Origin of the sequence: Streptomyces sp. NPDC020490, from assembly GCF_044335305.1 — a bacterium.
Classification (GTDB): domain Bacteria; phylum Actinomycetota; class Actinomycetes; order Streptomycetales; family Streptomycetaceae; genus Streptomyces.
In genome coordinates this window covers 1-57160 of record NZ_JBIRUY010000042.1, presented here as the reverse complement: position 1 = coordinate 57160, position 57160 = coordinate 1, and the positions used below count along the sequence as shown (strand labels likewise).

Genomic DNA, 57160 nt, shown 5'->3' with positions numbered 1-57160 from the left:
GCGCCGCGGCGAGTTCTGCGGCCAGGGCGCGCAGCGCGGCGGGCGGCAGCGGCCCGTGCCCGGCGACCCAGTCGGAGAGGGCGGGCGCGGCGACGTACTCGGTGGCCAGCCACAGCGGGCGGTGGCCGGGCGGGCTGAAGTCGTCGCCGATCGCCGTGAGACCGGTCGGCGCCGCTGGTCCGGTGCGGTCCACGGTCACGGCGGTGACGTCGGCGCTGCCGGCGGACTCGTGGCCCGCCTTGTCGACGGCGCGGACCTCGTACAGGAAGGTCTGGCCGGTGGCGGGCGGCGCGTCGACGAAGGACGGGCAGGTGAGCAGCGAGGAGCCGCTGACCTTGGCCCACTGGGTGGTGCTCAGCCGGCGGTACACGCGGTAACCGGCGCCATCCATTTCCTTGTTCGCGGTCCAGCGCAGCGTGGTCTTGGTGGTGTCCCGGCTGTACGCGGCCGTGAGCCCGGTCGGGGCGAGCGGCTTGGCCTTGTCCACGGTGGCGTCGGTGCGCGGGGTGTACGTGAACCGGCCCTCGGCGCGCCCGGTCCAGGCGACGTAGTCCACGCGGATGGCGTGCTTGCCCGCCGGCACGGTCAGGTCGACGGTCTTGCCGACGGTGGAGGAGACGTTCTTCCACAGGTCGGTCTTCCGCACGCCGTCCGCGTAGACGCGTATGCCGTCCTGCGTGCTGCCGGAGAGGCGGAAAGGACCGCCGGAGCCGAAGTCCCGGGTATCCACCGTCTCGGGAGAGGAAGACACGCTCGTTCGGCCAAGTCGGAGTGACTACCTCCAGCTTCCAACCGTCTCCGCTGGTGGCGTGGAGATCATCTCCGAAAAGTCCGGCGATGCGCACCCTTGTTCCGGCGACCGGTCCCAGCCCAGGACACCACAGAGCGGGATCCGCGTCGCGGCTGTCGTCCTCGGAGTCGGGGTCGGGCTCCCGCGCGATCTTCTCTCCCGTGACGGCGTCGAAGAGACCGTGTCCGTCGTGCGAGACGACCATCACCAGGTCGTGGCCGGTGCCGGGGCGCGAGGCGAAGCCGATCCCGAGAAGTCCGCCGACGGGCGCACAGGCGATGCGCTGCCAGGGCCCGGGGCCGGTACCACCGGGGCCGCGAGGAGCCTTTGCCGCATCGCCTGCTGGTACGGGGACAACTCCGGCTCGGGGTCCGGCTGCTCAACCGGAGGTTCGTCCGCTTCATCACGCAGCCGTGATCCATACTTCGGCGGTTCCGCCCGAACCGGGAGTCAGAGCCACTCCCCCTCCACGGCCGTGGCCGTCAGCCCGGGCGCGGCCGCGTACAGAACCGTGCGCCTGCCGCTCTTCTGGCCGGCATCGTACGCACGCCGCAGGATGTCGAACACGGCTGCGCCGCCGCGGTTGCCGGTCGCGTAGCCGGCCCGGCTGTAGGTCAGCAGCCGCGTCGGCCAGCCCTCCGGCATCGTCTGCTCCATGTACTCCAGCACCCGGGTACCGCCGGGATGGGCGATCAGCAGGTCGGGATGCCAAGGGGGCTCGTCGTCCTGGTGGCGCGCGCGCAGCCACTGCCACATCACGGTGACGGTCTCCTGCACGGCGCGCGGCCCGCGGCGGTCCATCACGAAGTGGACGCCGTCGGCCCGGGTGTCGAGCCGGTGCAGGTCCGCGGTGCCGGGCAGGGTGTGGTGCCAGGTCGCGTCCAGCCGCAGGATCGACTCACTCCGCGGGCGGCCGGTGACCACCGCGGCGACCGCGGTGTCCGCGAACAGCAGCCGGACGATGAGGGATTCCAGCGTGCCGTCGGCGGGCTGGTAGGTGGTGCTCAGCGCTTCCGATATCACCACCAGCACCACCCGGTCGGGGTCCGCGGCGACCAGATCGGCCGCCAGTGCGAGCGACCGTGTCCCCGCGATGCACGCCCACTGGGCGGCCGGCAGCAGCAGCACGTCCCTGCGCAGCGGGAGTCGATTGAACAAGGACAGGTCCAGCCCCGGCAGCGCCGGGGTGGTCGAGTGACTGGTGATCAGGCAGTCGACGTCGGCGGCCTCCAGCCCGGCCGTCTCCAGAGCTCCGCGGGCCGCACGCTCCCCGTACCGCTGCACCGCAGCCCAAGCCGCAGCGGTGCGCTCCTCGATGGTCTGCGGTGCCGGTATCGCCTCCAGCGCGGCGATCACCCGGTCCACCTCCCGGTCGCTGAACCCCTGACGGGCCAGCGCTTCACGGGCCGGGCCGGCGGCGGGAGTTCGCAAGCCGCTCCCACTGCTGGGCGCGACGGCTGCCGCCAGCGGCTGCATCCACCCGCGGGACGCGATCCCGGTGCTCGCGGCGATGCCGTCGATCCGCGGCAACCATGGCGCACTCGGGTGCCGACTCCGTACCTCCGTCAGTATCTGGGTGGTCTCTACGACGTGTTCACCGTGCACCACAGCAGGAGGACATAGATAGGCGCTCACAACACGCCCCCTTCACCACAACACTTGACGGCTTTTTGCGGCCGAGATCCCACAAAACGGAAGATCATGGCCAAGATGCCGTGATGCCACTCTACTTCGCAGAGCGCCCATTGACTCCGGTCGGGTCAGCGGCGGTTCGGCGACGCAGCAGCGTCATGGTCGTGGCGCCGAGGACCAGGGCGCCGAGGCTTGCGCTGATCCATGGCAGGGCGGGAAAGGCGCCGGTGGCGGCCAGTTCCCGGTGCGCGGTCGTGGGGGCTGGTTGACAGTCGTCCGGGGCCTGTCGTCCGGCCAGCCGTGTCCGCATCCACTCCCTGACATCGGAGTAGGCCTGGGCGAGGCGGGCGTCGTGATCGGCGCCCGGGTACGTGCGGTAGTGCACCCTGTCGCCGAGTTCGCACAACTCGTAGTCGAGCCGGTTGGTCGCCGCCGGCATGACGGAGAGGTCCTTGGTGCCCTGGAGCAGCAGGATCGGCCCGGATGAGCGGTGTCGCGCCGGCTCGTTGGTGGCGTAGAAGCGCTGCAGTGCTTGGCTGCGGCTCCAGTCCGGGTTCGTCAGTGCGTGGATGCCGGGGGCCTTGGCCAGGTGGGCGCTGAGCTGATCCAGACACATCTGTCCCGCTTCCGGGATGTGTCGGGCGAGTTCGGCCGAGAGCAGGTTCGCCGGCCTGATGTGCTGGGGGTCGAAGTGGGTGGCGCTCACGGCCTGGTAGAGGAGGTGGGCGGCGGCGTCGGACCAGCCCGGAAACGGCACCCGGATCTGCGGAAGGCTCAGGAGGTCCGCCCCCTCGGCCGCGTCGCTGCCGGGTGCCAGGGCGACCGTCCCGAGGTAGTGCAGCCCGGGGGCCCGTTCGGCGGCCGGCCCAAGGCGGCAGCAGGAACCCTGTCGCCGCGACGGGCGGGCCTGCCATCGGCGTCAGCGGTGCGGTACATGATGCGTTCCGCCCGGGAGGTGGCGGACCCCAGCAGCGATGTCGCCAGGGCCGGAATCTTCTGCGCCTTCAGAATCCCGCCCGGCGCCGCCTTGTCGACGACGGCCTGGTCGGGGTAGTCGTAGAAGGCCTCCTCGCTGTCGTCGGACCGCGGAGCGGCCTGCGGTCCGCGCTCGGCCCCGGTGGCGGACGAGGTGTGGCCGCTGACGCCGCAGCCGGCGGCGCTCGTGGCCAGAGTCAGCAATCCGAGCATGGCTATCGCTTTCCTGCGCATCGGCAGGTACCTCACTCTCCGTCGGTTTCGGCCTGTGCGGGCAGGGGCCGTCGAGTCCGCTGCGGACGCGAAGGGATGTGTCGAGGGGACGGATCGAACGTAGGTCCGCGACAACCGCCCTGCCTGCCAGGACGGGTCATTCGGGTGACCCGCACCGAACTCTCAGCCGTCCCTGGGTATCGGCGCCGCCGGACGGCCCGTCTCACGAGCTCAGAGGCGGGCGGCAGGCGACGGTGGGGCGGGAAGCCGCCGTCCCGGGCGGGCGAGCGGGAAGCAGACCGTCAGCACCGGGGAGAGCAGCAACCCCGGGACCGTCACCAGGAGGCTCGAGCGCAGCCCCCACTCCTGCGCGAGGAATCCGCCGAGCAGCGAGTCGAGCGGGGCCAGCCCCGTGCCGACGAACGTGATCGTCGCGGCCACGCGGCCCCGCATCCCGTCCGGAGTGACGGCCTGCCGGACGGCCATCACCGTGACATTCACCAACTGCCCGCCGGTCCCGAAGAGGAAGTTGACCGCAAGCAGCACGGGAACCGTTGCCGCGGCGGAGCCAGTGCAGTGCGGGCGGCATGTCCTCGATGCTCTGGAGGCCAAGTTCCCCAAGGCCGCCGAGCACTTGGACGCCGCCCGGCACGACCTGCTTGCCTTCGCGGCCTTCCCGCAGGAGCTGGGCGGCAGATCTGGTCGAACAACCCGCAGAAGAGGCTGAACAAGGAGATCCTCCCCCACGGCTGCGCCGCGGGAGGTGCCCCCGGCCGCACCGCCGTCATCCGGCTCGTCGGGCCGTCCTGGCCGAGCAGAACGACGAGTGGACCGAAGCCCGCCGCTACATGGGCCGCGAACTCCTCGCCAAAGCCCGACTCCACCCGATCCCTTGCGGGATCGAAGGACTAAAGCAGAAGATTGCATGAACATGTATCTTGTTGTCAACGCTGCTCGGGAGGAGCCAGTACTCAAGATGACAGTCATCCCTCAGGCGCCCACCGCGTCCTCCGATCAAGCCATGTGGAACAAGGTGCTCACCTTGCATGCACATGTTGAACGCCAGCTCGCCCAGGTGCTGCAGCGCAAGCACGGCATCGGCCTGTCGGAATTTCGCGCCCTGGAATGCCTGGTCCAGGCCGCCGAGGGCGAGTTGCGCATGCAGGATCTGGCGGACAAGGTGGGTCTCGGCCAGAGTTCGGTGACACGCCTGGTCGGCCGGCTGGACACGGCCGGATTCGCCTTCCGGGACCTGTGCCCCGACGACAAACGAGGCGTGTACGCAGTGATCACCGACGAGGGCCGGCAGCGCTACGCCGTCGCCCGCGGCACCTACGGCGAGGTACTGAGCGCGGCACTGAACGCCGCAGGAGCCGTCCCCGAGCTCGCCCGTACCGTCCAGGCGCTGCGCAGCGGCCTCTGACCTGCGCTTTCTTCGACACGCGAGCCCGGCCCTGGCAAGGGGCCGAACGGGAGCCGCCCGGTTCCCCGGGCGGCTCTCGGCGTTTCCCGGCTCCGGCGCGGCAAATGACGGCAGACCCCGGCTCCTGAGGCAAAGCACCCCGCGCGCCTACGACGCCTCGGCCGCACGCCTCTCATGCCTTCGACTGAGCAGTTGATGAAGCGAGACCGTCACACCGCGGGAGTGAACTCTCTCATATTCACCGCAGACGATATATGCTTGACTCTGCATGCATTGCCGATACGGTGCATGACCGAGCGACCGCGGGGCGTAAACGGAGCCGGTTCGATCCGGTGCGCCCCGGGGCTCCGGACGCGACTTTCCGGCACACCTCATGCACCGTCACCCCCTTGGGGCCGCAGATCACTGCTCCCGTCGCATCCGGGATGAACGAGGGGGAAACATGCCACCCTCACGTCTGTGCGCGCTGGCCGCACATGCCCCGGAAGACCAGCGGTAGACACCCCCCTGCCGCCACCACCAGCAGCACGGACCCGCGACCCGGCCCGACCCAACCCGACCCGACCCGACCCGACCCGACCCGACCCGCCGCAGGGCGTGTCCCCCAGCCTGTGCCGGTCACTCCCGACGCTCTCCCCAGCGACATTGACAGCAAGATACATGCTCATGCAAGCTTTATCTGCCTTCGCGAGGGCTCGCGACGCAGCCTGATTGGCGTTATTAACATGCACGTACAAGCAACTTCTGTGGGGGAAGTGCGGCCTGGCCGCTGTTCTTGCCGCCGCCCGGGCCACCGCCGCCCCACGGCGACCCGGCCCCGGACCACGCCGACCCCCACCGGACGAAAGGACCGCCATGCAGTGGCTCTACCTCACCATCGCGGACATCTTCGAAATCGTCGTCGCCATCGCAGCCGGCAAGGCCGAAGGCTTCAAGAACCGCCGGTGGACCGCCGTCACCCTGATCAGCGGTGCGCTCGGGAGCTACTTCCTCAGCAGGGCACTGCTGACCTTCGACGTCGGCGTCGGCTACGCCATCTGGACGTCCATCGCCGGCATCGGCATCACCGTTCTCGGAGTGGTGCTCTTCGGCCAGCGCCTGAACTGGCGCAAGGCCCTCGGCGTCGTCGTCATCATCGCGGGAGTCGTCGGCCTCCAGCTCAGCGGTGCCGCCTAGAAATCCCGCCCACGCCTGATCCGCATCCCCGAAAGGACCCCGGTACATGTCCCGCACCGAGCGCTCCTCCGCCAACTCCTGGCTCATGCTCCTGCTCGCCGGAGGATTCGAAGTCGGCTACGCGCTCTCCATCGGCGGCAGCCACGGCTTCACCCGCCTGTCGTGGTCACTGGTCGCCGTCGTCTTCTTCCTCCTGACCCTCTGGGCACTGAGCGTCGCACTGCGCACCATCGACGTCGGTATCGGCTACGCCGTCTGGGCGGGAATCGGAGCAGCCGGCGCGGCACTGCTCGGCCCGGCCTTCTTCGACGAGACCCTCACCCCGGTCCGGGCCCTGTGGCTCGGCGTCATCATCGCCGGAGTGGTCTGGCTCAAGCTCGCCGACAGGCCGCAGGAACCCCAGGAGGCCGCTGTCAGGCCGCGGGAAGTCCAAGGCGCAGAGCACTGAAGGGTGTCCAGCCCGACAGTCCCCCACCCCGATCTCTTGTGACGGTCCGCCAACGGAGTCCTTGTCCGGAGAACCCGCCCACGGTGCCGTGGCCGGTGGCCGAGCACCGTGGCCGGGCAGCCGGGTACCGAGGACCCGTCGGTGGTGAAGCGGCACACCGAGCGGCGCGCGCTGCCGGCACTCCAGATCTTCCGGCGGCTACGGCTGCATGACCGAGTACGGTGCTCGAACCGACCGGTCTGACCGGCCACTTCGATGCCGTCGTGTGCCACGGTATGGCCCCGGGGCAAGCCCCATCCTGGCCTCGCCCTGCTCGCCGCACGACAGCTGGGCCGAGCCCCCGAAGAGTGCCTCGTGGTGGGCGACGCCGTCGACGACATGCGGATGGCTCACGCGGCGGGCATGGGGGCGATCGGGGTGTCCAACGGGGTCGCGACGGCCGGGCAACTGCTCGACGCGGGAGCGCGGGTGGTGTGCGAAACCGTACCGGCGCTCGGCGAGACGCTGGGGGTTCTCCGGTCTTCTGCGGTGACTGCGCCTCGCGGCTGACCCACTGCGTCGGGCTCGGACCACACCGCGCCACAACATGCACTTCCTCGCCAACACGAAGACACACAAAGGCGGTTGGAAAAAGACATGGCATCACCGACGACACCCGGCATGGCGGCGCCGAAAAGTCCCGTCGCAGGTCTGGTCACGCTGTCCGCGGCCCAGTTCCTCATCGCGCTCGATTTCTCGGTCATCTTCGTGGCCCTGCCCAGCATGGGCTCGGACCTCCGACTGTCCGGCAGCACCATCCAGTGGGTGGTCAGCGCCTACGCCGTCTTCTTCGCCGGATTCCTCATCGTCGGCGGGCGGGCCGCCGACCGTATGGGCGCGCGCAACATGTTCATCGCCGCTCTGCTGCTGTTCGGCGGCGCCTCACTGGCCGGAGGCGTCGCCGGAAATGCTTCCCTGCTGCTGATCGCCCGAGGGGCGCAGGGCGTCGCCGCCGCCACGCTCCAGCCCTCGATCCTGGCCCTGGTGAACACGACCTTCCGGCCGGGACGCGAGCGCACCCGCGCACTCGCCGTCTGGGGAACGGTGGGCGCCAGCGGCCTCGCCGCCGGCGTCGTCATCGGCGGCCTGCTCACCACGGTGTCCTGGCGCTGGACGTTCCTCGTGAACCTGCCGTTCGCTGCCGCGTGCGCGCTGGCCGCGTCGCGGCTGCTGCCCGGCAAGACCGACCGGGGGAAGGCCGTACCCCTCAACGTCCTCAGCGCCGTGCTCTGCACAGCGACCGTGCTCGTCTCGGTGCTGGGACTCACCCTGGCCGCGGATGTCGGCTGGACCGATCCGCTCGCGCTGGGCAGCTTCGTCGCAGCCGTGGTCCTGCTCGCCCTCTTCGTCGCCCGGGAGCGCGGCAGTGCTCAGCCGCTCGTCGAATCCTCGCTGCGGGGCACTCGCACTCTCCTGGTCGGGTGCGGCGCCTCGGCGCTGTACATGGCGAGCGTGGCGGGATCCGAGTTCTACCTGGTCACGCTCCTGCTCCAGGAAGGGCGCGGGTTCGAGCCGCTGGCCGCGGGCATCGCCTTCCTGCCGCTGGCGGTGTGCATCACGCTCGGCAACATGATCGCCGGCCGTCTGATCAACTCACTCGGCGTACAGCGCACGCTGCCGCCGGCCTTCGCCCTCGGAGCGGCCGGCCTCGTGCTGCTCGCCGTTTCAGTGCACAACCACTCGTATCTCGTGGGCCTGCTTCCCGGCCTCCTTGTGAGCGGCATCGGCCACGGCATGATCTACACCTCCATATTCGTCGGCGGGACGCGCGACGTCGCCGACCACAACCAGGGCGTCGCCGGTGCCCTGATGACCACGTCCCAGTACGCAGGCGGCGCATTCGGAGTGGCGGTCCTGGTCATCGTCCTGGGCACCGACCCCGGTGACGGCCGCTTCCTGCCCGCGTTCCTGCTGGCCGCCGCCATCGCGCTCGTCGGGATCGTGTGGTCCTGGGCGGGATTCCGCGCACCCGCGGCCCAGGCCGGAGCGCCGAAGCCGTCCGCGATCGGCGAACCCGCCGCGGCGCCCGAGGAAGAGAGGGCCGGATGACCACCGCGGCCCGGCTGGGCATTCTCGTCATCCACAACGACCCCGTGCCCGAGACGGAAATCTGGGGCATGGCTGCGGCAGGCGTCTCCGTCCACACAGCTCGCTTCGAGCGCCCTCGTGCGGCCGACACGGAGTACGTCGGCAGCCCTGCTCGCGCCTTGGCGTCGTCCGCCGAGGTCGCCCGGGGCCTGGACCACCTGGGCCGGCTGGGCACCGACAGCATTGCCCTGTGTTTCGGATCGAGCAGTTTCTTCTAAGGACCGTCCTTCGATACGGAGTTCGTCGCGGAGGCCGAGTCGCACTCGCACGACACGCCGGCCTACACCGCAGCGGTGGCCTGACGGCCGCGCTGAAAGCCGCCGGTGTCCGTCGGCCACTGGTGATAATGCCTCCCTGGTTCACTCCCCCGGCCTTCGAGGCGACCGAGAGGTACCTCACCGCGGTGGGCATCGAGGGCATCCGCATCGCCCAGGTCGACCTCGGTCCGCAATGGGCGGCCGTTCCCCGGTACAACGCCATCGACAAGGGCGCCCGATGGGTCGTGGATCCGGACGACGTCCGCCGGCAGACACTCGCGGCGTTCAAAGACGCCGAGGACACCGCTCTCGACGGCATCCTTGTCCCGGGCAGCGGGTTCCGCGCTCAGGGTGCGGTGCTGCCGCTTGAGCAGGAGCTGCAGATCCCCGTCATCACGGCGAACCAGTCGGTCCTGTGGTACGGCCTCAACCAGGGAACTCCCGAGCCGCGGCCGGACACGGGACAGTCCCTCCACGGCAGCCTCTTCAACCTCCGCCTTCCGACGGGCGGTTTCCGGTGACGGGAGCGGAGGCCGCCCTGAGGGCCTGTCCGTCGACGCGTCAGGAAACAGGAGGTGAGCCGTGGACCGGTGTCGCGGCGCCGAGGGCTGAAGCGATCACATCGTGGGCCAGGGCCTCGCCTCCGGCGCGGTTCTCCATGAGACGAGCCAGGCCGGCCAGGCCGAGCCAGGGTCTCTGAGAGGGCGTGAAGAACCGCTGGTGCCCCGCTGGCTGCCGCCCACTCCACCCCGTCGAGTGGAAGGAGGCGATGCCCCCACCACCCAGCGACGAAGCCTGACGCGTCGAGCGAATGCCGCGCGACGACCACACGAGCCAACCCGTCCCGGAATCACGCCGCAACCGACTCCACCGTCGTTGAGCGCACACCCGCGCACCACTGCCCCGACAACCCACGACCGAGCACCACGTCACCGACGCCCTTGAACACGAACAGTCACCACCGCCCCCGGCCGCCAGCCGGGGGCTTCGTGCTTCCTGAAGGAGTTCGCCGTGCCCACGTACGAGACCATGCCCCGCTTGACCGGCCGGCCTGGACCGCCTCACGCCCGAACAGCGCCGCGCCTTCCACCGCGCCTTCGTGTCCTGCATGACATCCCGTCAGCCCACGTGCTTGGGCAGCGGCGGCCCAGTTCCTCGGACCGGGTTCGGAGTGAGGCGGCGAGGCTGAGGTCGTCCCCGCGGCTCACGGTCTGGAGCAGTTGGGCATACACAGTCGCTTCGATGCCGAGGCCGACCGGGCTGCCCAAGACGGGGAAGAGGGCGCGGACACCGGCGGGGGCATCAGGCTGCAGCAGCGGGCCACCGTGCAGAAGCTGCGGGACCCGGGCGAGCCAGCGCTCGCCTGGGCCGACTTCAGGAAGCCGGCGGACTTGGCTGGGCTGAGAACCGAGTGGACGTACGACGGCATCCGACCGTATGTTCCGGTGGCCGCGCGCGTCTTGGCACGCGCGCCGGCTCGGATCTCGTCTTCTCAGGGGGACTTCCTCATGACCACGCCCATGCCGACTCCGCCGGGCGCTCCCCCGCCCGGCGCCTGGCCGCGCTCACCGACCGCGCTCGGCCGCGCCACCGCCGTGCTGCTCGGCCTCGTCATCGCCACCGACCTGTTCGCCTGCTACGCGGACCTGCTGGAGATGGACGTCACCGGCGACCTGGCCGACGGCGCCACCGGCGCCGACGTGATCGACCGGGCGGACCACGCGGACGCCCTCTATGGCATCGCCGGCATCGCGCAGGGTGTCGCGCTGGTGGCCACGGCCGTCGTCTACCTGTGCTGGCTGTGGCGGATCCGGGTGAACGCCGAGGTGTTCGACGCCTCCCGGCATCGCATGAAGCGCGGCTGGACCATCGGCGCCTGGTTCTGCCCGGTGGTGAACCTGTGGTTCCCACGCCGGATCGTCGCGGACAGCTGGGACGCCAGCGCTCCCTGGGGCTCACGGACCGGGCACACGCCGGTCAACGCCTGGTGGACGCTGTGGCTCGTCAGCCTCTTCGTGGGCCAGTTCGCCGACCGCAGCTCCCGGCAGGCCGAGACGGCGGACGAACTGCGCGAGGCCGCCGGGACGATGCTGTTCTCCGACTGCCTCGACATCGCGGCCGCGGTCCTCGCCATCGTGGTGGTCGTCCACCTGACCCGGATGCAGGAGCGCAAGGGAATCTGCCGCACGATCGGGTGACTTCTTGACCTGCAGCAGTCCCTGTTGCCGACTACTGGTGACTGAGTCTCAGCGACACTCCGTGTACGCGGCGTGTCGCTGAGACTCAACGCACACTTGGCTCGCGCCCCCGCCCGCGCTGGCGGAGGACCGTCAGAACAGCCCCTTGGCACTGTTGAGGCCGATCTTGACGCGGGTGCCGTACGACCCCTTGCCGTCGCCGGACTGGCGGTAGAGGTTGCCGGCGGTGTCGCGGGCGATCAGGTCGCTCTTGCCGTCGGCGGTGATGTCGCCGACGCCGACCACCACGTTGTAGGAGCCGCCCCAGCTACTGGCGATCTTGACGCGGCCGGCGAAGGTGCCGTCGCCCTTGCCGAAGTAGCGGTACAGGTTGTTGGAGGTGTCCTGGGCGATCAGGTCGCCGATGCCGTCGCCATTGAGGTCACCGGCGCCGACGACCTTCTTGTACGTCTTCCAGTTGGCGTACAGCTTCACGCGGGCGGAGAGGGTGCCGGTGCTGGTGCCCTTGTAGAGGTAGACCGCGCCGGTGGAGGAGTTGCGGGCGATCAGGTCCGGGCGGCCGTCCTTGGTGACGTCACCGGGGTGGGTCAGGACGTCGTACTGCTTCCAGCCGGTCGTGGAGACCGTCTTGTACGGCGTGCCGGCGGCCGACAGCGCGTTGCCGCAGCCCGGCCGGTAGGCGCGCAGGGCGTCGCCGACGCGGACGAGGACGTCGTTGCAGCGGTCGCCGTTGAGGTCGCCGAACGGCACCGCCTTGATGCTCGTCGACCAGCCGCCGCCGGTCTCGCCCCCCGTCAGGTCGCCCCGGCCCGTGCCCAGGAGCCACGTGAGCCTGCCCGAGGTGTCGAGTTGGAGCAGGTCGCCGAAGCCGTCGGAGACGATGTCGGCGCCGCCGCTGAAGTCACGGAAGGCCGGGCGGCCGCCGGCCACCGCGATGGTGCCGGTCCCCAGCGTCGACGCGGTGCCGGAGCCGTACTGGACGGCCTTCAGCGTCCAGGTGAGCCTGCCGTTGACGGCGATCGCGCCGGTGCTGGTCCGGCCGTTCCAGACCGGGGCGATCGTCGTGGCGGAGCCGGGGCTGCCGGTGAGAGTGCGGACGGTCCGCCCCGCGGTGTCCTTGAGCGTGAGCGTCCAGGAGGCGACGGCGGAGTTGGTGGTCCAGGAAGGCGTCCAGGCGGCGCTGGAGGAGGTGGTGCCGTTCAGGAACACCCTCTCCGGGACCGTGCTGTCCGTCACCTTGAGGGTGGGCCAGGCCATGGTGGAGGCCATCACCTCCGTGTCGGAGGAGATGGTGGACGACGGCCCCCAGACCGCGGTGGCGGAGCCGACGGCGTCCGCCGCGATCTCGGTGTGCACCGACCCTACGCCGCCCACCCGGCGCGCGGACGTCCACTCCCCGCCGGCCAGGGTGGACTCCCACACGGACTCGCGCTTCTGGTCGGCGTCGAGCTCGGGCCACAGCACGTGGACCGAGCCGTCGGGGGCGATGACCGCGTCGGACGTGTACTGGGCGTCACCGGAGGACAACGTCCTCGACGCCGACCAGGTGCCGCCGGCGCTGTCGAAGGTGGTGGTCCGTACGGTGCCCGCGCCGGCGGTGGCCCGGTCGGTCCAGACGAGGGTGACATCGCCGTCGGGCCCGACCAGCGGCTCCGGAATCTCGGCGGGCTCGCCGACGGCGGTCGCGGCGGTCTGCGGCCGGCTCCACGCGGAGGCCGCGCCGGCACGACGCATGATCTGGAAGGTGCCGTTCGCGTCCTGCCACACCAGGTGGACCGAGCCGTCCGGGGCGGAGGCCAGCGTGGGAGCGTGGGTGGCCGGGGTGATCTCCTGCGGGGTCGGCCAGGTGTAGGCGTCGAACGGCCTGGTGTTGGTCATCACCCGGTAGTACTGGGAGTTCACGCTCATCCAGTAGGAGACGACGAGCCCGCCCTGTCCGTCGTAGGCGATCTGCGGGTTCCCGACGGTCCCATAGCCGGAGACACCCGCGTAGGTGGCGGCGTTGCTGACCTGCGCCGGGGTGGACCAGGTGCCTTCCCCGACCAGGGTGGCGGCGTACGCCTCGCTCCTGCCGGTCCGCCACACGCGCTGGCTCCACACGGCGGCGATCGTCCCGCCCGGCCCCACGGCGAGGTCGGGGGATTCGAAGTCCGTGCTCTGGTCCGAGGCGATCACCGTGGGTTGCGACCAGGCGGACTGTCCGGCGCCCAGGGTGGCGGAGGCGATGTGGCCGGTCGTGGTCCACACCGCAGCGACCGAACCGTCCGGCCGGGCCGCGAGGCGCGCCTCGCTGACCGTCTCGGAGGCCAGGATCCCGGTGGTCCACGTCTCGCTGTTCGCGGGGCGCGTCGCCCAGTGGAGGACGCCGGTCGTGTACTGGGTCCACACGGCCACGGCGGTGCCGTTCTTGGCGATGACGACGTCGTGAACCTCGGACTTGTAGCCGTACAGCGACACCGGACTGCTCCACGGCGGCTGCACGGTCGCCGCGGCGGCCGGTACGGCCGGGAGCGTGCTGCCCGAGAGGGCGAGCGAGACGGTGACGAGTGCGGCGGCCGCGGAACGACGGCCCGACGGCAGCGCTGATCTGCCCATGTGTGTGAATTCCCTCCCCCGTAGGGGGCGTTCGCCCCCCGATGGGCACCTTAGGGGATTCGTAAGCGAATCGTGAAAGAGTTTGATTGAATGGCGTGCAGGGATGAAGAGGATTCGGCGGCAACCCTTCACGGTCCGGGCACCACTGACAGGGCGTAAACCCGCTCCTGCCCGTAAGAAACCCTCGTGGCAGATGTTTCCACAGCCATGCCGTCCAGGTCAGGGCACAGGCGCGCCGCGGCAGTGATGTGCCGCTTGGACACGGACGGCTGCGCGGTGATGACCGGCACCTGCTCGGGATCGTCGCGCCCGGCCATGAAGACGTACCCGAGGGGCGTGCGCGGACGGCACGCACACCTGGCAGAAAGGCCCCGGTGTGAGCCAGCTGCCGCGATCCCGGCCCGCCCGGTCCGCCCGGTTCCCCTACGAGCCGGGCGGGCCGGGATGGACCGATGGAACGGGACCATGGACACCGGTCCTGGCCTTCTCACCTCGTCGGCTGACGATTGACCCCTGCCAGGACACGCCGGGCAGGGCGGCGCATCCCGTCGACGGGGCCGGCATGAGCGTCGGAGACGACGGGCTGGACGCCGGACAAGGCCCGGGCGACGGGCGGGCGCGCGGGAAGGCGAGCCGGCCCGCACCGTCCTCGGTGATCGCGACGTCCAGGCCAGGGGATCTCCCGGCACCCGTCGGCGTTGACGCCCACTACGGCCAGGGCCTGGACACTGATGATCCGGTCGCCTTCGCGCACCTTCTGGGTCAGGGCGTCGATACGGACGAAGGTGGACGCCGACGTGGACTTGGGTGTCTTCCTGCACGATGACGGGTTCGGCGGTGGCGCTCAGGTCCACGCCGCTCTCCCCGGAGGTGAGGTGGGCGTTCACCTGCTGAGCAGGGCGGCCTGACCGTCCGTCGGGAGAGGGCGTCCATGAACCGATGGGTTGTCGAGGCTGGTTCACCGAAAACCGCGGGCCGTCACCGCAACGGCGTCGATACCCTCACGGACGTGATCCACGAAGGAATGATGGGCATGGACGAGGGCGCTCGCACAACGGCGCGCCTTGGCGATGTACTGAACCGTGCCGGGCGCGTCGTGATCGCCGAGGCATCCCCTGCCAAGGCGGACTCCGCCGGCGTGGCGCGGATCGTGGTGACCGGTGCTGAGATCGCGGACCTTGCGCGGGTCCTGGCTCTTGTGGACGGCGGTACCGGCGACCGGTGCCGGTGCAACGGCTGGCCGACGATCATGGTTCACGACGTCAAGGGAGAGCTGATCGCCTGCTGGACGCTGCACCACCAGTCCAGTCTTCAAGGAATCGGTGACTGCGATGCCGACCTGCGGGACGGTCCGGCAGTCAGCGCATGGCTGGCAGAGCGAGGCCTGACCAGATCGCAGGAGGTTCAGGCTGAGCTGGCGGTGCGAGAGGCCGAGGCGGACCGGCGCCGGCTGCGTTGGCTCCAGGCCGCGCCCGCCGGGTTGCGCGACGCGGCCATGGAGATCTCCAACCCGCCGGGGCGTGACCCTGAAGCCTGGTCAGGTCGCCTGCGCGACGCCAAGGCCCGGCTCGCCGCACGCGTTGAAGACGACTATCCCGACGGGATCGAACGGATCCGCGCCCTGCTGGCATGGGCCGGGGTTCCCGCCAGGGAGTCCACCGGCGGCCTGAAGTGGTACGACATGGCGGTCCAGCATCTGCTGCTCGCCGAGGATGCCGACCTCATCCTCACCGCGCTCGCCACCGGCTCGCCGAGCCCGGCCCAGCTCGACGGCGCGGCCCAGCTCTTCGCATCCCTCGAATGGACCGGAGCACAAGGCAAGCATCTGCCCGAGCCGCTGCGGTCGATGCTGATCGAACACATCCGAGCGGACGGCACTGATCCCATGAGGTTCCGGATGCACCACGGCTACTACGGTGCCGAGCAATCCGCCTGACAGGACACTGTCGGCTCCCAGACAGGTCTCCACCGACTCCCTTCGCCGGCATCGCGCGCTCCGGAGCCGAAGCGCACTGCGCTGCTGTCGCGACCAGCCATCAAGCCATTGTGGTTTCGTGGACGAAGCCCTACAGTCTCGGTCGTAGGGGTTCGTCCACGAAACCACACAGGGGGCATGTGATGGACCACGCTACGCTGCGCGCCGCTGTCGTTGCCGCGCTCGCCGACACCGAAGCTCTCAGCGTCAAGCTCAACGGCCTGCTCGCGCAGATCGATGGAACCGACACCGCTGTCGACCTCGGACGCCAGGGGCTGTGGACGAAGGCTCAGGTAGAGCTGCTGTGGCACAGGGTGAACCACCTCCCCGGGGTTCGGGCGCTCTTCGAGGCCACCGCTGAACGCCCGGGCGAGAAGGTGACCTTCACGGAGATCCTCGAGCGCTCGAAACTTCCTGAGCGTCAGCAGAGCAACGAGCACGCAGCTCTCAGCCGCATCTCCGCGCAACTGTTCAAGGAGAAGCGCTGGCCCATCGAGAACAGCCAAGGCGGCTCCGACAGCACCACGGGCAAGGCCGAGATGCTCTACTGGATGGACAGCCGCGTGGCCGCCTGGTGGCGCGATATCACGCAGTGACGGCTGCGGGCCGCACCCGGTCAGCGCGGTCGAATTCCCTGGCCGGGCAGATGCGCGCAGCGTTGCCGCACGCGAGGTTCCCCGGCATGACCGGCACCCCTGTCGAAGCGGCGGTTCCTCACCCCGGACGACCCACTGTGCTTCCTGATGGCGACCGCGAAGCTGATGACTGGGTTCGACGCCCCCGACGATGACACACCCCGCAGGGGTCGGTCCGAGGAATCAGATCGCGGACGGAAGGACGCTGAGCCGGATCGCGGAGGGGTGCCGTGGGTCGTGGTGGATCTCCTGGTCCGCCGCCAGCAGACGGACGGCGCTCGCCGTCGGCTCGCCGGTGCCGGGGTTGCGGGCGAAGCGGGGGTGGGCCCCGCTGGAGACCTGGAGCCGGATGCGGTGGCCGGCCCGGAACCGGCAGGCGGTCGGTGCGAGGTCGAGGGCGAGCGCGAGCACCCCGTCCGCACCGGTCCGGCCGGCGGCCGCAGACCCGGGCCGCACACGGATCAGCCGGTCGGTGATGTCCACCGACCGGCCGTCCGGGTGCACGTCGCAGAGCCGGGCGAAGAAGTCGGTGTGCGCGAGGCTGGAGCGTACGTACAGCTCGACCGAGACCTCGCCGACAACGTCCAGGTCTGCCTCCAGCGGGTCGGTGGTGAAGGTCAGTACGTCCGCACGGGCCTCCAGCGCGCGGTTGTCCCGCGGTCCGGCACCCGCGCCCGTCCACGCGCCGCCGACGGCCGGGGTGGGGTCGGACGGGTCGTAGCGGTAGCGGTCGGGGCCGCTCGACGGCGGCGGGGCGGAATCGAGCCGGCCGCCCGGATGCAGGTACCAGCTTCGGGAGAGCGCCTGCGGCGGCGGCCAGGCGCCGAAGCCGCGCCATTCGTCGGCGCCGAGGAGGAACAAGCGCACCGGGTCCGGCTCGGCGGGGCGGTCGGCGGCGTTGCGGCCGGATCCGGATTCGGGGCCTGAGCCGGGCACGGGCCGGCGGCCGGGGCGGACCTGGTGGCCGCCGACGGCCTGGTGGTCGGGGAAGACTTCGGCGAGCCAGTCGAGGTAGTCCGCCATGAAGGCCGGCCACCAGCGGCCGACCGCCGTGTGCGTCCACGGTCCGATGGTCAGCCGGGGTGCCGCGCCGCTGGCACGCAGCAGTGCGTACTGCTGGAGCGTCTGCGGCAGGAAGGCGTCGTACCAGTTGCCCTGCAGCAGCACAGGAACACCGGGGCCCCGTACGAGCCCGGCGCTGTGGTCGGAGGCGGACCAGTACGGATCATCTCCGGCCTCGTGCGCCAGCCAGGCGTCGAGGTGCGGGTCGTCGCGGCCCAGCGCCCGCGCGAGCGCCGGGCCGAGCGGCAGCTCCCGGTAGGCGATCCGCTGCAGTCTCCGCTTCTCCCGCAACTGGCGCACAGTGTCCCTGACCGGTCCGCGCTTGGGGTGGCTGAGCATCGACGCCCAGCCGGCCATCGTGTCCAGGGCGAACGCGCCGCCCGGCCAGGCGACCGGCGCATACTCGTGCGGACCCATCTGGACCACCATGCCGCGCAGTCCGGGCGGCGGGTCGTCCAGCAGGGCCCACTGCACGTAGCCCAGGTAGCTGGCCCCGATGGTGGCGAACTCGCCCGAGAACCAGTCCTGCTCACTCATCCAGGCGGCGGTGTCCCGGCCGTCGGCGGCCTCCTGGACCCACGGGTCGAGCGTTCCGCCCGAGCCGAAGGTTCCCCGGCAGCGCTGCACCAGCACCTGGTATCCGCGCTCGGCGTACAGCCGGCCGTAGAGCAGGCCGATCGGCAGGTCCCAGCCGTACAGGTTGCGCACCAGCAGGGTCGGCGGGCGGACGGCGCCGACCGGCGCGTAGTGGTCGGCGAGCAGGTCGACGCCGTCCCGCATCGGCACCCGTATGCCCCTGGTGACCCGGACGCCGGGGGTGACGGCCGGCGGCAGCCGCATCAGCCGGCTCGCCAGGCGTGCGGCGAGCGCGCCGCCCGGTCGCTCAGCCGGCACGGAGCAGTCCCAGAGCGGCGAGCAGTTGGAGGTTCTCGGCGGCGCTCCACCATTCGGCGACCCGGCCCTGGTGGATGCGCAGGATGTCGATGCCCCGGTTGGTGACCGGCGTGCCGGGCGGGGCGGCGGCCTCGGGCAGCCCCCCGCGGTAGGTGCCGGTCAGCCGCCAGCCGCCGGTGACGTAGGCCCCCTCGGCGACCGGACCCACCTCGGTGGTGTAGGTCAGGTCCGCGATGCCCTGGACGCCGCCGATCAGGGCGAGGGCGCCGTCGCGGTCGCCGATCAGGCTCGGGTCGATGCTGTCCGACAGCTTCGGCGAGTGGACGGTGAGCCGCTCGGCGAGCAGTGTCTTGCCGAGGGAGAGGTCGCCGTTCCACAGGGCGATCCACTTCTCCCAGATGCGGTGCGCCTCGGCCGGGGCGGGGTCGATCGTCATGAAGACTCCTGGGTGCTCAGGCGGGATCCGGCCGGGCCCGGCCGGCGGACGGGGCCGGGGCCGGGGCTGGGGGTGAGGCTGGAGGTGTCACCGGGGGTGTCACGGTTGCGGTGAACAGCAAGCGGAGGGCCTGCGGCGAGGTGGCGGCGGCGGTCGCGCAGCAGTTGGCGCAGGTAGCGGTAGACGTCCACTTCGACGGTGAGCCGGGGCGTGGCGGAGTAGCGCCGGCGCACCCTGCGCTCGTCGGCGGCGATCTCGGCCAGCATCGTCTCCCGGCCGGGCAGCCGGGTACGTCCCTCGATCAGATCGGCAATCCACTCGGCCTGCGCCTCGGCGACGGGGGTGATGGCGCTCAGCGTCTTGGCGAAACCGAGGAAGAACAGCCCCTCGTGATCCGGCATCACGATCCGGCGGAAAAGCCGCATCGGGCCGACCATCACCGGAGTCAGCTCCTCGGGCAGGAAGGGGAAGCTGAACGTGAAACCGGTGCACCACACGATCGCGTCGAACTCCTCGACCGAGCCGTCGGTGAACCGCACCCGCTGTCCGCCGTCGAAACGCTCGATACCCGGCCGCACAGCGATCCGCCCGGCCTTGACCGCCGGCAGGTACCCCTCGCAGGTGGCGGGGTGGGTGCGCAGCGCGAGATGCCCCGGGGCCGCCAGGCCGTACCGGCTGATCCTGCCCTGCGACAGCCAGAGCATCCCGGTCAGCAGCAGGCTCTGCACCAACGGCGGCACGATGGTGGCGAGCGGACGGTTGACCTGGTCGGCGGGCCTGCCGAACAGGCGCTTCGGAGTGATCCAGAAACCGCGCCGGGCACTGGAGACCACCCGGTCGGCCACGGCGGACAGTTCGGTGGCCAGGTCGCAGGCGGTGTTGCCGGATCCGACGACCAGCACCCGTCGGCCGCGCAGCCCATCGGCGCTCTTGTAGTCCTTGCTGTGCAGTTGGATGCCGGTGAACTCGCCCTGGCCCCGGTACGCGGGCTTGGGCCACTTCGGGTCCCAGTGGAAGCCGTTGGCGACCACCACGTGCGAGTAGCGGCGCATCCGCCCGTCGCCCAGCGTGACCACGTAACCGGACCCGTCCTTGACCACACCGGCCACCGACGTCCGGAAACGGATGTACCGGCGCAGGCCGAAGTACTCGGTGTAGCGCATGAGGTAGTCGAGCATCTGCGGATGCCCGGGAAACAGCGGATAGTCCTCGGGCATCGGGAACTTGGGAAACCCGCTCATGTCCCGCGAGCTGTTCAGCTCGATCGAGTCGTAGACAGCGGAAGTACCGCTGTCATTACCAAAACGCCACTGGCCCCCGATGTCGGAGCCCTTCTCATACACGTCGAACGGGATACCCCGCTCGCTGAGGACCTGCGCGGCCGCAAGCCCGCACACCCCCGCCCCGATGACACACACACGCACAGACACCCGAACACCCCCTCACAAACCCCACCGCCGTGGAAAGAGTCCATGTCTTGGCTAAAGACACCCTTGCGCCCGCCCCGACGTTGGTCGCGCCCCGCCCGCCGGCCGACGCCGGGCTCCACCCACCCGGACGGCGTCCGCCGCCAAGGCCAGCAGCGCCGGGACGCCGGGCGCCCCCATCAGCACGTAACCGCACGACCTCTGATCACCCGACCGCGTCACCCGGTACGGCAACCGCGCACCATCCCACCGTCCTGGGAGCACCCCCGCGTCGGCGGAGAGGACTCGAGGTCGCGCTGGGCGTCCTCCTTGCTGATCGGAATACCCCCGCGTCGGCAGGGAGGACGCGCCCTGATACGGCGATCCGCCGCGGGTGTTTGGAACACCCCGCGTCGGCAGGGAGGACCCCAGCGTCGACGTCTCCGCCCGGACGAGGGCAGACAGAACACCCCGCGTCGGCGGGGAGAGCCAGCGCGTTCGGGGACGCTCTCGTCCCCCAATCCCTCGTAGACCGACTCAACACCGTGCAGGTCCACGCCGCCGACCGCTACGTCTATAGGCACCCAATAGCGGCCTGGAGGCGTTTACATCAGGTTCAGGTAGCAGCGCAGCCGTGCGCCAGCCTCGCCCACGTCGTGCGGTCGGCTGTGGCCGTCGCCCACCGGTCGGCGAGCATCTGCTGGAAGGCGAGCGCGGTGACGCCATCGGCGGCCGCGACGATCGACGACGACCAGACCCGGCTCACTCACGTGCACCTCATTGATCGGGTCCATGTCGGCACTGCGCCCAGGCGCCCGGGGAGAGTTCCGCCCCCGCCGTATCTTCACCCGACCGGGTGGGGGCAGTCAGAGGCTGCCGCCGCCCCGGTCCCGGCGGGCCGGAACGTCGGGGCACCTGCCCGCACTGCCAGCAGCCGGTCACCCTCATCGCGCTGCCGGCCACGCCAGAAGCCGCCCCGCCCACCATGCACCAGCACCGGAACGACGTCGTTCCGCTGCGGCGGACTCCACGACGGCGGGGCCGCCACTCAGACGAACGGCTCGTCGCTCCAGCGGAACCAGGCCCGCTCACCGTCGATATGCAGCAAGAACTCCGCAACCGGACCCGCGGGAGCGACCAACTGGAGCTCCTCGCCAATCTCACGGACCACCTCGTCCCACTCGTCGAGGTCCTCTTCTTCGACCAGTTCCAGTTCACGCTCGAACAGCGGCTTCACCTCGGCAAAGCCCTCAGCCGGCACGAAGCGCCCGGACAGCCAGGGGAAGTCGCCCTCCTCGATGAGGATCTCTCCGACCACCTGCTCTCCCCGGCGAAGCTGCCAGACATCCCCCACGCACCACACGACAGCCACCTCTCCACGGACCCGGAATCCCACCAAGCCTTCCACCCGGGTCTGACACATGAGGCGGCACCACTGGCCCATGCGCCTGGCGTCGGGCTGGGGACGGCCCGAGGGATATCGCGCGGTGGTCGGCGCGCGCCGGGTGCGCACCGGACGCGGTTACCGGTGCGCACCCGGACTCTGGCCGGGGCCGGGCTGGTGCGGTTGATGCGTGCGCTGGTCGTCCTCACGCGTCGGCGCGGTCCGCCGGTGTCCTCGCTGGCTCTGTTCACGTGTAGCACAGCACGTGGTCATGAGTTTCGACGTCAGTTGGTGATCAGCCCGGCCAGCCATGTTCACGAGAAATGACGGCGTTGCGGGTCGCGAAGCCTCTTGGCCATTACCTGCTCCCTGGTCACGCCGTCGGACAACAGGTCCCCCAGTTCTCCGGTGCTGGTGAACCCGTTGCGTTGGTAGAGGGCGGTGGCGGACTCGTTTCCCGGGATCACCGCGAGCTTCAGTGTTGTGGAGCCCGATCGAAGGGCCCACGTCGTGACTGCTTCGATCAGTTGGTCTCCGACGCCGTGGCCTCGTGCCTCGGGACTGACCCACAGCGACCTGAGCTCGCTGGTTTCGCCGTCCCCGGGGATGCCCCTGACCACCCCGACAGGCAGGCTTCCCAGCAGCGCGACGACGTTGTAGGAACCGGGGATGGCCAGGCGAGCACGCCACTGCTCCCGGCCACCCCGGTGCCAGTCGGCGAGCCTGGCTTTGAACGCGTGCGGCGCATCGGTCAGCGCGGCAACGCGGATCTCCTGCCACAACAACCAGTCATCTGACGTGATGATGTGCAAAGTCACCATGCAATTGAGTCTGCCGCACCGCCGGTAAACGGGTGGACAGCACTGGCTGTCAGGAGCATGTGCGCAGTTCAGCCAGCTTTCGAGGGTCCCTCGGCTCGGGCTCGGGTGCTGGCGAGGCGGTAGGAGTCGGTGCCGGTCTCGATGACGGTACCGCTGAAGGTCAGGCGGTCGACGATGGCCGCGCAGAGGCGGGGGTCGGTGCAGGTCTTTGTCCAGCCGCTGAATGTCTTGTTCGATGTGAGGGTGATCGAGCCATTCTCGTAGCGTTTGGAGATCACCTGGAAGACGAGGTTGGCTTCCGCTCGTTCCAGGGGCTGGTAGCCGACGTCGTCCACCACGAGGACGCGGGGGCGGAGGTAGGTGCCGAGTTTGCTGGTCAGGTGTCACCCAACCCTGCAGCAGTCCCGGGCCATGTCGTCGAGGCTGGTGAAGTAGATCGATTAGCCGGCCCGGCAGGCTGCGACCGCGAGGGCGAGGTAGCCCATCTTGGCCTTGTCGGCCCGCTGTGCGTACTGGTTCAGGGCCTCGGCCAGGTGGGGCAGGCCGAGCTTCGCGGCCGTGGTGCGGATGCGGTTGCCGGTCAGCTCGCTCAAGACGATTCCTTCGCGGCTCGGCTGGTGTTCACCACACCGAGCCTGGCGGGACGGCTCACGCAGTACCAGCTCGAGGATGAGGAGGCACTGGCGGACGCCCTCGGCGAAGGCATCCAGGCACGCCTGTTCGCCGCCCAGGTACTCGCGGTCCAGCGAGTGCTCGCTCGGACCGACTGGCAGAAGATCGCCGACGGTCGAACCGCCCACGGCATCCACCCCGAGGCCGTAGCCGATGCCGACCAGGCATTCAACCGACTGCGGTGACAGCGACGCTCCCGGCCGAAGAAGGCTCCGAGGTCCGGTGCACGCGTTGCCAGGGGACCGGCCAGAACCGCTTCCGCGGATGCCGGCGACCATGTTGCCGACGCCCGCTGTCTCCCGGACCGGTGGACCTCCCTCCGCCGGACATGCCTCAGTCTCGGCCGTGCAGGAGTTCCTCCGCCTCGTGCTGCCTGCCGGCGAGTCTAAGCAGGGCGATGAGGGTCTTGGTGAGGCGTTCGGTGACCGGGTGGCCGGGGTCCAGTACGCGTAGGGCGCGCCGGTGTGCGTCCTGGAGCAGGGGGACGGCCTCGGGCACGCGGTGCAGTCGGTGCAGGGAGAGTGCGAGGTTGTGGACGGCGGCGAGCGTGTCGGGGTGGTCGTCACCGCGGATGCGCCGGGACCGGGTCACATTGTCCTCGTGGACGGCGTACGCCTCCTGGTGCCTGCCGAGGTAGTTGAGGGTGACGGCGAGGGCGTTGGACAGGACGAGGGAGTCGGGGTGGTCGGCTCCCGGCGTGCCGGACCAGGTCCGGCTCAGGGAGACGATCAGGTCGTGTGCCGGCTGGTGCTGTCCGCTCGCCATCAGGTAGTCGACGGCTCGCAGCAGGCGCGGGCGGAGCTCCGGCTGCTCGGCCGCCCGGAGATGGCCGGTGGCCAGGTGCGCGGTGAGCAGGGACCACAGGGGCCACGCGTCGGGTACGTCGGGCGGGCCGACGTCGATGGTGGCGAGGAAGGCGGCGGCCTTGCCCGACACCGTCTCCTCGTCGCTGCGGGCACGGACCAGCGCCTGGGTGAGCCGGTGGATCCGGAAGGTGTCGTCCTCCACGTCCGCCAGGCCCCGGCGGGCCAGCAGCCGCAGCACCGTGTCGGGCTGCGGCGAACCCAGGAGGAACTCGGGGAGCGCGTGCTGCTGGAGGAGACCCGGTACCCAGGCGACCGGGACGGGCTCGGGGCCGAGGAACGCCGTCATGCGCAGGAGGTTCATGGCGAGGGGATCTTCGTGACCGAGGCGGGTGACGGCCTGGGAGAGGGGAGGAAGGTCGTAGTGCGGCACTCCTGTCCTGCGCGTTTCGACGGCTTGCACGAGAGCGAGAGGGTGGTCTCCCAGTTCCTGGGCGCGCAGGTAGGCCTCTTCGGGGGTCACCCCCAGCCGCGAGGTGAGGAATTCCACCGATTCGTGGCGTGTGAACACCCCCAGGTGCGTCGGACGGGCGTGCTCCGCCCACGCGGGATTCCTCGAGGTGACCAGGAGGTGACCGGGCCCGTCCGGGAGGTACCGGTCGGCTGTTTCCGGTTCCTCCATGCCGTCGAGGACGATCAGCCAGTCGTCACGCGTGCGGAGATGCTCGAACAGCGCCCGCATCGTGCCGGCGATCACCCTGCGGGGCATTCGGATACCGAGGTCGAGGCCCAGTTCCGCGTACTGGCGGGGGATCGACTCGGGGTCCTCGGCGTCGATCCACCAGACGACGTGGTAGAGGCCGGCGAACCGGTGGGCGTACTCGGCCGCGATCTCCGACTTGCCGACACCGACCTGCCCGTGCAGCACCTGCACGGTTCGGCGGTCCTGCGCCGCGAAGACATCACGCAGGTGGGCGAGGGCCGGCTCCCGTCCGGTGAAGTCCGGGTTGCGGCGCCCGACGTTCCAGGTGCCGGGAACTGACAGGCGGGTGGGGACAGGGGGGCGTCGGAACGCCGGGGGCGGCACAGGGTACGGGAAGGGTGGAAACAGTCCGGGCAGCGCGCTGTTGACCGCGTCGAACAGGGCGGCCAGGGCGGCCGGTTCGTCGAGACCGGAGAGGTTGCGCAGCAGGACACTGGGCAGGGAAGCCGGCAGGTCCTCGGCAGCCAGGTTCTCCACGGCCAGCGGGATGACGGAGTGGCCGCTCAGGAAGAAGCCGGTGCCGGGTGCGCTCCGTCCTGGTGCGACATACGCCTTGGACAGCAGCATGATCACGGCGTCGGCGGCCTGCGCGGCGCTGCGCAGGTGTCGCGCGAACGCGTCCCCCGGGGAAACCTCGGCCACGTCCAGGACGACGTCGAGCCCCGTCTCGCGCAGGTGCCAGGCGATCCACTCGGCCCAGGGACGGTCGACACCCGCATAGCTGATCAGCAGGGTCCGGGAAGCGGTCGCCTCGGTCCGGGGCGTACATGTGAGCGTTCGTTTCACTCGCTGAAGGGCCTTGTCCGTGCTCACCGATCCGTGGCCACCCACCATGCAGACACCTGGCCGTCCTCTGCGCCAAGCTGTCGTTCTGGCCATCACCTGTCTTGCCCTGTCCGGCCAGGATCCGGCCAAGCAGGTGCCCTGCCACAAGCGCGGGCCGGCCGTGGACGTCCTCGGTCCTGGTCGTCACGGTCGTCGTCGTTGCGGCGAACACGCGCGACAACGCCGTGGGCATCGCCTGACGGGGCGTCGGACCTCGGAGCCTGCGCTTGGTGCCGCCTGCCCGACGGTCTGTCTTGGTCCGCACAGACCGCCGGGCTGGTGACCTGGGGGCCGTCACACACCTTCCTGGTCAGCAGCCCACAGATCCCTCACCTGCCCGCTCACCAGGCGGTTGGAGGGCGAGCGCGCTGTCGGGCAGCAAGTCGAGCACGCGTCGACGCCGCCGACGAGGGGGGTGACCCGCTCGATCGCGCCGTACCGTGCCGTGCCGTCGCCGACAGATACGCTTTCCCGGCCGGTCGATTGGGCGGATCAGCGCAGTCCGGCGAAGAGATCGGTCTCGGGTACGGCCGCGCCGGTGGCGTCCTGGACCCGTACGAAGGTCTCCGTGCCCATCAACTCGCCGAACCTCTCCTTGCCCATCTTGAGGAAGAAGATGTTCTCGCCCTGACTGGCATGCGCGGCCAACGCGTCGAACTTCTGACCGCTGAACGCGGTGGCGTCCACCCACGTGGTGATCTCATCGTCGGGGAGGCCGATCTCGGCCATCGCCGCGGCCTCGGCAGGATCCGGCTCCGGCATGTCCTCCTGAAACTCGCGCAGGACCTCACCGAACCGCCGCATCATCGAACGGGGCATCGTGGTCCAGTACACCTTCGGTGCCAGCGCGGTCATCTCCAACGCCGCCATCGTGATGCGGTGTGCCTGGATGTGGTCGGGGTGGCCGTAGAAGCCATTCTCGTCGTAGGTGACGACCACATCAGGTTGGTAGTGCAGCATGAGTTTCGCGAGTCGGGCCGCGCCTTCGCGTACGGGGGTCTGCCAGAAGGATCCAGGGGCGTCGTTGCTCGGCCAGCCCATCATGCCGGAGTCGGCATAGCCCAGCATCTCCAGAGCACCGATCTTCAAGACGTCGCAGCTCGCCTCGAGTTCCTGACGGCGCATCAAGGCGACGGCCGCCGGATCGTGCCCGGGATCGCCCGGCTTGACACCCCCCGGTCCGTCACCGCAACCGCCGTCGGTACATGTCACGAGAACCGTGCGGATGCCTTCCGCCGCGTACCGCGCGAGGACCCCTCCGGTTCCGGTGGCCTCGTCGTCGGGGTGGGCGTGTACGGCCATGAGCGTCAAGGGCCGGTCATTCATGAAACAGTCCTCCTGCACCATCATGTCTTGGTCCGAGTACGCGGCGGGCGTAACGCGATCCCGGGGTCCGGGTCCATGGTCCATGGTCCATGGGGACGGACGACCTTGTGGTCCTGGGTGTCCCCCGCCCGTGAGGTGCCTGTCCCCCGGTCATGCAACCGCCCCGACCCGACCGCCTGTTCCCGGCGCGGCCCCTTGGACTCCCAGGTGTCGCCTTTACGCCACTGCCCCGACGGATCCGGACACCCTCGACCTCCCGGAGCCTGAGGACACTCAGCCCCCGAGATGCGGCCACGACGGCCCAAGCCCCGGCCGCAGCCGGTCACAGCACTGCGCAGCATGTCGGGTGGAGATGCGTGGCCGTCCGCATGCGTGATCGACGCGCAGCGCGTGAAGACCTCCACCAGCGTCCCGGCCGCCGGCCAGGGCACGGACGCCGCGAAGAAGATCGTGGGCCGCGAACGCAGCATCGTCACCGACACCCTCGGACTGCTGCTCGCGGTGCTGGTCACGGCCGCGAGCGTGCAGGACTCCGTCGCCGGCACCCACCTGGTCGACCAGGTGACCGCCGCCACCCCACCATCCGCAGAATCTGGGTCGACGCCGGCTACCGCCAGCACCTCGTCGAGCACGCCGCCCGTCTCGGCATCGACATGGAAATCGTCCAACGCACCCCCGGGACCAGGGGATTCACCCCGCTGCCGAAACGCTGGACCGTGGAGCGGACCTACGGGTGGCTGATGCTCCACCGCCGCCTGTCCCGCGACTACGAAGCTCTGCCCGCCCGCTCCGAAGCCCTGATCCACCTCGCCATGACCGATCTGATGGCCCGCCGCCTCACCGGCGAGAACACCATCTCCTGGCGCAACCCGACGCCACAGGATCAAACAACAATTCCGGGATGAAACATCGGGAGAAAAAGGCCTCTTAGACGGTGCCCGGTGCGGACTCCCGGGTCGTGCGGCGGAAGGCGGCCCGGTAGGCACTCGGGCGGTGGCCGGTGTGGCGGGCGAAGAGGGCGGCGAAAGTTCCGGGGTCCTGGTAGCCGACGGCGGCGGCGACGGCGGCGACGGTGCGGTCGGTGGTCGCCAGAAGATGGCGGGCGCGGCTGACCCGGGTGGCCTGAAGATGGGCCAGCGGGCTGCGCCCGGTCTCTTCGGCGAAGCGACGCAGCAGCGTCCGGGTGCTGACCTGGAAGGCGTTCGCAAGTGCGGCCAGGTCGTACGGCTCGGTGAGGTTCTGGTCGAGCCGCCGCATGACCCGATGGGAGAAGTCCCGGCCGGGCTGCGGCAGGAGCCGCGGGTCGACGTACGGGGTCTGCAGGGTCCGCGCGTCGTCGACGAGTGCCACCCGGGCCGTGGTGCGTGCCACACGGGCGCCGTTGTACCGGTGGATCAGGTCCAGCGCGAAGTCGTACATGGCGCTGAAGGCGGCTGTGGTCGTCACCCCTGTGTCGGTGACGACCAGGTGCTCGGGGCGGACGTCGGCGTCCGGACAGCGCCTGGCAAGTTCGCCGGCGTGCAGCCAGGAGGTGGTGGCCCGGCGCCGGTCGAGGAGCCCGGCCTCGGCGAGCAGGAACGCGCCGACACAGAGGGAGACGACGGCGGTGCCGGCGGCGGCCTGCTCGCGGATCGTCACGATCTCGGGGGTGAGTCTGGCGAGCCGCGCGTCGAGGTCCGTGTCCGGGCCCAGTTCGAAGCCGGGGACCACGAGGACGTCGACCTCGCGCAACGGGCGCACGTCCAAGTGGGCACCGCCCGAGGCGGTGACCCGGCGACGGGGCGACATCACCGATACCTGGTAGCCGGGCGCGTCCGGTCCGGCGACATGCCCGGCCATCGTCAGCAGATCGGGGACGCCGAACACTTCGGACGCGAAGCATTCCGGGTACGCCAGGACCCCGACCCGCAGCGCACCGCACCCGGCGCCCGGTTCCGCACCGTACTCCGCCATCACTCCTTCTGCCTCCTGGTCTCCCCGGCCTCGGGACGCCGACCGCCTGCCGCTCGCCTTCCTCGCGCTTGGCGAGATTACCCTCGGGCTCGGCGATCCTGCCCCTCATCCGGCGGCAGGTCCGGGGCCAGGCTTTCCGCCATGAGCGACGACGATCCGATCAACGACTTCAGCCGCCGGAGCGTGACCGTGGAAGGGGTGGAGAAGACGGTGTACGTGGCCGGGGCCGGGCCCGCGGTCGTGGTGCTGCCTGAGATGCCGGGCATCAGTCCCGACGTCCTGCGGCTCGCGCGCTGGGTGCGGGACGCGGGCTTCACCGTCCATGTGCCCTCCTTGTTCGGGACGGACGGCGCCTTCCCCACGGTCGAGGGCGGCCGGGAGGTCCTCCGTCGCGCCTGTGTCAGCGCCGAGTTCCGCGCCTTTGCCGGGGGCGGCACCAGTCCGGTGACGGTCTGGCTGCGCGGTTTGGCGCGCCAGGCTCACACCGCGTGCGGCGGACCCGGGGTGGGCGTGATCGGGCTGTGCTTCACCGGAAACTTCGCCCTGACCATGGCCTTGGAGCCCGCGGTGATCGCCCCCGTGGTCAACCACCCGTCGCTGCCGCTCGACGACCCCGGCGGACTCGAATTCGACACGGCGGACGCACACGCGGTGCGCGACCGGCTCCACCGCGACGCACTCACCGTCCTCGCCTACCGCTTCCAGGGGGACCACTGGTGCACGGGACAACGCTTCGCCGCGTACCGCGCGCTGCTCGGCGACGCCTTCGACGGACGCGTCCTGCCGGACAGCGCCGCCAACCCGGCCCCGCCGCCCTTCTTCGCCGACCTGGTCGGCACCCCGCACAGCGTCGTCACCGCCCATTTCGTCGACGAGGCCGGCCACCCCACGGTCCGGGCCCGCGACGAGATACTCGCCTTCCTCGCCGGCCGCCTGCATCCGCACAGGGGCCGACCGCAGCCCGCCACCTGACCGCGCCGCGGTCCGCCAGGCCTCCCGCAGAGGTCGTTCTCTCCGCGGCGTCGAGGGCGGCCCGGTCGAAGTCGGCCTCGGCTCCGTCTGGGCCCAGCCGGCGCCGACGTCGAGGAGGCAGGCCGGCGTATGAGGCTGATCGTCGACAGCCACGGGTTGCCGGACCGGCAACGTCTCCTGTCCACGATCTTGTGGTGGCAGGACCGGTGCTGGCGAGTCGAGTCGAGACGGCCGTCAGTGGGTTTCCGACCATAGGGTGCGGACACCGGCGTTCACGCCGTGGGCGGGCGGTGGACGCAGGGGAGCAGCCCGCCTTGGCGGAGACCCGCAGCGACAGGTGGGCGATCAGGGCCGGGGCGAGCAGGGTGCGCGAGTCCGTGGTGGGGATCTGCCTGCCGCGTTCGGCTGATGCCGTCACCGCCCAGCTGGCCGTGCTGAAGGCCGGCGGCGCCTTCCTCCCGCTGGACCCCGGCCTTCCCGCCGAACGCCTCGAACTCATGGCCGACGCCACGACGGCCAGTGTCGTCGTCACGTCCCGCGACGCCGCGTCGGCCCTGCCCGCGCAGCACCGCGAGGCCGCCGTGTACCTGGAGAGCGTCGACTGGTCCGCGCTCCCCGACAGCGCCCCGGCCGTGAGAGCCGACGGAGACCACGCTGCCTACGTGATGTACACCTCCGGCTCCACCGGCCGGCCCAAGGGCGTCGTCACCACGCATGCCAACGCCGTCTCCCACCTGGAATTCCTGCGCGAGGAGTACGGCATCGGGCCGGCCGACACCCTCGCCGCCATCGCGGCTCCCGGCTTCGACGCCTCGGTCCGGGAGGTCTTCGGCGCCCTCGGCTCCGGCGCCCGCCTGCTCATCACCCCGCCCGGCGCCGCGCAGGAGCCGCGGCAGGTCGCGGACCTGCTCGCCGAGTACCGGGTCACCGTGCTGCCCAGCGTGGTGCCGTCCCTGCTGTACGAACTCGCCGACGTTCCGGTGCCGCCGGGCTCGCTGGACGGACTGCGGCTGGTGCTGTGCAGCGGTGAGCGACTGCGTGCCGACCGGATCGCGCACTGCCCCTGGCTGCACGACCGCGTCACCAACCAGTTCGGCCCCACCGAAACCACCATGACCACCACCCGCACCCGCGCCCCCCGGCACGACGACTGGACCTATCCCGTCGGCCGTCCCATCACCGGCAGCCGCGTCTACGTCCTCGACCCACACCTCAGCCCCTGCCCCATCGGCGTACCCGGCGAACTGTTCATCGGCGGCGCCGGCGTATCACGCGGCTACCTCGGACAGCCCGCCCTCACCGCCGAACGCTTCGTCCCCGACCCCTTCACCCCCGGACGCCTCTACCGCACCGGCGACGTCTGCCGCTGGACCGCGGACGGCCGACTCGAACACCTCGGACGCACCGACCACCAGATCAAGATCCGCGGCATGCGCATCGAACCCGGCGAAATCGAAACCCGGCTGGTGGGACACGAAGCGGTCACCGAGGCCGTCGTCGTCGCCCGGGAGGACACCCCGGGGGAGCCGCGCCTGATCGGCTACCTCGTGGCCGCCCCGGGTGGTCGGCCGACCGTCGGCGAGTTGCGCTCCTGGCTGGAGCCGGCCCTGCCGGAGCACATGGTGCCCTCCGCGTTCGTCGTCCTGCCCGCGCTCCCCCGCACCCCCAACGGCAAGGTGGACCGTGCGGCGCTGCCCGCGGCCGGTGCCGAACGGCCCCACCTGGAGGCCGCGTTCATCGCCCCGCGGTCTCCGTGGGAGCAGGTGGTGGCCGCCGTGTGGGCCGACGTCCTCGATGTCGACGGGATCGGTCTGGACGACGACTTCTTCGACCTCGGCGGCCACTCCCTGCTGGCCGCCCACGTCATCGCCCGGATGCGTTCCCGGCACGGCGTCACCCTGCCACTGCGTTCGCTGTTCGGCGCGCCCACCGTGCGGGAGTTCGCCGGCCTCATCGACCGTCCCGAGCCGGGACGGCAGAGCGCGCACGGTCTGGTCGACCTCACGTCGAGCACGGCGCCGCAGACGCTGTTCTGCGTCCACGAGGGCACCGGCAGCATCACCGGCTACTACGAGATGGCCCGCATGCTCCGCGACGAACTCGCTGTCACCGGTATCGAGTTCGACGAGTCGCTGGTCGACTCCGACGCCCCCGACCCGCTCGCGGCCATGGCCTCGGCCTATGTGCGGCTGGTCACCGAGCGCCGGCCGAAAGGACCGTATCTGCTGTGCGGCTGGTCGATGGGCGGCGTCGTCGCCTACGAGATGGCCGCGCAGCTGCACCGCGCCGGCCACGAGGTCGGCTGGGTCGGGCTCGTCGACTCCGTGGTGGCCGCCCCCGAGACGGCCAACCGGGACCGCGTCGACCGGCTGCTGGAGGAACTCCTGGACCTGTCCGGCAGGATCCCCGAGCGGGAATGGGCCGACCGGGCGCCGGGCCTGCTGGCCGGGCACATGCGCCAACTGGACCTGCGCGAGGAGCAGATCGGCCTCGGCAAGGACGCGCTGGAGAAACGCCTGCGGCGCAACCGCTTCTTCCGCGAGGCCAAACGCGCCTACCGGCCGGTCCCCGCCGACGTGCCGCTGCACGTCCTCAGGGCCGAGAACGGCAACTGGGACCGGTCCTGGTTCGATGCCTGGCGTGACTACGCACCGCGGACCGTGTTCGCCGAGGTGCCCGGCACTCACCTTTCCGTCATGGAACGCCCGCAACTGGAGCGGGTCGTCGGCTGGCTGCGCGACACTCTGGAGGCAGGCCGTGACGATGCCTGACGACCTGGACACCGAAGCGGACTCGGGCGCCGCCGCGCCGGCCGAGCAGGCCGCGCTGGCCGAGCAGGCCGAGCAGGCCGAGCAGGCCGTGGTGCCGCTGAGCCGCAACCGTGACTTCACCCTGCTGTGGATCAGCCAGCTCGCGTCCGTCCTCGGCAGCCGCATGGCGTACGTCGCCTACCCGTTGCTGGTTCTGTCCCTGACCGGCTCGCCCGTCATGGCCGGCCTCATCGGCACGGTGCGCGCCGCACCGCAGTGGATCCTGGGCCTGCCTGCCGGGCTCATCGCCGACCGGGTCGACCGCAAGCGGCTCATGCTGACCTGCGACCTGGTCTGTCTCATCGCCCTGACCACCCTCGTCGTCGGCCTGGCCACCGACCTGCTGACGTACCCCCAGGTGGTCGTCGTGGCCCTGGTGGAGGGCTCTGCCGCGGTGCTGTTCTCCCCGGCCGAGGTCGCCGCCCTGCGGCACGTCGTCCCCGCGTCACAGGTACGGGCGGCCACCGCGCGCAACGAGAGTCGCGAGTACGGCGCCATGCTCGCCGGGCCATCCCTCGGCGGCGCCCTGTTCGCCGTCTCGCGCTTCCTGCCGTTCCTCGGCGACGCCCTGTCCTACCTCGTCTCCTTCCTCACCGTCTCGGCGATCCGGACGCCGTTCCGTTCCACACCGGCCCGCGGGAAGGAGACAGGGGGCATCATCCGGGGAATCGGAGTGGGCCTGTCATGGCTGGTGCGCCAGCGGTTCCTGCGTGCCAGCGTCCTGATGGTGGCGGCGAGCAACATGGTCGGCAATGCGATGCCGACGCTGCTCATCGTCACCGCGCACGCGCACGGCAGCTCGCCGGCTCTCGTCGGCGCCGTGCTCACCCTCTCCGGCGCGGGCGGCCTGATCGGCTCGGTCGTGGCCTCGTGGGCGGCGGACCGGGTGTCGGCGACGACGGTCGTCCTCGGCTTCCCATGGGTGTGGGCGGCACTGCTGCCCCTGCTGTTCCTGCCCGGCGGCGTCGTCGTGATGGGAGTCGTCTTCGGCCTGATGCTGGCTGTCGCGCCGCTGTGGAACTCCGTGATCTCCACGTACCGCATCGTCCTCGTGCCCGACCAACTCCAGGGGCGGGTGGACAGCGCCTGCCGGTTCTTCACCCAGTCCGTCAGCCTGCTCAGCCCCCTCATGGCCGGCGTGCTGCTGGAGTACGCCGGCACCACCACGACGATCGTGTCGATGCTGGCCTGGATGGTGCTGCTCGGCGTCGTCGGCCTCGTCATGCCCGTTCTGCGCAACCCCCCGCCGCTGCCCGGCGAAGACGCCGCCACTGCCTGACCCCGACCGTCACGCCCCCGCCCCCCTGCGGGCCGACCGAGGAGATCCCATGAGCGAACGCCAGCCGGCATCCGGCGGATCCATCGACGACACCGTCCTACGCGTGTGGACCGAGGTGCTGAAGGCCGAGCCGGACGGGCCGGCCACCCATTTCTTCGACTTCGGCGGGCACTCGCTGGCCGCGATGCGCGCCGTCACCCGGCTGCGTCGCGATCTGTCCGTCCCCGTCCCCACCCGCCTGATCTTCGACCACCCCGTGCTGTCCGACTTCACCGCGCAGGTGCGCACCCTCGTCGAGACCGCCGCCCAGTAGCCGTCCGTCCCGCGCTGCCGACCGTGCGCTGCAATCCCACCGGCGAAGGAGCAGACATGACCACGATTGCCGTGACTTACGACTACGGTTCCGTCAACGTGGCCGAGATCGCGATGGGCCTCGGCCACCTCGGCGACCTCGTCTTCGTCGGCGAGGACTCCCCGCACACCACCCCGCTGATCCCGCTCCTGCAGGACCTGGGCGAAGTCGTCCGCCTCGACCGCGGTTTCGACGAAGCGGCCGACCTTCTGGCCGTTCTCGCCCCGGACGCCATCGTGAGCTACAGCGACGCGATGCTGCCGGTCACCGCCCGGCTCGCCGAACGTCTCGGCCTGCCGTACCACAGTGTCAGGACCGCGTCCCTGCTCACCGACAAGTCCCGCCAGCGGCAGCGGCTGCGCGAGACCGGAGTGGAGGACGTGCGCAGCGCCGCCCTGACCACGCCCGGCGACTGGGCGGCCGCCGTCGCCGCCGTCGGACTGCCCGCCGTTCTCAAACCCGTCCACGGCCAGGGCAGCCGCGACGCCCACCTGGTCACCGACGCGGACGCCGGACGCGCCCTGTTCACCGCACTCATCGGCTCCGCGCAGCCGGCCGGGGCGCCCGTGTTCGTCCTGGAGGAGTACCTCGTCGGCCGGCCCAGCGAACCCTTCGGCGACTACGTCTCCGTCGAGACCGTCTGCACCCCCTCCGGCCGCGTCCCACTCGCCGTTTCCGGCAAGCTCCCCCAGCTCACGCCCTTCCGGGAGACCGGCCAGGTGTGGCCGTCGCCGCTGCCGAAGGAGGAGATCCAGCAGATCGAGGACCTGGTCGACCGCGCGCTGGACGCCCTGGGTGTGACCACCGGCATCACCCACACGGAGGTCAAGCTCACCGCCGACGGCCCCCGTATCGTCGAGGTGAACGGGCGACTCGGCGGCCGCATCAACGAGATGTGCCGGCGGGCGCTCGGCTTCGACTGCGTGGAGCTGTCCGGCCGCCTCGCCCTCGGGCTCACCGCCTGGACGCCGCCGCCGCCCCCGCGCGGCTTCCACTTCCAGTACATTCCCCCGGCCCCCGTCGAGGAATTCACCCTGGAGGAGGTGCACGGCATCGATGCGGTCCGGGCGTTGCCCGGTGTGGTCGCCTACCGTCCCACGGTCGAGCCCGGGGAGCACTGGCCGACCAGCGTCATGACCCGCCCACTCGACACCGTCACCGGAGCCGGCGGCAGTTTCGAGGAGGTCTTCGCGACCATGGAACGCGCCCGCCGCCTGCTGAGCTACACCTTCACCTTCGCCGGCGGCACCCGCACGCTCACGGCGGCCGAACTGGAACACCTGCCGGTCACCGTCCCCGGCGGGGAGGCACGGTGACCGGCCTCATCCACCACGCCGTCGCCAGGCAGGCCGCGCTGCGTCCCGGCGCCACCGCTGTGATCCACGGCTCGGCCCGTATCGCTTACGGATCTCTGGACGCCGGCGCCCGTGCTCACGCGGCCCGGCTCGCCCAGCTCGGCGTCGGGCCCGGGCACATCGTCCCCGTGGTGCTGCCGCGGGGCATCCGGCTGCTGACCGCGCTGCTCGCGGTGCTGCACACCGGCGCCGCGTACTGCGCCCTCGACCACCGCTGGCCGCGTGCTCACCTGGCCTCCCTGGCCCGCCGGCTGGGCGCGCCGCTCGTCGTGACCGACGAACCCGCAGGCTGGCCGGTCCCAGCCTGGACACTGCTGGACGATCCGGGTCCGGTCCCGGACGCGGCGCCGGCCGCCCCGCCGGGAGCAGGCGACGCTCCGGCGACGGTGTTCTTCACGTCCGGCACCACCGGACGGCCCAAGGCGGTGGTCTCCCCGCACCGGGCCACACTGCGGCTCTTCGGCGCCCCGACGTTCGCGGACTTCGGCCCCGGCCACGCCATGCCGCAGGCGGCGCCGGTGCCGTGGGACGCGTTCACGCTGGAGGTGTGGGGGATGCTCACCACCGGCGGCACCTGTGTCGTCCCCGAGGACGACCGCCTGCTGCCCGACGACCTGCGGGACCTCGCCGAACGACACGGCGTGGACCAACTGTGGCTCACATCCTCGCTGTTCAACCTGTTCGTCGATGAGGATCCCGACGCCTTCGGCGGGCTGCGCCGCGTCATGACCGGCGGCGAGCGGCTGTCGCCCGAGCATGTGGCGCGCTTCCTCGACCGGCATCCCGACATCGCGCTCGTCAACGGCTACGGCCCGGTGGAGAGTTGCGTGTTCGCCACCACTCACACCGTCTCCCGCGTCGACTGCGCGCTGCCGGACGGGATCCCGCTCGGCCGGCCGGTCCGCGGTACCGGAGTCCTGGTGCTGGACGGCGACGAGCCGGTGCCCCCCGGCACGACCGGCGAGATCTGCCTGACCGGCGCCGGGCTCGCCCTGGGCTACTTCGGCGAGGATCCGGCCTCGGCGAACTTCACCACCCACCGGCAGGACGGCCGGTCCGTCCCCCTCTACCGTACCGGCGACCTGGGCGTCCTCGACCCGGACGGCGTGCTGCACTACCGGGGCCGGGCCGATCGCCAGGTGAAGATCGCCGGCCACCGTGTGGAGCCCGCCGAGATCGAGACCACGGCGCGTGGACTGCCCGGCGTCCGGGACTGCGCCGTGCTGCCGTTGCCCGGCGACGACGGCGGATTCGACCGGCTCGCCCTCTTCTACACCGCCCGACCCGGCGCCGCTCCGCCCGAGGCCGTGCGCACCGCCCTCGCCGCCCGTCTCCCGCGCCACCTCGTCCCGGCGGTGATCACACCGCTGCCTTCCCTGCCGCGCACCCCGCAGGGCAAGCTCGACCGTCGTGCGCTGCTGTCCGCGACAGGTGGCTGACAGAACCGGCGCGCAGCCACGTCCGCTCACCGCCTGACTCGATGACGCGGGACGCCGGGCTGCCGGCCGCCCCGCGCCACGTCCCAAGGGCCTGTCTGGTGCCGTATGCCCCTGGTCCCCCGGACGTCCCGGGTGACGGCAGGCGTACGGCGGCGGCACCTACCTCGACACCAACGGCGTCTCCACCAAGAGCGGCGCCAAGTACAAGGTCTCGGCCACGAAGACCAAGGACCGCGGCCCCGGCACCGCGAAGTGGCACATCTTCGGCAAGACGTCCTCGCCCGCCGACGGCCACATCCGCACCGACGACATCGTGCACCTGCTCGACGACTACCAGTCCGCCAACGGCGGCTTCCTCGACACCAACGGCGCCGCCAACCAGTCCGGCGCCAAGTACGACGTCGTCACCAGCCACTACACCGACCGCGGCACCGGCACCGGCTCCTGGAAGGTGCTGCCGTCCAGCTGACCCGCCCCGGGCCTGCCGCCCGTGCGTGAAGCAGGCGCATGGGCGGCACCCCTCGCCCCGGGGGGCGATGCGTTCGGAGTGCGTTCACTGTGAACGCACCAACGCACGTTCATGCCTGCTCTCGTCCGGGATGACGGACGGTCACGCGCTCCCCTGCCACGTCAGGCATGTTCCTCGGCGGGCGGAGCATCGTTCATATGATCGCTCACGGCAACCGGCGTAGGGCGCCCTGAGTCGTTCGGAGACGGCTGTCCTAAGGTCACGTGCATGTCGAGGACCACACCGCCGCGCCCGCTCGATGTCGAGGCGCTGTTCCCGGAGCTGGCAGCCTACCGGGGCACCACCACCCGGCTCCACCCGCGCCCCGGCCGACCGGACGCAGCGACCAGTTCCGTGGGCGGTCCGCTGCTGTGGCCGATGGACGAACCCTGGCCGGTGTGCACCGAGCCGCACAGCCACGCGCGTGGCCGACGCCCGGTGGACATCCACCGCAAGCGGCGGATCCTGGCTTCCGCATGGCTCCGTGAACCGAACCCCGGTCCCACGGACGAGGAACGGCAGTCGCTGCGGGAGCTGGGCCGGGAACACTGCGTCCCAGATCCCGCTGCGAACGGTGCACTGCCACTGATCGGTCTCGCGCAGCTCTACCGGAGGGACATCCCCGACCTGCCGGCCGGACCGGACGACTGCGATCTGCTCCAGGTGTTCTGGTGCCCCTTCGACGCACACGGCCCGACCGGCTACGGCATGCTGTTGGACCTGCGCTGGCGCCGGTCGTGGGAGGTCACCGCGGTGCTGGAGTCACCGCCGCAGCCGCAGGTGGTCGGCTCCGAGGGATATGTGCCGGAGCCGTGCGTGCTGCACCCGGAGCAGGTGGCCACCTACCCGTTCGCCGGCCTCCTCCCAGACGACCTGTGCGCCCGGATCGACGCCTGGGAGGCGGCGCTGGAGGAGGAGCAGCCGACGGGTGAGGATGCCGCAGCGCCGGTGGGCTATCAGTACGACCTGTCCATCCCACCGGGCTGGCGCGTCGGCGGTTTCGCCTCCTGGCACACCACCGACCCCTCCCCCATGAACTGCCGGACCTGCTCGGCGCCGATGCACCTGCTGCTGACCGTCGACAGCTCGGAATGGGACGGCGGCAGCGGCAGCTGGAAGCCGCTGGAAGAACAGGGCCTCGCCGCCCACCATTCCGCTGAGCCGACCGAGGTCACCGTGGGGCGCTGGGGCCAGCTCAACGTCTTCGCCTGCCCGAGGGAACCCGGCCACCCGCACCGCTGGAGCATCCAGTAGGCCGCTCGGTCAGGACCTGTACAGCCGCCGAGGAGACATGTCGGCGCATGGGCCGTCCGGCAACGAACCGGCCGTCAGGCGGGCAAGCCACCACCCGCAAAGCGGCAGGCAGCCGCCGGTCGGCGGCTGCCTGCCGCCGAGACGTGAGGACCGCTAGCCGGCCCAGACGCCGGAGTTGTACGCGTCCGAGGCGAAGTGGAACTGGAACCGGGTGCCGTCCTCGACACCGGTGGCCACCACGGTCCACTGACCTGCCGGTGCGTACTTGTAGGAGTTGCACGTACTGCCCCCCGACGTCGGGTAGAAGCACACCTCCACATAGGCGGACTGGTGGGGCTTGATGTTGATGTCGGCGCAGTTGCTCGTCGTGGTGAGTCGGCCTGTGGTCGGGTACCACCTGGCACCTGTCGGTTTCGTGTACGATTTCGCGCTGCCGTAGCAGGACGTGACTGCGGCCCGGGTGGCCGCTGTCCTGGGGGCTGCGACCGGCACCGATCCGTGGATCGCCCGCGCCCGGCGCGCGCTGCGCGGGACCCGGCTGCCGCTGCTGTCCGGGCATCCGGCGACCCGGCCGCGACGGGCCACCGCGGATTCAAGGGCTCTGACCGCGAGGCCGGACTGCATCCGGGCGTCGATGGAACAGCCCACGATGCGGCCGGAGTACACGTCCTTGACGGCACACAGATACAGCTTGCCCTCACCGGTTGCGTGCTCGGTGATGTCCGTCAGCCACAAGCGGTTCGGCCCGGCTGCGGTGAAGTCCCGCCGCACCAGATCATCATGGACGGGCGGCCCGGCCTTGGCGTTCTTCCCACGGCTTCTGCGCTTGCCGAAGGCGCTCCACCACTCGTTGTCCCGGCATATCCGCCAGGCAGTCCGCTCGGCCATCGACTCACGGCGGCCCAGGCCTCGGCGAGAAGGAAGCGGTGACCGAACTCGGGATCGTCGCGATGCGCGTCGAAGAGGGCGTTGGCCCGGTGTGTCTCGGCGAGCTCGGCGTCGGTGACCGGTGAGGCCGGCCACCGGTAGCAGGGCTGGCGAGCCGGCCCGAGCACCCGGCACGTAACCGCCACCGGCACCCGGTGAGGGGCACCGGCGGCGGCCGGCTCGCGGACGAGCGGGTACATCGTATTGCCGGCAGGTTCGCCTGCGACAGATGCGCCGCGGCCCTCCGCAGGACCTCGTTCTCCTGCTCCAGCAGCCGGATCCGCTTGCGGGCCTCGCGCAGCTCGGCCGACTCACCCGACGCCGTCGCGGGCCTGGCGCCTCGTCGCTGTCGGCGCGGCGCAGCCGCTTCGACAGCCTGATCGGGTGGAGGCCGAAGCCGGCGGCGATCTGTTCCAGCGTGACGCCGGGCTCACGGTTGCGCGCGCCCCGCACGACGTCCTCGCGGAACTCCTTCGGATACGGCTTGGGCACTGCAACATCCTTCCAGGGCGCCTCTCAGCGAGCCGGTTCAGGTGTCACATATCGGTGCAGCAGTCCCTACCGAGCCGCGGTGCTTGGGCTGGTGCAGCAGCCCGTCGACCGGTGAGCCGCCTGGTGGGGTTCCACAGCAGGCTGGTCTCACCGGTGCCGGGTTCGCCCAGCACGAGTTCCACGCGGGGCGCCCTGTGCGCTCGGGCCAGGCCGGTGAGCAGTCTTCGGGCGAGGCCGCTCCTGTCAGCCCCGGGTGATGCGGAGCTGGCTTCGTCTCCTGCTGGTCGGGGAGGCGGCTCCAGTCCCGGGCTTCTTCCTCCATGGCCTGCTCGGGCGGGCGGCCTTGGCGAGGGAGTGGGCGTCGGTGGCCTTCGGCGGGCGCGGGCTCGAAGGCCTTGTGCAGGCCGGCGGGCCGCAGAGGCGGGAGGGTCAGCAGGAGCCGGAAGGGCTGGTCCGGTCGATCAGCTCGCTGAGCGTGACGGCCAGTTCTCCGACCGACTGTTCCCGGAGAAAGTGGTGGGCCGGAACAGGGATCCGGAGTGCTGACTGCAGTCGGCGCTGGAGGGCCAGCGCGGTCAGTGAGTCGATTCCCTGAGTGCGCAGCGGCCGGGTCAGGGAGATCCGGTGGGCCGGCGGGATGTCGAGGCACTTCGCGAGATCGCGGCAGAGGAACCTCTCGAAGATCTGCAGGCGGGCGTCACGCTGCAGCTGGCGCAGTGTCGCGAGATCGAGGGTGGCTGGTTCTCCTGACATGGTCTCATCCTTTCGTCCAACTTGGGGGTTCGGCTGCGAGGGGCGGGCCGGGAACTGTGCAGGGCGCGGGGCCGGGGCCCGGGGGCGGTCCGGCCCGTCCGGCCGGACCGGTGCAACCGCCGGCGGTGCAGCCGCCGGCCGTCCGGGGTCCGCACCGCCTCGCCCTCGGTGCAGCCGCCGGTGCCGAAGCAGCCCCCGGGCCGGGACTGGCGTGGGGCGGTTGCGAGGCGGACACGGGCAGCGGGTACGGGCGACGTGCGGTCGGAGGGGAACGCGGTGGTCTCGCGGAGTCCCCTCGACCGTGCCGTCGGTGAGTTCCGGCCGGCAGTCCTCGGTGAGGATCGTGCGGGGTCGGGTGTCGTCGGAGTGGTGGCCGTCCGGTGCGTCGAACAGGGTGCCGTGCCGGTCGGTCCGCTCGGAGATCCCGGCCCGGTCAGCGAGGAGCCGGACCTGTGTGCGCAGAGCGCCCGGGGGCCGGAGGGTGAGCCGGGCGCCTGTGCCCTTGCGCGGTCACCCCGGGCGGCCGCCGGTGATACGCCAGCCGCGGGGGTCATGGTGGTGCGGGATGCGTTCCGGGCGGCGCCAGACGGCGGTGGGCCGCTGGTCCTGCAGTCCGGGGCCCGCCGCGGCGAGCGCGGCGGCGCGGGCGAGGAGCACGGCGGTCAGCGCGGCGATGTCGGCGGGGCCGGCCTGGCCCTTCACGACACGGATGACGAGGCTGCCGTCCGCGCTGTCGGTGCCGCTCACTGCGGCGGGTTGCCGTGCTTGCGGGACGGCAGGTCGGCCTGTTTGCTGCGCAGCATGGCGAGCGAGCGGATGAGCGCGCGACGGGTGTCGCGCGGGTCGATGACGTCGTCGATGAGACCGCGTTCGGCCGCGTAGTAGGGGTGCATCAGCTCTGCCTGGTATTCCTTGATCTTCTGTGCGCGGACGGCCTCCGGGCAGTCCGCGGCAGCGATCTCGCGGCGGAAGATGACGTTGGCCGCGCCTTCGGCTCCCATCACGGCGATCTCGTTGGACGGCCATGCCAGGGCCAGATCGGTGCCGATGGAGCGGGAGTCCATCACGATGTACGCGCCGCCGTATGCCTTGCGGAGCACGAGGGAGATCCGCGGCACGGTGGCGTTGCAGTACGCGTAGAGGAGTTTCGCGCCGCGCCGGATGATCCCGTTGTGTTCCTGGTCCACACCCGGCAGGAAACCGGGAACGTCGATCAGCGTGACCAGGGGAATGTTGAAGGCGTCACAGAACTGGACGAACCTGGCGGCTTTCTCACTGGCGTCGATGTCGAGGACACCGGCGAAGGACGCGGGCTGGTTGGCGACGACACCGACGACCTCGCCGTCGAGACGGGCCAGCGCACAGACCATGTTGGTCGCCCAGCCGGGGTGGACCTCGAAGTAGTCGCCGTCGTCGACGATCTCCTCGATGACGGCGCGTATGTCGTAGACCCGGCTGGGGTCGTCGGGAACGAGTTCCAGCAACCGGTCGGTACGCCGGTCGGCCGGATCCGACCCGAAGGCCCTGGGCGGGAGGTCACGGTTGTTCGACGGCAGCAGGGACAGCAGGTGACGCACGTCCTCCATGCAGGAGCGCACGTCGTCGTAGGCGAAGTGGGCGACGCCGGAGGTGGTGGCGTGCACGTCCGCGCCGCCGAGGTCGTTCTGGGTGATCTCCTCTCCCGTGACGGCCTTGACCACGTCCGGGCCGGTGATGAACATCTGGGAGATGTCGCGGACCATGAAGACGAAGTCGGTGAGCGCCGGCGAGTAGGCGGCACCGCCCGCACACGGTCCGAGCATCACACTGATCTGCGGGATGACTCCCGATGCCCGGGTGTTGCGCTGGAAGATCCCGCCGTAACCGGCGAGCGCGGAGACGCCTTCCTGGATACGGGCGCCCGCACCGTCGTTGAGCGAGACCAGGGGCGCGCCTGCGGCCATGGCCATGTCCATGATCTTGTGGATCTTCTGCGCGTGGGCCTCGCCGAGGGCACCGCCGAAGATGCGGAAGTCGTGTGCGTACACGAAGACGGTACGGCCGTGGACCGTGCCCCAGCCGGTGATCACACCGTCGGTGTAGGGGCGTTTCCTCTCCAGTCCGAAGCCGGTGGCGCGGTGGCGGCGCAACATTTCGACCTCGGTGAACGAGCCCTCGTCGAGGAGCAGTTCGATCCGCTCGTGAGCGGTGAGCTTGCCCTTGGCGTGCTGGCGTTCGGTGGCGAGTGGATCGCCGTGCCGGGCGGCCTGTTTGATCAGGCCGAGTTCCTCGATACGGTCGGCAGCGCTCCACTGGCCGCGGTACTCGCGGTCACGCAGTCTGGGCCGGTCGATCACCTGATCGACTTCCTGTTCGATCGACATTGCTGTATCACGCTCCCCAGTCGGATGCTCAAGTGGTCGTGCCGTCGGCGTCGAGATCCACCGTCGCGCCGGGGTACAGCGCGGAGGTGGGCAGTCGGCGCAGGGTGAGCCGGTCGGGCGGTGCGCCGAGCACGGCGACGGCCGCGTGGTGCCGGGGGCCGGACTGCAGGTCGAGCACGGTCCAGCCGGCCGGCCGGCGGCGCGGGTCGGAACCCAGGTAGTCCTGAGCGGGGTCACGGGACAGGCCGGTGCCCAGTGCCTTGAGGTAGGCCTCCTTGCGGGTCCAGGTCCGGCCGAAGGCCGTGCGGCGTTCCTCGGTGTCCAGGTCCGCCAATTCCGCCTGTTCCTGCGGGTGCAGCGACGGAGTGCACAACTCGACGGTGTCGGCCCGTGGCAGCCGTTGGACGTCGATGCCGGTGACCTTGTGGGAGACGGCGACGGCGGCCATGCCGTGGCTGTGTGCCAGGGAGAAGTGCAGGGGCGGGTCGGGGTGGGCGACGGCCGGCCGGCCGTGCGGTCCGGCGCAGCCGGGGCAGGGCTCCCGCACGAACGGTACGTCGCGCGGGGGCAGTCCCAGGTAGGCGCCGAGCAGGCGGCGCAGCGCGACGTGTGCGCAGGCGTACGTCGCCGCGTCTGCGAGGCGTACGAAGGAGGCGGTGCGGCGGCGTTCGGTGTCGCTGAGGTCGGAGAGGTCCAGCAGTTCGGCGACGGTCTTCAGCCGGGGGCGGCGCACCAGCCATATGTCGAGCTGCCCGGGCAGGGGCAGCCGCGGGGTCAGGGACCTTTCAGGGGTGAGCAGTTTCCCGGTCACGTGGTGCTCGCGGCGTGGTGGGGGTCGGGGTGGTGGTGTCCGGTGCGCTGGTGCGGGCTGTTCCCGGACTGGTGGTCCGGGTGTGCCGGGACCGGCCGGGCTGTCGGTCCCGGCGGGACCCGGGCCTTCGTTGTCTGGTCCATGATCGTGCCCCCTCGTGGGGTGGGAGGACGGACGTCAGGTGCGTGGTGCGGACCGGGCGGCACGGGTGGCGGCGGCTGGTGTCAAGCCGGTGAGGCCGACCAGCAGTCCGAGCCCTCCGAGTGCGGCCACCAGGGTCAGGGCAGCCCGGCAGGCGCCGATCGCCGCGGCCGGCCCGGCGCCGGTGTCCGAGGCGGCGAGCAGCGCGGCGACCACGGCGACCACGACGACCGCGGCCAGTTGCACGGCCGTCTGGTAGAGCCCGCTGCCCGCACCGCGGTCGGCGGGCTCGAGTTCGCAGGTCGCTTGCATGTTCAGCGCGGCGAAGGACAGGACGAATCCCGCTCCCACCAGCAGCAGCGTCGGCAGCAGCCGGCCTGGGTAGTCGAGCGGCCAGGAGGGGCGTAGTTGCAGCAGGTAGCCGGCGAAGGCGCAGGCGGCGCCGGCCGCGATGAGGCGGGGCGCGCCGAACCGGGCGACCAGGCGCCCGGAGGCGAGTGCGGTGAGTGCCGGGGGCGCGGCGGCCGGCACGAGTGCCAGCGCCGTTTTCAGTGGTGACCAGCCGGCGACGGTCTGCATCTGGTGGGTGAGCACGAAGAGCAGGCCGAGGTAGGAGCCGTTGAGGCAGGCCGCGCCGAGCGCCGAGCGCCGGAGGGCCCGGCTGTGCAGTGGCCGGGTGCGCAGCAGCGGCTCGGCCGCGGTGCGTTCCACCGCCCAGAACACTCCCAGCAGCACCACCGCCACGGCCAGGGATCCTGTGGCCCGCAGGTCGTCCCAGCCTCGCCCGGGCAGCGCGGCGATGCCGTTGACGAGGGCCAGGAGCGCGCCGGCGAAGGTGACGGCGCCCGCGATGTCGTAGTGGCGAGTGGCGGTGGCGGGCGCGCCGCCCGCTGCGCCGTCCTGTGCGGGGATGAGGCGCAGCCCGAAGGCGAAGAGCAGCAGGACGACCGGGGCAGGGAAGGTGAAGGCCAGACGCCAGGTGTAGGTGGTCAGCCAGCCGGACAGGAGCAGGCCCGCGGTGAAGCCGCCGGCGCCGAAGAGGGCGTAGACGGACAGCGCCCGGGTGCGGGCGCGTCCTTCCGGGAAGGCGGTGGAGATGATGGCGAGCCCGGTGGGTGCCGTCAGGGCCGCGCAGAATCCCTTGACCAGGCGGGTGGCGAGCAGCAGCCCCGGTTCCTGGGCGAGCGCGCTGAGGACGGAGGCCGCGGCGAAGCAGCAGAGCGCCGCGAGGTAGACCCGGCGGCGCCCCAGAAGGCTCACCACTCGCGCGCCGAAGAGCATCAGTCCGCCGAAGCCGACGGCGAAGCCCGTCATCGCCCACTGGACTTCGGTCAGCGGCAGCGCGAGGTCCGTGGCGATCGAGGGCAGCGCCACGACCGCCACGGACACTTCGAGTGCGTCGATGAGCATGTTGCCGGCGAGGACGATCAGCAGCCCCCACAGCCGGAGGCTCCACCGTCCCTCCCCGGTGTCCGCCGCGGGCGGCGGAAGGGTCCTGGTCACGGTGTCATCCCAGGAGGGTGCCGCCGCTGGCGTCGACGAAGGAGCCGGTGATCCAGCGGGCGTCGTCGGACACGAGGAAGGCGATGACGTCGGCGACGTCCTGGGGTTCTCCGACCCGGTTGAACGCGGACAGCGCGGCCATGGCCTCGACGGCCTCGGGGATGTCGAACAGCGGGTTGCCGTTGCGGGTGATCCCGGGAGCGACGCTGTTGACGGTGATGCCCCGCGGGCCGAGCGCCTTGGCGAAGTGCAGGGCGAGCTGCTCGACGGCGCCCTTGCTCATGGCGTAGGCGATCTCGTCGGGGTTGGCGAACCGGGTCAGTCCGGAGGAGATGTTCACGATCCGCCCGCCGTCGGGCATGATCGCCAGGGCTCGCTGGATGATGAAGAACGGTGCCCTGGCGTTCACGGCGAAGATCCGGTCGAACTGTTCCGGTGTGGTGTCCTGCGGCTTGACCCCGCCCATCACACCGGCGTTGTTGACCAGGATGTTCAGCTCGGTGGAGCCGGTGCGTTCCTTCAGGCCCTGCTCCAGCGCGAGGAACAGCTCGTGCACGTCACCGGGCGTGCCGAGTTCGGCCTGTACGGCGAACGCCCGCCCGCCGTCCTTCTCGATCTCGGCGACGACCTCGGCCGCCGCGTCCTGGCTCGTGCCGTAGTGCACGGCGACGAGCGCGCCGTCGCGGGCCAGCCGGCCCGCGGTGGCCCGGCCCATGCCCCGGCTGGCGCCCGTGACGAGCGCGGTCTTTCCGGTCAGGTTGCCCATGTGCCCTCTCCTGCCCTTGTGTGTGCTGACATTGCGTGTGTCGGCATTGCGTGTGCCGGTGGGTGTGCTGGTGCCGGGTGTGCCGGTAATGGGTGTGCCGGATGGCCGGTCGGTGTGCGTGCGTGCCGGGCGCCCGGCCGGCGTGCCGGGGACGAACCAGCGGGCGAGCGCGGCCTGCAGGCCGTCCGGGGACCCGCCCGCCCAGGCGACGTAACCGTCGGGGCGTACCAGGACGGCGGGGTGGCCGCTCAGGGGGCCGCTGCCGCCGACGTGTGCCGTCACGGTGTCGACGGCAGCGGACCAGGACCGCGCGGACTGGACCAGGCGTGCACGCAGTTCCTCGTCGGGGGTGGTCACGAGCAGCAGTCCCCGTGCGGCGCGCAGCAGCCGGAGGGTGGTCGCGCCCGAGTCGAGCCGTACCTCGGGCAGCCGTGCCCCCACCGGCTCCGGTTCGTCCGCGGGCCCGTAGCGCACGTCCAGCCCGCTGATCATCCCGGCCAGATGCGCCCGGACCTGCTCGTAGGAGATCAGCTCCCCGATCACGGAGCGCAGCGCCTCCACCTCGGGCCCGCCGAGCAGCAGCCGGGCCTGCGCGCGGATGTTGGACAGCACCCGGCGTCCGATCTCGTGCCGTTCGTCGTGGTAGGTGTCCAGCAGGCCCTCGGGAGCGCGCCCGCGTACCGTCGCGGCGAGTTTCCAGCCGAGGTTGACCGCGTCCTGCAGGCCGAGGTTGAGCGCCTGGCCACCGATCGGCATCTGCTGGTGGGCGGCGTCCCCGGCGAGCAGTACCCGCCGGTCGCGGTAGCGCGCGGCCTGCCGGGAGGCGTCACCGAAGGAGTTGACCCACAGCGGGGTGCCGCCGGAGATGTCTTCCCCGGTGACATCACGCCAGGCTGTGACGATGTCCGCGAAGTCGGCCTCACCGGCGCGTGGCGGCGTGCCGAACCGGTGGACCATCACCCGGGTGACACCGTCCCCGCGGCGGGCGGCGATCGCCAGACCGTTCGGCAGCCGTTGGAACCGCCGGCCGGGGATGTCGATGCCTTCCACGTCAGCGCGGATCAGTTCCCGTTCGGCGTCGTTGCCGGGGAAATCGACAGCCGCGAGCCGTCGCACGGCCGACTTCTCGCCGTCACAGCCGACGACGTACGAACCGGTGAACCTCACGTGCCGTCCGGCGTGCTCGGCGACGACCTCCACACGGTCCGGATGCTGTGTCAGGGACACGACCGTGTGGCCGCGCAGCACCCTCGCCCCGAGCCGGGCCGCCCAGGCGCCGAGGATCTCCTCGGTGTCCACCTGCGGCACCTTCCACTGCCCCGGGTAGGAACCGGGCAGTGTGAGGTCCATCGGAAGGCCGCCGAAGTGTCCCCTGGGTTCTTGCGGCGGCAGGGGGTCACCGAAGCCGGCCGGGCCCTCGATCAGACCGCGCTGCTCGAAGATCTCCATGGTCCGTGCGTGCAGCGTGGACGCCCGGGACTCCGTCGTCGGGGCGTCCAGCTGTTCCAGCACGGTCACATCGGCGCCGCCGAGCCGCAGTTCACCGGCGAGCATCAGCCCGACGGGTCCGGCACCGACCACGACGACGTGCGTATCGACAGCGTCGGCGCCGGCCATGGGTCAGCGCCTCGCTTCGGCGTAGGCCTTGGCGTGGCCCAGAGTGGCGCGGCTGTTGGTGCTCAGTGCGGTGCGCACGTATTCCCGGGCCTCGGCCACGCCTGCCTCGGGCCCGAGGATCTTCTGGATGTTCTCGGGGCGCAGTACGACGGTGTGCTGCGACGAGGCGAGGCTGCCGGTCTCCGTCTCGCGGAACGTCCAGTAGCCGGTGTGCAGGTTCATCAGGGCCGGCAGGGTGGTCTGCTTGTAGGCGATCTTCCGGCCTTCCAGGCAGACGCGGTAGGACTTGGTGGTGTGGGTGGAGCCGTCCTTGGCGCGGGTGTCCATCTCCAGGGTCTGCAGGCCGGGAGTGTCCTCGGTGAGCCGTACGGTCGCCACGTGCGGCAGCCGTTCGGACCACAGGCCGGCGTCGTTGACGAAGTCGTAGCAGTCCTTGGCGGAGCCGTCGACCTCGACGGTGTCCTCGAAGGAGAAGGTGAGTTCCTCCGACGCGGCGGCGAACTCGACGTTGGTCTTCAGGGCCGCGAGTTCCGAGCGGGAGTTGCGGTCCACGGCCTCCTCGATCCAGGCCAGGCCCGCCGGGTCGTCGTCGACGGCCGTGTAGTCGTGCAGCAGCCGGACCGACGACGTCTGTCCGTCGAGCGGCTCGATGATCCAGGTGCCGCCCATGGTCGCGACCGGCGGGGTGGAGACCTGCTGGCGGAAGGTGATCGTGAGGGCCTCGGGGTCCAGGACACGGCGGGAGGTCCAGTTCTTGGCCTCGCCGTTGGCGGTCGCCCAGATCCGGATCAGTTCCTCGTTGCCGGAGCGCTCCAGGTGGTCGACGTAGATGGTCGGCGGGAATATCCGCGGCCAGTTCGCGACGTCCGCGATCAGCCGGTAGACCTCGGCGGCCGGAGCGGAAATCGTGATCTGGTGCTCGACTTCCCGCAGCTCGGATGGGGACATGTGTGAACTCCTCGGAGGGTGTGCGGTGGCGGCGGGGTCAGAAGTTGCCCAGGCCGCCGCAGACGTTGAGGGCCTGAGCGGTGATGGAGGCGGCGGTGTCGGAGGCGAGGTAACCGACGAGGCCGGCGACTTCCTCGGGCGTGGAGTAGCGGCCGAGGGGGATCTTCGCCGTGAACTTGTCGAGGATGGCGTCCTCGGTGGTGTCGTAGGCGGCGGCGTACCCGGCGCGGACGCGCTGGGCCATCGGGGTCTCGACGTAGCCGGGGCAGACCGCGTTGACGGTGATGCCGGTGGGGGCGAGTTCGTTGCCCAGGGCCTTGGTGAAGCCGACGACTCCGTGCTTGGAAGCGGAGTAGGGGGCGCCGAGGACCACGCCCTGCTTGCCGGCGGTGGAAGCGATGTTGATGATCCTGCCGCGGTTCTTGTGACGCATGCCGCCGGTGTTCAAGACAGCGCGGGTGAGACGGAACACGCTGTTGAGGTTGGTCTCGACGACGTCGTACCAGAGATCGTCCTCGATGTCGGCGGTGACACCGCCACCGGACCGGCCGGCGTTGTTGACCAGCACGTCGACGGTGTCGTAGCGGTCCACGGCGGCCTTGACGAAGGTCTCGATCGACGGTGCCGAGCGGACGTCGAGGACGCCGCCGTCGACCTCCAGGCCCTGGGCGCGCAGTTCCTTGACGGTCCGGGCGACGTTCTCGGCGTCGCGGGCGCCGATGAAGACCCGGTGGCCCTGCTGGGCCAGCAGTTGCGCGACCGCGAGGCCGATTCCGCTGGTGGCCCCGGAGACGAGGGCGACCCGCTGGTGCTTGTCGGACATGTCTGGTGCTCCCTTGTAGGCGCTTGTGGTCGTGTGTCTGCTGCTGGGCAGGGGTGTGCCCCGGTCCGGGGGGGGGGCCGCCGGAACCCGGCCCAGGGGGGCGGGTACCGGCGGCCGGTGTGTGTGAGAGAGAGGGGGGTGGTGCGGTGGCGCGGGTCAGGCCGCGTTGGCGGTCTCGGCGAGCTGGGCGTTGACCAGGTCCAGCAGAGCGCGGGGGGTCTTGGCCTCGGTCACCACGCTGTCGTCGAGCGAGATGCCGTAGTCGCGCTCGATCCGGCCGCAGGTTTCCAGGATGGCCAGCGACTCGTAGCTGAGCTGCTCGAATTCGGTGTCGAGGATGTCACCGTCGAGATCGACGCTTTCGTCGACCCCGGCGGCCTCCAGGAGGATCCGCTTGAGGTCGTCGAGGGTGAAGGGCTGGGTGGCCACAGGTAGTTCCTTTCTCTTCTGGGAATTTCGGGGCCCGGACACGCCCCCGGGAAGGGCCGGAGGACGTTCACACCGGGCACCCGGACACGGGCGCAGGCACGGGCACGGGCACGGGCGCAGGCACAGGCACGGGGCAGGCACAGGCGCAGGCACAGGCACAGGAGAGACGAGTGGACCGGTCGGACAGACACATCCGGTGCTGACCGGTCCGGGCAGCGGACGCACGGGGCGCCGGTCCCGGCTCACGCCCTGGCTGGAGGCCGTGACCGGCCGCGTCCTGCGGCCGGCCCGTGCAGGCAACGCCGCCGGAGACGGGCCGTGGACTGCGGCCGGCCGGGCGTCCACCGGGCGGGTGCCGGGCGGGTGCCGGGCGGGTCAGGCCGAGCGGACGACGAGGGCCGAGTTGAAACCGGCGTGGCCGCGCGCCAGGACCAGAGCGGTGCGCACCTCCATGGCGCGCGGCTCGCCGGTGAGCAGGTCGAGGCCGTAGGACTGGTCGGGGTCGACGTTGGTGGTGGCCGGGACGACACCGTCCCGGATGGCGAGCAGCGCCGTCGCCACGTCGAGCGGGGCGGCACCCGAGTAGAGCCGGCCGGTCATCGTCTTGGGCGCGGTGACGAGCACGCCACGCGGCCCGAACACGTCGTTCAGCGCCTCGGCCTCGATCCGGTCGAGGTCGGGCACGGCCGCCGCGTCGGCGAAGACGACGTCGATGTCGCCGGCGTCCACCTCCGCGTCGGCCAGGGCGAGTTCGATCGCCTTGCGCAGTCCGGGCGGGCGCCCGCTGCCGGGCGCGGGGTCGAAGGTCGCACCGTAGCCGGCGATCTCGCCGTACACCCGTGCGTCCCGGCGGGCCGCTGCCTCCTGCGACTCCAGGATGAGGATGGCGCCGCCCTCACCCGGTACGTGGCCGGCCGCGGCGGCGTCGAACGGCAGGTAGGCCCGGTCGGGCTCCTCCGACGTGGCCAGCCGGCCGCCGGCCAGCTGCGCCACCCAGCCCCACGGGCAGATCGAGGCGTCGATCGACCCGGAGACGATGAGCTGGGTTCCCTTGCGGATCTGACGGCGGGCGTGAGCCAGCGCGTCCAGTCCGCCGGCCTGGTCGGAGACGACCACACCGCTGGGGCCCTTCATGCCGTTGCGGATGGAGACCTGGCCGCTGTTGACGGCGTAGAACCAGGCGAAGGACTGGTAGGCGGAGACGTACTGGCTGCCCCGGCTCCACAGTTTCTGCAGCTCGCCCTGGCCGAACTCGAAGCCGCCCGAGGAACTGGCGGTGACCACGCCCATGTCGTAGGCGGGCAGTTCGGCGGGCACCACACCCGCATCGGCCAGCGCCCAGTCGGTGGCCACCAGGGCGAGGCGGGTCATGTGGTCGGTCTGGGCGAGCAGCCGGCTCGGCAGATGGTCCGCGGCGGTGAATCCGGGGACCTGCCCGGCCAGCTTGGCCGGGTAGCCGGACGGGTCGAAACGGGTGATACGGGCGATGCCGTTCTTGCCTGAGCGGCAACCCGCCCAGTAGTCCGCCGTGCCCAGGCCGTTGGGAGCGGCGATGCCGATCCCCGTCACCACCGTCCGCGCAGTGGCCGTGCTCATGCCGCGCTCCTCTCCGGTCGGGCGAGCACCATCGCGCTCTGGAAGCCCCCGAACCCGCTGCCGACCGTCAGCACCGCGTCGGTGCGGTGCTCGCGTGCCGTCAGCGGCACGTAGTCCAGGTCGCACTCGGGGTCGGGCGTGTGCAGGTTCGCCGTCGGAGGCACCACGCCGTGCTCCATGGCGAGGACCGACGCGGCGATCTCGATCGAGCCGATCGCACCGAGCGAGTGCCCCACCATCGACTTGATGGAGGACACCGGAGTCCGGTAGGCGTGATCGCCCAGGCTCTTCTTGAACGCGGCGGTCTCGTGCCGGTCGTTCTGCTTCGTTCCGGAGCCGTGCGCGTTGATGTAGTCGATGTCCTCGGGGTTGAGGCGGGCCTCGCCCAGCGCGACCGTGATGGCCTCGGCCATCTCCAGGCCGTCCGGACGCAACCCCGTCATGTGGAAGGCGTTGCAGCGCGAGGCGTAGCCGGCGATCTCCGCGTAGATGTGCGCGCCGCGCTTCTTCGCGGCCTCGAGCTCCTCCAGTACGAACACCGCGGAGCCCTCGCCGAGCACGAAGCCGTTGCGGGTGCCGTCGAAGGGCCGCGAGGCGTGCTCGGGGTCGTCGTTGCGCGGGGTGGTGGCCTTGATCGCGTCGAAGCAGGCCAGGGTGATCGGCGAGATCGGGGCGTCGGTGGCGCCGGCCACCATGGCGCACGCCGAGCCCTCACGGATCAGTTCCACCGCGTGCCCGACCGAGTCCAGGCCGGAGGTGCAGCCGGTGGAGACCACCGTCGTGGCGCCCTCGGCGCCCACCGACCACGCCACCTCGGCGGCGAAGGAGCTGGGCACCAGGTAGTTGTACAGGTGCGGGACGGCGTAGGTGTGGTCCACCAGGTCGAGCCGGCCGCCGTCGCTGACGACCCGGTATTCCTGGTCGAGTCCCATGGTCGCGCCGACCGCGCTGCCGATGGTGACACCGACCCGGTACGGATCCGCGCCGGACAGATCGAGGCCGCTGTCCGCGAGTGCCTCGCGGGCGCTGACCACCGCCAGTTGCGCCGCCCGGTCCATCCGGCGGATCTCCTGGGGGCTCAGGCCGTGCTCTTCCGGATCGAAGTCGATCTCGGCGGCGACCCGGGACCGGAAGGAAGACGGGTCGAAGAAGGTGATGCCGCGGGTGGCGGTGCGGCCCTCACTGAGCAGGTTCCAGAAGTTCTTCGTGCCCACACCACCGGGAGCGCTGACGCCGACTCCGGTGATGACCACTCGCCTGGCGCTCACGCCCGGCCCTCCCAGTCGTAGAAACGCGTGGCGACCGCGTCCGCCGGAGAGCGCCACGTCGCCGGGTCATAGGCCTGTATGAACGGCTTGAGGTCCTCGCTGATCTGCACGAAGCGCGGGTCGGTCTTGGCCGCCTCGATCAGCTGGCCGCCGTTGTCGGTGTCGAAGTCCTGCAGGTGGAAGTAGAGCCCCCTGTAGGCGAAGAGCTGACGCCGCCGGGTGCCCATCAGGTGCGGCATCTCGGTGTTGTCGAACTCCTTGAACAGGCGGGCCACTTCGTGGCTGCTGCCCGGGTCCATCCGGGCGACGATCAACGTGCTGTGCATGGTCTCTCCTTCGGGCCAGGGGCCGCAGGGGGGTGGGGTCGGTGGGGTCAGCGGGCCGGGCCGAACCAGCGGTCGAGGGACATCGGGAGATCGGCGTAACTGCCCGGAGCGGCCCAGGCCACATAGCCGTCGGGACGGACCAGCACAGCGGTGGTGCCCTGCAGGACGCTGTCCTCGGGCAGGTCAGGGGCCGCCGCGACGATGTCGATCCGGTCCAGCCAGGGCCAGGCACGGTCGTGCAGTCGGTCGTTGCCGGTGAAGTCCAGCAGCACACCCCGCCCGGCGTGCAGCGCTTCGGTGCTGGAAGACACCAGCTTGTGACCCTTCAGCTTCACATTGGGCAGCCGTCGGCCGAGCAGCGGGTGCGATCCGCCGTCAAGGTCGTAGCGGATCTCCAGGCCGGAGACCATCGCCGCGAAGTGCCGGCTGACCTCGGGGTAGCGGATCAGCTCGCCGAGCACGTCACGCAACGGCTGGACCTCGGGCCCGGACAGGAACAGCAGGCCTTGGGCACGGGTGTTCATCAGCAGGCGCTGTCCCACCGGGTGCCGCTCGGCGTGATACGTGTCGAGCAGCGACTCCGGGGCCCGCCCGCGGATCACGGCGCCCAGCTTCCAGCCGAGGTTCACCGAGTCCTGGATACTGGTGTTCATGCCCTGGCCGCCGGCGGGGAGGTGGATGTGCGCGGAGTCACCCGCGAGGAACACCCGGCCCCGCCGGTATTCGGTGACCTGACGGGTGGCATCACCGAACGACGACACCCACACCGGTTCGGCGTGTGAGATGTCGTCACCGGTCAGCCGCTGCCAGGCCGCCGCGACCTCGTCCCAGGCGGGGGGCTTGTCGCGTCGCTGCGGCGGGGTACCGCGCTCACAGACGATCAGCCGGGTGACACCACCGGGCAGCGGGCCGACCATCACCATGCCGCCGGGAAGGGTCTCACCGATCATGCGGGGCTGCAGCTCGATCCCACGGACGTCGGCGAGGAACATCTCCAAGGTCGCGGCCGTACCCGGGAAATCGAAACCGAGCGTCTTACGGATCGTCGAACGGCCACCGTCACAGCCGACCAGGTACTCGGCGCGCAGGTGCTGCACACCGTGGGGGCCGCGCACCTCGACCTCGACGCTGTCCTCCTTCTCCTTGACCGACAGAACCTCGTGGCGGCGCCGGATGTCCGCGCCCAGCTGCGTGGACCACTCCTCCAGCACGGTCTCGGTGACCGACTGCGGAATGCTCTTGGCAGCCTGGTGCGCCCCGTCGAGGACACCGAAGTCCACGGGCAGGCCCCCGAAATGGCCCACGTTGCTGACTTCGATGTCCCCGAAACGCGGGAGCAGTCCGCGCTGGTCGAATATCTCCATGGTGCGGGCGGTGAAGCCGAGACCGCGGGACTCGCCGGTACGGGCGGGCAGCTTCTCCAGGACGATGACGTTCACGCCCGCGAGCCGCAGCTCGCCCGCGAGCATCATGCCGGCCGGTCCGGCGCCCACAACGATGACTTGTGCGTCCATGACACTCCTCGGGAACAACCCGCCCTCCGGGCGGGGAAGAACGGGTCAGAGGCAGATCAGAGGTTCAGCCGCCCGATGGCCTGGTTGGCCACGTGGGCGGCCGCCGCGTGCCGCGGGTCGGGCGCGAGCGCCTCGTGCCGGACGGCGACCTCGGCGAGCTTGATGGTGTGTTCGTCACCGACCTGGACGGCTTGTGCGAAGACCTCCTGCACGCCGGGGGCCTCCGGCAGCACCGCCGCCGGGGACGGCGTGGCGTGGAACCAGTCGAGCATCGTGCGGCTGACCGCCCGCGCGACCAGGTAGGAGGGCCAGCGCTGCTCGGGCGGCAGGTGCTCGGCCACCAGGCGTACGGCGGCAGGCCCGGTGACCGCGTGGATCAGCGGAATGGGGTGGTGCTGGGAGACGGTGGCGTAGATCCCGGCGTACTCGGCGACCAGATCGTCAAGTGCCCGCACGGCCGGGTCGCGGCCGTCGCCTCCCTCGGCGGCCGTCTCCGGTCCCGGCTGCGCGCCTGCGTCCGCCGTGCCCGCCCGGACGCCGCCGGCCGAGTAGCGTGAGGCCCAGTAACCCAGCCCCTGCGCCAGCTCGCCCAGCTGGCGGCGGTTGTCACCGTCGGCGGCCGCCACCGCGCGGACCGCGTGCGCGGTGCGGATCACGCCGTGCGTCAGCATGCCCGACATGCCGGGCAGCAACCGCGGCCACCAGCGAGCGAGGACCTCGGTCCATGGTTCCCCGGTCAGCTCCCGCTCGAAGAGAGCCGTCCAGTCGGCGACCCGGGAGAAGTCCCCGAGCGCCGCTTTCCAGTCCTGCGGGTCGGCCGGGTCGATGGTCCACCGGCGCTCGGGCACGTCGTGGTAGCGGTACTTGCGCAGATTCCGCTCGACCCAGCCCGGGACCTCGTCGGCGTACCCCATGTGGGCCAGGGCCTCGGCGGCCATCGGGGCATGGTTGACGAAACTCCGGCCGTGCTCGAAGCCCACCGGACGCAACCGCTCGAGTGCCTCGTTGACGGCGTCCGTGTAGGTGAGTGATGCCACGTCGATCAGTCCTTGATGTCACAGACCGCGGCACCGGAGGAGAGGGCCTGACCCGCCTCGGCGGCGAGCGCGGTCACGGTGCCGGACTTGTGGGCGTTGAGGGGCTGTTCCATCTTCATCGCCTCCAGGACCACGACCAGGTCACCCTCCTCGACTTCCTGGCCTTCCTCGACGGCGACCTTGACGATGGTGCCCTGCATGGGGGAGGTGAGGGTGTCGCCGGAGGCGACGGGGCCGGACTTCTTCGCGGCGCGGCGTTTGGGCTTGGCGCCGGCGGCGAGGCCGGTGCGGGCCAGGGACATGCCGAGCGAGGCGGGGAGAGAGACCTCCAGGCGCTTGCCGCCGACCTCGACGACGACCGTCTCACGGCCGGCGTCCTCCTCCGCCTCGGTGTCGGCGGGGGCGGCGAATGGCTTGATGTCGTTGACGAACTCGGTCTCGATCCAGCGGGTGTGGACGGTGAAGGGGTCGGTGGAGCCGGTCAGTTCGGGGGCGAAGGCGGGGTCGCGGACCACGGTGCGGTGGAACGGGATCGCGGTGGCCATGCCCTCGACGGTGAACTCGTCCAGCGCGCGGGCGGCGCGCTGGAGGGCTTCGGCGCGGGTGCGGCCGGTGACGACGAGTTTGGCGAGCAGGGAGTCCCAGGCGGGGCCGATGACGCTGCCGGACTCCACGCCCGCGTCCAGCCGGACGCCGGGACCCGACGGCGGCGTGAACGTCGTCACCGTGCCGGGGGCGGGCAGGAAGCCCCGGCCGGGGTCCTCGCCGTTGATGCGGAACTCGAAGGAGTGGCCGCGCAGCGGCGGGTCGTCGTAGCCGAGTTCCTCGCCGTCGGCGATGCGGAACATCTCGCGGACCAGGTCGATGCCGGCGACCTCCTCGGTGACCGGGTGCTCGACCTGCAGGCGGGTGTTGACCTCCAGGAAGGAGATCGTGCCGTCCTGGCCGACGAGGAACTCGCACGTGCCGGCGCCCTCGTAGTGGGCCTCCTTCAGGATGGCCTTGGAGGCCCGGTACAGCTCGGCGACCTGGGTCTCGGACAGGAACGGCGCGGGCGCCTCCTCCACCAGCTTCTGGTGGCGGCGCTG

Annotated in this window: 52 protein-coding genes and 5 pseudogenes (1 of these 57 cut by a window edge); 21 read left to right on the top strand and 36 right to left on the bottom strand. The window is 71.0% G+C overall.

The genetic code is table 11. From position 1 onward, the window contains the following. From ACH4ZX_RS33760 to ACH4ZX_RS33735, 6 genes and pseudogenes are all read right to left on the bottom strand, one after another. A protein-coding gene (locus tag ACH4ZX_RS33760; protein ID WP_398281353.1) for an OB-fold domain-containing protein crosses the window boundary here: on the bottom strand, positions 1-391 show its 5' end (the start). It extends 1223 nt beyond the left edge of the window; only the first 391 of its 1614 coding nucleotides appear in the window; the start codon lies at positions 389-391; its stop codon lies off the left edge, out of view. 328 nt (positions 392-719) lie between these two features. Beyond that, a pseudogene (locus ACH4ZX_RS33755) lies at positions 720-1126 on the bottom strand (hypothetical protein); the annotation flags it as partial. A 114-nt stretch (positions 1127-1240) separates the two neighbouring features. After that, positions 1241-2425 (bottom strand): type III polyketide synthase, encoded by a 1185-nt coding sequence (locus tag ACH4ZX_RS33750; protein ID WP_398281288.1) that lies wholly within the window; start codon positions 2423-2425, stop codon positions 1241-1243. A 91-nt stretch (positions 2426-2516) separates the two neighbouring features. Beyond that, on the bottom strand, positions 2517-3179 hold the full coding sequence (locus ACH4ZX_RS33745; protein ID WP_398281285.1) for an alpha/beta hydrolase family protein: 663 nt from the start codon (positions 3177-3179) through the stop codon (positions 2517-2519). 17 nt (positions 3180-3196) lie between these two features. Continuing rightward, complete coding sequence (locus ACH4ZX_RS33740) at positions 3197-3610, bottom strand: hypothetical protein (RefSeq protein WP_398281282.1); 414 nt, start codon at positions 3608-3610, stop codon at positions 3197-3199. Between the two features lie 231 nt (positions 3611-3841). Then, positions 3842-4198 (bottom strand): annotated as a pseudogene (locus ACH4ZX_RS33735) (MFS transporter); the annotation flags it as partial. Between the two features lies 1 nt (position 4199). On the opposite strand from ACH4ZX_RS33735, the pseudogene ACH4ZX_RS33730 reads away from it, so the two are divergent. From ACH4ZX_RS33730 to ACH4ZX_RS33690, 9 genes and pseudogenes are all read left to right on the top strand, one after another. After that, a pseudogene (locus ACH4ZX_RS33730) lies at positions 4200-4539 on the top strand (transposase); the annotation flags it as partial. A 47-nt stretch (positions 4540-4586) separates the two neighbouring features. Next, a complete protein-coding gene (locus ACH4ZX_RS33725) occupies positions 4587-5033 on the top strand; it encodes a MarR family winged helix-turn-helix transcriptional regulator (protein ID WP_398281279.1) in 447 nt (148 codons plus the stop codon). An 855-nt stretch (positions 5034-5888) separates the two neighbouring features. Beyond that, positions 5889-6209 (top strand): DMT family transporter, encoded by a 321-nt coding sequence (locus ACH4ZX_RS33720; RefSeq protein ID WP_398281276.1) that lies wholly within the window; start codon positions 5889-5891, stop codon positions 6207-6209. A 46-nt stretch (positions 6210-6255) separates the two neighbouring features. Beyond that, the gene (locus ACH4ZX_RS33715; protein WP_398281273.1) at positions 6256-6657 is read left to right on the top strand and encodes a DMT family transporter; all 402 of its coding nucleotides are present in this window, start codon (positions 6256-6258) and stop codon (positions 6655-6657) included. 255 nt (positions 6658-6912) lie between these two features. Further along, positions 6913-7206 (top strand): HAD family hydrolase, encoded by a 294-nt coding sequence (locus ACH4ZX_RS33710; RefSeq protein ID WP_398281270.1) that lies wholly within the window; start codon positions 6913-6915, stop codon positions 7204-7206. An 87-nt stretch (positions 7207-7293) separates the two neighbouring features. Next, entirely contained in the window at positions 7294-8745 is a 1452-nt protein-coding gene (locus ACH4ZX_RS33705) for an MFS transporter (RefSeq protein ID WP_398281267.1), read from the top strand. After that, on the top strand, positions 8742-9002 hold the full coding sequence (locus ACH4ZX_RS33700) for a hypothetical protein (protein WP_398281264.1): 261 nt from the start codon (positions 8742-8744) through the stop codon (positions 9000-9002). The genes ACH4ZX_RS33705 and ACH4ZX_RS33700 overlap by 4 nt, the downstream gene beginning before the upstream one ends. Positions 9003-9130: 128 nt before the next feature. Continuing rightward, entirely contained in the window at positions 9131-9562 is a 432-nt protein-coding gene (locus ACH4ZX_RS33695) for a hypothetical protein (protein ID WP_398281261.1), read from the top strand. A 987-nt stretch (positions 9563-10549) separates the two neighbouring features. Beyond that, positions 10550-11239, top strand: coding sequence for a DUF4328 domain-containing protein (locus ACH4ZX_RS33690; RefSeq protein WP_398281258.1), 690 nt, complete (start codon positions 10550-10552; stop codon positions 11237-11239). Positions 11240-11371: 132 nt separating this feature from the next. Here the strand turns inward: ACH4ZX_RS33690 and ACH4ZX_RS33685 are convergent, their stop codons facing one another. The 3 genes from ACH4ZX_RS33685 to ACH4ZX_RS33675 all read right to left on the bottom strand — a co-directional run bounded on the left by ACH4ZX_RS33685 (position 11372) and on the right by ACH4ZX_RS33675 (position 14588). Continuing rightward, on the bottom strand, positions 11372-13834 hold the full coding sequence (locus tag ACH4ZX_RS33685) for an FG-GAP-like repeat-containing protein (RefSeq protein WP_398281255.1): 2463 nt from the start codon (positions 13832-13834) through the stop codon (positions 11372-11374). A gap of 128 nt (positions 13835-13962) precedes the next feature. Beyond that, entirely contained in the window at positions 13963-14151 is a 189-nt protein-coding gene (locus ACH4ZX_RS33680; protein ID WP_398281252.1) for a hypothetical protein, read from the bottom strand. Between the two features lie 170 nt (positions 14152-14321). Next, a complete protein-coding gene (locus tag ACH4ZX_RS33675; RefSeq protein ID WP_398281249.1) occupies positions 14322-14588 on the bottom strand; it encodes a hypothetical protein in 267 nt (88 codons plus the stop codon). Positions 14589-14765: 177 nt separating this feature from the next. Here ACH4ZX_RS33675 and ACH4ZX_RS33670 point away from each other — a divergent pair, with 177 nt between their 5' ends. Both ACH4ZX_RS33670 and ACH4ZX_RS33665 read left to right on the top strand, forming a co-directional pair. Beyond that, the gene (locus tag ACH4ZX_RS33670; protein WP_398281246.1) at positions 14766-15770 is read left to right on the top strand and encodes a hypothetical protein; all 1005 of its coding nucleotides are present in this window, start codon (positions 14766-14768) and stop codon (positions 15768-15770) included. Between the two features lie 182 nt (positions 15771-15952). Then, positions 15953-16405 carry a hypothetical protein gene (locus ACH4ZX_RS33665; RefSeq protein WP_398281243.1) on the top strand — a complete coding sequence of 151 codons (453 nt, stop codon included), beginning with the start codon at positions 15953-15955 and terminating at the stop codon, positions 16403-16405. 222 nt (positions 16406-16627) lie between these two features. Here ACH4ZX_RS33665 and ACH4ZX_RS33660 read toward each other — a convergent pair whose 3' ends face one another. From ACH4ZX_RS33660 to ACH4ZX_RS33630, 7 genes and pseudogenes are all read right to left on the bottom strand, one after another. After that, a complete protein-coding gene (locus ACH4ZX_RS33660) occupies positions 16628-18400 on the bottom strand; it encodes a CocE/NonD family hydrolase (protein WP_398281240.1) in 1773 nt (590 codons plus the stop codon). Then, positions 18390-18836 carry an ester cyclase gene (locus tag ACH4ZX_RS33655; protein ID WP_398281237.1) on the bottom strand — a complete coding sequence of 149 codons (447 nt, stop codon included), beginning with the start codon at positions 18834-18836 and terminating at the stop codon, positions 18390-18392. The genes ACH4ZX_RS33660 and ACH4ZX_RS33655 overlap by 11 nt, the downstream gene beginning before the upstream one ends. Next, the gene (locus tag ACH4ZX_RS33650; RefSeq protein WP_398281234.1) at positions 18833-20266 is read right to left on the bottom strand and encodes a flavin-containing monooxygenase; all 1434 of its coding nucleotides are present in this window, start codon (positions 20264-20266) and stop codon (positions 18833-18835) included. Before ACH4ZX_RS33650 ends, ACH4ZX_RS33655 begins: the two co-directional genes overlap by 4 nt. 592 nt (positions 20267-20858) lie before the next feature. Further along, on the bottom strand, positions 20859-21008 hold the full coding sequence (locus ACH4ZX_RS33645) for a DUF6207 family protein (RefSeq protein ID WP_398281231.1): 150 nt from the start codon (positions 21006-21008) through the stop codon (positions 20859-20861). 282 nt (positions 21009-21290) lie between these two features. Next, the gene (locus ACH4ZX_RS33640) at positions 21291-21605 is read right to left on the bottom strand and encodes a hypothetical protein (protein WP_398281350.1); all 315 of its coding nucleotides are present in this window, start codon (positions 21603-21605) and stop codon (positions 21291-21293) included. A gap of 335 nt (positions 21606-21940) precedes the next feature. Beyond that, positions 21941-22447 (bottom strand): GNAT family N-acetyltransferase, encoded by a 507-nt coding sequence (locus ACH4ZX_RS33635; protein WP_398281228.1) that lies wholly within the window; start codon positions 22445-22447, stop codon positions 21941-21943. Positions 22448-22515: 68 nt separating this feature from the next. After that, positions 22516-23040, bottom strand: a pseudogene (locus tag ACH4ZX_RS33630) (ATP-binding protein). Positions 23041-23064: 24 nt separating this feature from the next. Between ACH4ZX_RS33630 and ACH4ZX_RS33625 the strand changes: the two are divergent. Further along, complete coding sequence (locus tag ACH4ZX_RS33625) at positions 23065-23304, top strand: hypothetical protein (protein WP_398281225.1); 240 nt, start codon at positions 23065-23067, stop codon at positions 23302-23304. A gap of 148 nt (positions 23305-23452) precedes the next feature. Here the strand turns inward: ACH4ZX_RS33625 and ACH4ZX_RS33620 are convergent, their stop codons facing one another. Together ACH4ZX_RS33620 and ACH4ZX_RS33615 are read right to left on the bottom strand one after the other, a co-directional pair. Next, entirely contained in the window at positions 23453-25471 is a 2019-nt protein-coding gene (locus ACH4ZX_RS33620) for a TIR domain-containing protein (RefSeq protein WP_398281222.1), read from the bottom strand. 531 nt (positions 25472-26002) lie between these two features. Further along, entirely contained in the window at positions 26003-26836 is an 834-nt protein-coding gene (locus tag ACH4ZX_RS33615; protein WP_398281347.1) for a PIG-L family deacetylase, read from the bottom strand. A 330-nt stretch (positions 26837-27166) separates the two neighbouring features. Here ACH4ZX_RS33615 and ACH4ZX_RS33610 point away from each other — a divergent pair. After that, positions 27167-27741 (top strand): annotated as a pseudogene (locus ACH4ZX_RS33610) (transposase); the annotation flags it as partial. 22 nt (positions 27742-27763) lie between these two features. On the opposite strand, the gene ACH4ZX_RS33605 reads toward ACH4ZX_RS33610, so the two are convergent. Further along, positions 27764-28789, bottom strand: a complete 1026-nt coding sequence (locus ACH4ZX_RS33605) for a GlxA family transcriptional regulator (RefSeq protein WP_398281219.1) — start codon at positions 28787-28789, stop codon at positions 27764-27766. Between the two features lie 141 nt (positions 28790-28930). On the opposite strand from ACH4ZX_RS33605, the gene ACH4ZX_RS33600 reads away from it, so the two are divergent. From ACH4ZX_RS33600 to ACH4ZX_RS33565, 8 genes are all read left to right on the top strand, one after another. Beyond that, positions 28931-29761, top strand: coding sequence for a dienelactone hydrolase family protein (locus ACH4ZX_RS33600; RefSeq protein WP_398281216.1), 831 nt, complete (start codon positions 28931-28933; stop codon positions 29759-29761). A gap of 314 nt (positions 29762-30075) precedes the next feature. Next, positions 30076-32532: an amino acid adenylation domain-containing protein gene (locus tag ACH4ZX_RS33595; protein WP_398281213.1), complete on the top strand. Its 2457-nt coding sequence runs from the start codon at positions 30076-30078 to the stop codon at positions 32530-32532. Then, a complete protein-coding gene (locus ACH4ZX_RS33590; RefSeq protein ID WP_398281344.1) occupies positions 32525-33850 on the top strand; it encodes an MFS transporter in 1326 nt (441 codons plus the stop codon). The genes ACH4ZX_RS33595 and ACH4ZX_RS33590 overlap by 8 nt, the downstream gene beginning before the upstream one ends. A 49-nt stretch (positions 33851-33899) precedes the next feature. Next, a complete protein-coding gene (locus tag ACH4ZX_RS33585) occupies positions 33900-34163 on the top strand; it encodes a phosphopantetheine-binding protein (protein ID WP_398281210.1) in 264 nt (87 codons plus the stop codon). A gap of 56 nt (positions 34164-34219) precedes the next feature. Next, positions 34220-35518, top strand: coding sequence for an ATP-grasp domain-containing protein (locus ACH4ZX_RS33580; RefSeq protein WP_398281207.1), 1299 nt, complete (start codon positions 34220-34222; stop codon positions 35516-35518). Further along, positions 35515-36996 carry an amino acid adenylation domain-containing protein gene (locus ACH4ZX_RS33575; RefSeq protein ID WP_398281204.1) on the top strand — a complete coding sequence of 494 codons (1482 nt, stop codon included), beginning with the start codon at positions 35515-35517 and terminating at the stop codon, positions 36994-36996. Before ACH4ZX_RS33580 ends, ACH4ZX_RS33575 begins: the two co-directional genes overlap by 4 nt. Positions 36997-37309: 313 nt before the next feature. Beyond that, complete coding sequence (locus ACH4ZX_RS33570) at positions 37310-37465, top strand: hypothetical protein (RefSeq protein WP_398281201.1); 156 nt, start codon at positions 37310-37312, stop codon at positions 37463-37465. Positions 37466-37732: 267 nt separating this feature from the next. Continuing rightward, a complete protein-coding gene (locus tag ACH4ZX_RS33565; RefSeq protein WP_398281198.1) occupies positions 37733-38758 on the top strand; it encodes a hypothetical protein in 1026 nt (341 codons plus the stop codon). A 153-nt stretch (positions 38759-38911) separates the two neighbouring features. Here the strand turns inward: ACH4ZX_RS33565 and ACH4ZX_RS33560 are convergent, their stop codons facing one another. From ACH4ZX_RS33560 to ACH4ZX_RS33480, 17 genes are all read right to left on the bottom strand, one after another. Continuing rightward, positions 38912-39646 carry a transposase gene (locus ACH4ZX_RS33560; RefSeq protein WP_398281195.1) on the bottom strand — a complete coding sequence of 245 codons (735 nt, stop codon included), beginning with the start codon at positions 39644-39646 and terminating at the stop codon, positions 38912-38914. A gap of 960 nt (positions 39647-40606) precedes the next feature. Continuing rightward, positions 40607-40930: an acyl carrier protein gene (locus tag ACH4ZX_RS33555; protein ID WP_398281192.1), complete on the bottom strand. Its 324-nt coding sequence runs from the start codon at positions 40928-40930 to the stop codon at positions 40607-40609. A 510-nt stretch (positions 40931-41440) separates the two neighbouring features. Beyond that, entirely contained in the window at positions 41441-41677 is a 237-nt protein-coding gene (locus ACH4ZX_RS33550) for an acyl-CoA carboxylase epsilon subunit (RefSeq protein ID WP_398281189.1), read from the bottom strand. Beyond that, positions 41674-43293 carry an acyl-CoA carboxylase subunit beta gene (locus ACH4ZX_RS33545; RefSeq protein ID WP_398281186.1) on the bottom strand — a complete coding sequence of 540 codons (1620 nt, stop codon included), beginning with the start codon at positions 43291-43293 and terminating at the stop codon, positions 41674-41676. The genes ACH4ZX_RS33550 and ACH4ZX_RS33545 overlap by 4 nt, the downstream gene beginning before the upstream one ends. A gap of 28 nt (positions 43294-43321) precedes the next feature. Beyond that, positions 43322-44104 carry a 4'-phosphopantetheinyl transferase family protein gene (locus ACH4ZX_RS33540; protein WP_398281183.1) on the bottom strand — a complete coding sequence of 261 codons (783 nt, stop codon included), beginning with the start codon at positions 44102-44104 and terminating at the stop codon, positions 43322-43324. Beyond that, positions 44101-44247, bottom strand: coding sequence for a hypothetical protein (locus tag ACH4ZX_RS33535; RefSeq protein ID WP_398281180.1), 147 nt, complete (start codon positions 44245-44247; stop codon positions 44101-44103). Before ACH4ZX_RS33535 ends, ACH4ZX_RS33540 begins: the two co-directional genes overlap by 4 nt. 34 nt (positions 44248-44281) lie before the next feature. Then, positions 44282-45748, bottom strand: coding sequence for an MFS transporter (locus ACH4ZX_RS33530; RefSeq protein ID WP_398281177.1), 1467 nt, complete (start codon positions 45746-45748; stop codon positions 44282-44284). A gap of 4 nt (positions 45749-45752) precedes the next feature. Next, positions 45753-48131 (bottom strand): SDR family oxidoreductase, encoded by a 2379-nt coding sequence (locus ACH4ZX_RS33525; RefSeq protein ID WP_398281174.1) that lies wholly within the window; start codon positions 48129-48131, stop codon positions 45753-45755. A 3-nt stretch (positions 48132-48134) separates the two neighbouring features. Continuing rightward, positions 48135-49079, bottom strand: coding sequence for an aromatase/cyclase (locus tag ACH4ZX_RS33520; protein WP_398281171.1), 945 nt, complete (start codon positions 49077-49079; stop codon positions 48135-48137). Positions 49080-49116: 37 nt separating this feature from the next. Continuing rightward, a complete protein-coding gene (gene fabG / locus ACH4ZX_RS33515; protein ID WP_398281168.1) occupies positions 49117-49902 on the bottom strand; it encodes a 3-oxoacyl-ACP reductase FabG in 786 nt (261 codons plus the stop codon). A 156-nt stretch (positions 49903-50058) separates the two neighbouring features. After that, the gene (locus tag ACH4ZX_RS33510) at positions 50059-50331 is read right to left on the bottom strand and encodes an acyl carrier protein (protein WP_351894915.1); all 273 of its coding nucleotides are present in this window, start codon (positions 50329-50331) and stop codon (positions 50059-50061) included. A 375-nt stretch (positions 50332-50706) separates the two neighbouring features. Next, complete coding sequence (locus ACH4ZX_RS33505) at positions 50707-51927, bottom strand: ketosynthase chain-length factor (protein ID WP_398281165.1); 1221 nt, start codon at positions 51925-51927, stop codon at positions 50707-50709. Beyond that, positions 51924-53195 (bottom strand): beta-ketoacyl-[acyl-carrier-protein] synthase family protein, encoded by a 1272-nt coding sequence (locus ACH4ZX_RS33500; protein WP_398281162.1) that lies wholly within the window; start codon positions 53193-53195, stop codon positions 51924-51926. The genes ACH4ZX_RS33505 and ACH4ZX_RS33500 overlap by 4 nt, the downstream gene beginning before the upstream one ends. Further along, positions 53192-53521: a TcmI family type II polyketide cyclase gene (locus ACH4ZX_RS33495; protein ID WP_398281159.1), complete on the bottom strand. Its 330-nt coding sequence runs from the start codon at positions 53519-53521 to the stop codon at positions 53192-53194. The genes ACH4ZX_RS33500 and ACH4ZX_RS33495 overlap by 4 nt, the downstream gene beginning before the upstream one ends. Before the next feature lie 47 nt (positions 53522-53568). Then, on the bottom strand, positions 53569-55035 hold the full coding sequence (locus tag ACH4ZX_RS33490; protein ID WP_398281156.1) for an FAD-dependent monooxygenase: 1467 nt from the start codon (positions 55033-55035) through the stop codon (positions 53569-53571). Between the two features lie 56 nt (positions 55036-55091). After that, positions 55092-56072, bottom strand: a complete 981-nt coding sequence (locus ACH4ZX_RS33485) for a hypothetical protein (protein ID WP_398281153.1) — start codon at positions 56070-56072, stop codon at positions 55092-55094. A gap of 5 nt (positions 56073-56077) precedes the next feature. After that, positions 56078-57160 (bottom strand): biotin/lipoyl-containing protein (locus ACH4ZX_RS33480; RefSeq protein ID WP_398281151.1); only part of this gene is annotated, 1083 nt, incomplete at its 5' end.

Excerpts from the sequence above, each read along its gene's own strand:
- ACH4ZX_RS33740 (WP_398281282.1), bottom strand. The coding sequence starts at position 3,610 with ATGCTCGGATTGCTGACTCTGGCCACGAGCGCCGCCGGCTGCGGCGTC.
- ACH4ZX_RS33725 (WP_398281279.1), top strand. The coding sequence starts at position 4,587 with ATGACAGTCATCCCTCAGGCGCCCACCGCGTCCTCCGATCAAGCCATG.
- ACH4ZX_RS33720 (WP_398281276.1), top strand. The coding sequence starts at position 5,889 with ATGCAGTGGCTCTACCTCACCATCGCGGACATCTTCGAAATCGTCGTC.
- ACH4ZX_RS33715 (WP_398281273.1), top strand. The coding sequence starts at position 6,256 with ATGTCCCGCACCGAGCGCTCCTCCGCCAACTCCTGGCTCATGCTCCTG.
- ACH4ZX_RS33710 (WP_398281270.1), top strand. The coding sequence starts at position 6,913 with ATGCCGTCGTGTGCCACGGTATGGCCCCGGGGCAAGCCCCATCCTGGC.
- ACH4ZX_RS33705 (WP_398281267.1), top strand. The coding sequence starts at position 7,294 with ATGGCATCACCGACGACACCCGGCATGGCGGCGCCGAAAAGTCCCGTC.
- ACH4ZX_RS33700 (WP_398281264.1), top strand. The coding sequence starts at position 8,742 with ATGACCACCGCGGCCCGGCTGGGCATTCTCGTCATCCACAACGACCCC.
- ACH4ZX_RS33695 (WP_398281261.1), top strand. The coding sequence starts at position 9,131 with ATGCCTCCCTGGTTCACTCCCCCGGCCTTCGAGGCGACCGAGAGGTAC.
- ACH4ZX_RS33690 (WP_398281258.1), top strand. The coding sequence starts at position 10,550 with ATGACCACGCCCATGCCGACTCCGCCGGGCGCTCCCCCGCCCGGCGCC.
- ACH4ZX_RS33685 (WP_398281255.1), bottom strand. The coding sequence starts at position 13,834 with ATGGGCAGATCAGCGCTGCCGTCGGGCCGTCGTTCCGCGGCCGCCGCA.
- ACH4ZX_RS33680 (WP_398281252.1), bottom strand. The coding sequence starts at position 14,151 with ATGGCCGGGCGCGACGATCCCGAGCAGGTGCCGGTCATCACCGCGCAG.
- ACH4ZX_RS33670 (WP_398281246.1), top strand. The coding sequence starts at position 14,766 with ATGAACCGATGGGTTGTCGAGGCTGGTTCACCGAAAACCGCGGGCCGT.
- ACH4ZX_RS33665 (WP_398281243.1), top strand. The coding sequence starts at position 15,953 with ATGGACCACGCTACGCTGCGCGCCGCTGTCGTTGCCGCGCTCGCCGAC.
- ACH4ZX_RS33655 (WP_398281237.1), bottom strand. The coding sequence starts at position 18,836 with ATGACGATCGACCCCGCCCCGGCCGAGGCGCACCGCATCTGGGAGAAG.
- ACH4ZX_RS33635 (WP_398281228.1), bottom strand. The coding sequence starts at position 22,447 with ATGGTGACTTTGCACATCATCACGTCAGATGACTGGTTGTTGTGGCAG.
- ACH4ZX_RS33615 (WP_398281347.1), bottom strand. The coding sequence starts at position 26,836 with ATGAATGACCGGCCCTTGACGCTCATGGCCGTACACGCCCACCCCGAC.
- ACH4ZX_RS33605 (WP_398281219.1), bottom strand. The coding sequence starts at position 28,789 with ATGGCGGAGTACGGTGCGGAACCGGGCGCCGGGTGCGGTGCGCTGCGG.
- ACH4ZX_RS33600 (WP_398281216.1), top strand. The coding sequence starts at position 28,931 with ATGAGCGACGACGATCCGATCAACGACTTCAGCCGCCGGAGCGTGACC.
- ACH4ZX_RS33590 (WP_398281344.1), top strand. The coding sequence starts at position 32,525 with ATGCCTGACGACCTGGACACCGAAGCGGACTCGGGCGCCGCCGCGCCG.
- ACH4ZX_RS33585 (WP_398281210.1), top strand. The coding sequence starts at position 33,900 with ATGAGCGAACGCCAGCCGGCATCCGGCGGATCCATCGACGACACCGTC.
- ACH4ZX_RS33580 (WP_398281207.1), top strand. The coding sequence starts at position 34,220 with ATGACCACGATTGCCGTGACTTACGACTACGGTTCCGTCAACGTGGCC.
- ACH4ZX_RS33565 (WP_398281198.1), top strand. The coding sequence starts at position 37,733 with ATGTCGAGGACCACACCGCCGCGCCCGCTCGATGTCGAGGCGCTGTTC.
- ACH4ZX_RS33560 (WP_398281195.1), bottom strand. The coding sequence starts at position 39,646 with ATGGCCGAGCGGACTGCCTGGCGGATATGCCGGGACAACGAGTGGTGG.
- ACH4ZX_RS33555 (WP_398281192.1), bottom strand. The coding sequence starts at position 40,930 with ATGTCAGGAGAACCAGCCACCCTCGATCTCGCGACACTGCGCCAGCTG.
- ACH4ZX_RS33545 (WP_398281186.1), bottom strand. The coding sequence starts at position 43,293 with ATGTCGATCGAACAGGAAGTCGATCAGGTGATCGACCGGCCCAGACTG.
- ACH4ZX_RS33535 (WP_398281180.1), bottom strand. The coding sequence starts at position 44,247 with ATGGACCAGACAACGAAGGCCCGGGTCCCGCCGGGACCGACAGCCCGG.
- ACH4ZX_RS33525 (WP_398281174.1), bottom strand. The coding sequence starts at position 48,131 with ATGGCCGGCGCCGACGCTGTCGATACGCACGTCGTCGTGGTCGGTGCC.
- ACH4ZX_RS33520 (WP_398281171.1), bottom strand. The coding sequence starts at position 49,079 with ATGTCCCCATCCGAGCTGCGGGAAGTCGAGCACCAGATCACGATTTCC.
- fabG (WP_398281168.1), bottom strand. The coding sequence starts at position 49,902 with ATGTCCGACAAGCACCAGCGGGTCGCCCTCGTCTCCGGGGCCACCAGC.
- ACH4ZX_RS33505 (WP_398281165.1), bottom strand. The coding sequence starts at position 51,927 with ATGAGCACGGCCACTGCGCGGACGGTGGTGACGGGGATCGGCATCGCC.
- ACH4ZX_RS33495 (WP_398281159.1), bottom strand. The coding sequence starts at position 53,521 with ATGCACAGCACGTTGATCGTCGCCCGGATGGACCCGGGCAGCAGCCAC.
- ACH4ZX_RS33490 (WP_398281156.1), bottom strand. The coding sequence starts at position 55,035 with ATGGACGCACAAGTCATCGTTGTGGGCGCCGGACCGGCCGGCATGATG.